Raw genomic sequence first — 57671 nt, forward strand, 5'->3', positions numbered from 1 at the left:
CTACGAGGACTTCCCGGCGCCTTGCGATCGCACGCACCAGACGCCGCCCGGCCCGCCCTCCGGGCGGACGGCGCTACTTTCGAAACACGCCCTAGATCTCGCCGAGCGTGACCTCGGCCGTCTTCTTCGCATCGCTGCGCAGATACGTCACGGTGACCTTCTCGCCCGGCTTGTCCGAGGCCAGCGCCTCCGACAGGGACGTGATCGTGGTGACGGGCGTGTCGCCGACCTTCGTGATGATGTCGCCGGCCCGCAGCCCCGCCTTCTGGGCCGCGCCGTCCTTCGCCACACTGACGATCGCGACGCCCGCCGGTTTGTAGCTGTCGTCGACGACCGTACGGCCGGTGATGTTCAGGGCCGCCCGGCCGGAGTCGGTGACCTTGCCGCTCTTGATGATCTGGTCGGCGACCGTCTTCACCATCGAGACGGGGATCGCGAAGCCGATGCCCGGTGCCGCGCTGTCACCCATCTGGGGGTCCGTCGCCGCCAGGGTCGGAATGCCGATGACCTCGCTGTTCAGGTTCACCAGCGCGCCCCCGCTGTTGCCCGGGTTGATCGCGGCCGATGTCTGCACCATGTTCGCGATGGTCGCCCCCGTGCCGCCGCCCGCGCGGCTCTCGCTCACGGTCCGGCCGAGCGCCGAGACGATGCCCTGGGTGACGCTGCTGGACAGCCCGAGCGGCGAGCCCATCGCCAGCACGATCTGGCCGACCTCGACCTTCTCCGAGTCGCCGAACTTCGCGGGCTTCAGCCCGGCCGGGACGTGGTCCAGCTTGATGACGGCCAGGTCCTGCTCGGGATAGGCGGCGACCAGCGAGGCGCTCATCACCTTCTCACCGTTGGCCACGGTGACCTTGAAGGTCTTCTCCTCACCGACGACGTGGGCGTTGGTGACGATGTGGCCCTTGGCGTCGTAGACGATGCCCGAGCCCAGGCTCTCGGAGGCGTCGATCTGCACCACCGACGGAAGCACGTTGTTGATGGCGGTCTGGTACTCGCTCTGGAGATCGCCGGCGGCCTTCGAGGCCGAGCCCTGCTGGGCCGATCCGGACTTGGTCGCAGCGGCGTTCGAGGCGTGGGAATTCGAGTCGGAGCAACCGCTCACCAGCGCGATCGCACAGACACCTGCGGACAGAGGCAGCAGCAGCCGGCGCACACGGCGGCGGGGGTGAAAGGCATCCATGTCCGGATTATTACTTTTAACCCGGTCGGCGGCCTGCTGGGTGCGCCCGCCCGAGGCCCACCCGCCAGGGGGCTACCAGCTACCCCCGCACCCCGCACAGGTGCAGCAGTGCGGCCACCCCGCGGTACGGATCCGTCCGGCCCGCCCGGTCCTCCGCCGCGAGCACCCGCTCCAGCTCCGCCGCGGACGGCGGTTCCACGTCGTTGCTCACGTTGTCCGTGAAGACCCGCACCCCGTACCAGGCGTGCAGCGGCGCCGCGATCCCGGCGAGCGTGGCGGTGAGGGCGTCGAGCCGGTCCGCGCGGACCGAGAGCCCGAGGCGGTTGGTGTACCGGTCCGTGTCGAACGCGGCCAGTGCCGCGTCCCAGTTTCCGGCGGTCCCGGGCCGCATCGCCAGCGCGTCGGCGTTCCGTACGAGGAGCGAGAGCAGCCCGCCCGGCGCCAGCATCCTGGCCAGACCGGCCACCATGGCGTCCGGTTCCTGGACATACATCAGCACGCCGTGGCAAAGCACCACGTCGAAGCTGCCGGGCAGGAAGTGCACCCCGGTGTCCTGGCCGTTGCCCTCGATGAACCGGACCCGCTCGCGGATGCCCGCCGGTTCGCCGCCGAGCGTCTCGCGGGCGACCCGCAGCATCTCGGGGTCGGATTCGAGGCCGGTGACGGTGTGGCCGGCCCGGGCGAGGCGCAGGGCCTGCGTGCCCTGGCCCATGCCGACATCAAGGATCCGCAGCCGCTGCCCGACCGGGAAGCGTGCCGCGATCTGTTCGTCCAGCTGTCGGGCGACCAGCTCCTGGCGCACGGTGTTGCGCAGTCCGCCGAGCCCCTTCAACCACACCGACGAGGACCCCGAGAACCCGGAGACCGCATCACCCGGCCGGCCCGCGGACGCGCCGCCGGCCGAACCGGAGAGATCCGTACTCAGGGTCGCTCTCCACGCTTGACCTGCGGCTTCGGGAGCCTGAGCCGACGCATCTGGAGCGTACGCATCAGCCCGTAGGCCACCGCGCCGCGCTTGGGCGTATCGGGGAAGCGCTCGTTCAGCTGCTTGCGCAGGCGGAGCGTGAGCCCGATCGAGTCGACGACGATCAGCACGATCACGCCGAGCCAGAGCAGCAGCGAGATGTTCTGGATGCCCTGCACCTGGATCACGCTGAGAATCAGGATGACCACGGCGAGCGGCAGGAAGTACTCCGCGATGCAGAAGCGCGAGTCCACGAAGTCGCGGACGAAGCGGCGCACCGGGCCCTTGTCACGGGCCGGCAGGTAGCGCTCGTCGCCACTGGCGAGCGCCTCACGCTGCTTGGCCATGTCGACGCGGCGCGCTTCGCGCTGGCGCTTCATGGCCTCCTTGCGGTCGGTCGGCGCACCACTGGAGGCACGACGGCGCTGCGACTGGGCGTCGCTGCGCTTGGGGGTGGGGCGACCCTTGGGAGCCTGCGGGTCGCGGGACGTCTTGGAGAGGTCCGCCGTCACCTTGTCGGTGGGGGCCTTCTCTTCCTTGGAGCGGCTACGGAACACAAGGCCCAAGGGTACGGGGTCGATCGCCACGACACCGGGCCGGCCGGGAACGATCCGGCAACGGCCTGCGTCCTTGCTGGTGTACGAGCGGGACGATACGGGCGTCATCACCGGTTTCCCTGACCCTCACCTACTCCCTGGGCCGGAGCGGTAACGGCGGCAGTCGTCCTTGGGGAGGACCCCATCGCCGCTCGAACAGTGCGGTAATAGAGGCAGGGCCCGTACTGTGGGTTCTGTCGGAGTGCTGGTGACCGGTTGAGTCAGAAGGGGGCGCGCGAAGCCCATGAGCGGTGTCATGAAGCGTATGGGGATGATCTTCCGCGCGAAGGCAAACAAGGCCCTTGACCGGGCCGAGGATCCGCGCGAGACCCTCGATTACTCGTACCAGAAGCAGCTGGAGCTGCTTCAGAAGGTGCGTCGCGGTGTCGCCGATGTGGCGACGTCGCGCAAGCGCCTGGAGCTGCAGCTGAACCAGCTGCAGGGCCAGACGTCCAAGCTGGAGGACCAGGGCCGCAAGGCACTCGCGCTCGGCCGCGAGGACCTGGCCCGCGAGGCGCTGTCCCGCCGCGCGGCCCTCCAGCAGCAGGTCACCGACCTGGAGACGCAGCACACCACGCTGCAGGGCGAGGAGGAGAAACTCACCCTGGCGGCCCAGCGGCTGCAGGCCAAGGTCGATGCCTTCCGTACGAAGAAGGAGACCATCAAGGCCACCTACACGGCCGCCCAGGCGCAGACCCGGATCGGCGAGGCCTTCTCGGGCATCTCCGAGGAGATGGGCGACGTCGGCCTGGCCATCCAGCGGGCCGAGGACAAGACCCAGCAGATGCAGGCGCGCGCCGGTGCGATCGACGAACTGCTCGCCTCCGGAGCCCTGGACGACCCGACCGGCACGGCGAAGGACGACCTCACCGCCGAGCTGGACCGGATCTCCGGTGGTACGGATGTGGAGCTGGAGCTGCAGCGCATGAAGGCCGAACTGGCCGGCGGCCCCTCGTCGAAGCAGGCCATCGAGGGCGGCCCGCAGGATGCCGCGCAGCAGCAGGACCAGTCCCGGTCCCCGCACAAGTTCGACAAGAATTAAGGCAGCGTCATGATCGTACGGATCATGGGGGAGGGCCAGGCAGTCCTGGCCGACAGTCATCTCACCGAGCTCGACAAGCTCGACGACGAACTGCTCGCCGAAATGGAGCGCGGCGACGGCCCCGGCTTTCGCACCACGCTCCACGCGCTCCTCGCAAGGGTGCGCGAACTCGGCACGCCCTTGCCGGACGACTCCCTGGAGCCGTCCGAGCTGATCCTGCCGTCGCCCGACGCGACCCTCGAAGAGGTCCGCGCCATGCTCAGCGACGACGGGCTGATTCCCGGCTGACCGGCTGACGGCCGGCAGTCCCGGCACCCGCACCCTCGTGCCCCGTGACCGGCCCCGCCGGCCCGCGGGGCACGGTCGCGTGCGTACGGGGCTCCGACCGCCGGGGCGGGTCCGGCACGGGTTCTGCCCTCGCGCGCACCGATTCCCTCGCGACACGCCGTAACGTAGCTTGACGTGACCACCCTCGGAACCGGGGTTCTGCGCATCCGGAACTGGCTGCGCGACCATCCCCTCGCGCTGGACGGCGCGCTCGCCCTGGCCGTGTACGTGGCCATGGTCGTCGGATCGTTCGCCGATCCGGGCGCGCACCACGGGCCCACCTTCGGCACCCGGGCGCCCGCGGCCGGCAGCGTGTTCCTGATGGCGCTGGGCGCCCTCGCCCTGGTCTGGCGGCGCCGTCGGCCGATGGCCGTGCTGGCCGCGACCGGGGTGCTCGCCGTCGTCGAACTGGTGACGGCCGATCCGTCGGCACCCGTGGTGATGAGCACCGTCATCGCGCTCTACACCGTGGCCGCCCGCACCGACCGGCCGACGACCTGGCGGGTCGGGCTGCTCACCATGGCCGTGCTCACCGCGGCCGCGATGCTCTTCGGGGCGGCCCCCTGGTACAGCCAGGAGAACCTCGGGATCTTCGCCTGGACCGGGATGGCGGGCGCGGCGGGGGACGCCGTCCGCTCCCGGCGCGCGTTCGTCGGTGCCATCAGGGAGCGCGCCGAACGGGCCGAGCGGACCCGTGAGGAGGAGGCCCGGCGCCGGGTGGCCGAGGAGCGGCTGCGCATCGCCCGTGACCTGCACGACGTCGTCGCCCATCACATCGCCCTGGTCAACGTGCAGGCCGGGGTCGCCGCCCACGTCATGGACCGGCGCCCCGACCAGGCCAAGGAAGCGCTCGCCCACGTCCGGGAGGCGAGCCGCTCCGCGCTCAACGAACTGCGGGCCACCGTGGGGCTGCTGCGTCAGTCCGGCGACCCGACCGCGCCGACCGAACCCGCCCCCGGCCTCGCCGTCCTCGACGAGCTCGTGAAGAACGTGCGGCAGGCGGGGCTGCCCGTCGAGCTGGCCTGCGCGGCGAAGGAGGGCCCGCCGCTGCCCGCCGCCGTGGACCTGGCCGCGTACCGGGTGATCCAGGAGGCATTGACCAATGTGCGCAAGCACGCGGGCCCCGGGGCGAAGGCCGAGATCAGCGTCGTACGGGTCGGGGCCACGGCCGAGGTCATGGTGCTGGACAACGGGCGGGGAACGGCGGGCGGCTCGGGCGATGTCGTCGGCGGCGGCCACGGCCTCCTCGGGATGAGGGAACGGGTCACCGCCCTGGGCGGCACCCTCACCGCCGGCCCCCGATACGGCGGCGGATTCAGGGTTCATGCGATCCTGCCCCTCAAGGCCCGTGCGCAGGAGCCGGATCATCCGGGCGCGGTGGGCCGGACGGGGGAGAACGCATGACACCGGCCGCCATCAAGGTGCTGCTCGTCGACGACCAGGCGCTGCTGCGCAGCGCGTTCCGGGTGCTGGTCGACTCGGAGCCCGACATGCAGGTGGTCGGCGAGGCCGCCGACGGGGCGCAGGCCGTGGAACTGGCCCGCTCGACCCGCGCCGACGTGGTGCTGATGGACATCCGGATGCCCGGTACGGACGGGCTCACCGCGACCCGGATGATCAGCGCCGATCCGGAACTCGCGGGCGTTCGCGTGGTCATGCTCACCACCTTCGAGGTGGACGAGTACGTGGTGCAGTCGCTGCGGGCCGGCGCCTCGGGCTTCCTCGGAAAAGGGGCGGAACCGGAGGAACTCCTCAACGCCATCCGGATCGCGGCAGGTGGCGAGGCGCTGCTGTCGCCCGCCGCGACCAAGGGGCTGATCGCCACGTTCCTCGCACAGGGCGGCAGTTCGGCCGACGGCGGACCGGGAGCCGCCGAGTACTCCGCGCGTCTGGAGGCCCTGACCACCCGGGAGCGCGAGGTGCTGGTGCTTGTCGCGGGCGGGCTGTCCAACGACGAGATCGCCGAGCGCCTGGTGGTCAGCCCGCTCACGGTCAAGACCCATGTGAACAGGGCGATGGCGAAGCTGGGGGCCCGGGACCGGGCCCAACTGGTCGTCATTGCGTACGAATCGGGCCTGGTCCGCCCCAGGGTGGAGTGAGGGTGCAGCCGCGGCGTACTCCAGCTGCGGTATGCGCGGCGTAAGAAAGCGACCTTGGGGCCGACGCTTTCGACTCGGTCGGTGAGCGATCGTGGAGAGGTGGGCCGGGTCTGTCCCCGAGTTGCCCGCCCACCTGCCGCGTAAGCCACAGAAGAGAGACCCACCCATGTCCTGGCTGTCCAGATTCAGCCTCGCGCAAAGGGCCCTGATCGGGCTGATCTCGATCGTCGCGCTCGTGTTCGGAGCGATCGCGATCCCGCAGCTCAAGCAGCAGCTGCTGCCCACCATCGAACTGCCGATGGTGTCGGTGCTCGCCCCCTACCAGGGTGCGTCCCCCGATGTGGTCGAGAAGCAGGTCGTCGAACCGCTCGAGAATTCGATCAAGGCCGTCGACGGCGTCACCGGAATGACCTCGACCGCCAGCGAGGGCAACGCCGTCATCATGGCGACGTTCGACTTCGGCGACGAGGGCACCAAGCAGCTCGTCGCGGACATCCAGCAGGCGGTGAACCGCGCCCGCATCCAGCTGCCCGACGACGTGGACCCGCAGGTCGTCGCCGGCTCGACGGACGACATCCCGACCGTCGTCCTCGCCGTCACCTCCGACAAGGACCAGCAGGCGCTCGCCGACCAGCTGGACCGCACCGTCGTCCCCGCGCTGGAGGACATCGACGGCGTCGGCCAGGTCGCCGTCGACGGTGTGCAGGACCTCCAGGTCTCCATCACGCCCGACGACAGGAAGCTCGCGGCGGCCGGACTGAACGCCGGCTCGCTCGCCCAGGCGCTCCAGGCCGGCGGCGCGACCGTCCCGGCGGGTGCGTTCTCCGAGGCGGGCAAGAGCCGCACCGTCCAGGTCGGCGGCGCCTTCACCTCGCTGCGGCAGATCGAGGACCTGCGGGTCGTCGGGCAGAACCCGGCGACGGGCAAGCCGGGCAAGCCGGTCCGGGTCGGTGACATCGCGACGGTGAAGCAGGAGCCCTCCACCGCGGTCTCCATCACCCGCACGAACGGCAAGCCGAGCCTCGCCGTCATGGCGACGATGGACAAGGACGGCAGCGCCGTCGCCATCTCGGACGCGGTCAAGGACAAGCTGCCCGACCTGCGCAAGGACCTCGGCGCCGGCGCCGAGCTGACCGTCGTCTCCGACCAGGGCCCCGCCGTCTCCAAGGCGATCTCGGGTTTGACCACCGAGGGCGCGCTCGGCCTGCTCTTCGCGGTCATCGTGATCCTGGTCTTCCTGGCCTCGCTCCGCTCGACCCTGGTCACCGCCGTCTCCATCCCGCTCTCGGTGGTCCTCACCCTGATCGTGCTCTGGACCCGTGACCTGTCGCTCAACATGCTCACCCTGGGCGCGCTGACCATCGCGATCGGCCGAGTCGTCGACGATGCGATCGTCGTCCTGGAGAACATCAAGCGCCACCTCGGCTACGGCGAGGAGCGCCATTCCGCGATCATCACCGCGGTAAAGGAAGTGGCCGGCGCGGTCACGGCCTCGACGCTGACCACCGTCGCCGTCTTCCTGCCCATCGGCCTCGTCGGCGGCATGGTCGGCCAGCTCCTCGGCCCGTTCTCACTGACCGTCTCTGTGGCCCTGCTGGCCTCCCTGATCGTCTCGCTGACCGTGGTCCCCGTCCTGTCCTACTGGTTCCTGCGCGCACCCAAGGGCACCTCGGAGGACCCGGACACCGCCCGCCGCGAGGCCGAGGAGAAGGAATCCCGCAGCAGACTCCAGCAGCTGTACGTCAAGGTGCTGCGCTTCGCCACCCGGCGCCGCATCACGAGCATCGTCCTCGCCGTCGTTGTGCTCATCGGCACCTTCGGTATGGCCCCGCTGCTCAAGACCACCTTCTTCGACCAGGGCGAGCAGGAAGTCCTGACCATCAAGCAGGAGCTCACCCCGGGCACCAGCCTGGCGGCCGCCGACGAGGCGGCCAAGAAGGTGGAGAAGGTCCTCACCGACGACAAGGGCGTCAAGACCTACCAGGTCACCGTCGGCTCGTCCGGCTTCATGGCGGCCTTCGGCGGCGGCACGGGGGCCAACCAGGCCTCCTACCAGGTCACCCTGAAGGACTCCGGGGACTTCGAGGCCGCCCAGGACCGCATCGACACCGCCCTGGGCAAGCTCGACGGCATCGGCGACACCACCATCGCCGCAGGCGACGGCTTCGGCAGCCAGGACCTGAGCGTCGTGGTCAAGGCCGCCGACGCGGACTCCCTGAAGAAGGCCTCCGAAGAGGTGCGAGCCGAGGTCGCGAAGCTCAAGGACGTCACTGACGTCCAGAGCGACCTCGCGCAGAGCATCCCGCGGATCTCGGTCACGGCCAATGCCAAGGCCGCCGACGCCGGCTTCAACCAGGCCGCCCTCGGCGCGGCCGTCGCCGGAGCGGTGCGCGGCACCCCGTCCGGCAAGGCGATCATGGACGACACCGAGCGCGACGTCGTCATCAAGTCCACCCACCCGGCCACCACGATGGAGGAGCTGAAGAACCTCCCCCTCGGGCCGGTCAAGCTCGGCGCGATCGCGGACGTGAAGCTGGTCCCCGGGCCGGTCTCCATGACCCGGATCGACGGCCAGCGCGCCGCGACGATCACGGCCAAGCCCCTCGGTGACGACACCGGCTCGGTCAGCAGCGACCTCAGCAAGAGGATCGACGCACTCGACCTCCCGGACGGTGCCACCGCCACCATCGGCGGCGTCAGCGAGGACCAGGCCGACGCGTTCGTGAAGATGGGTCTGGCCATGCTGGCGGCGATCGCGATCGTCTTCATGCTGCTGGTCGCCACCTTCCGCTCGCTCGTCCAGCCGCTGATCCTGCTGGTCTCCATCCCGTTCGCGGCCACCGGCGCTATTGGTCTGCTGCTCATCACCGGCACGGCGATGGGCGTCGCGGCGATGATCGGCATGCTGATGCTGATCGGCGTCGTGGTGACGAACGCGATCGTGCTGATCGACCTGATCAACCAGTACCGAGCCCAGGGCCTCGGCGTCGTCGAGGCGGTCATCGAGGGCGGCCGCCACCGTCTGCGCCCGATCCTGATGACGGCACTCGCGACGATCTTCGCCCTCCTCCCGATGGCGCTCGGCGTCACCGGCGAGGGCGGGCTCATTTCGAAGCCGCTGGCCGTCGTGGTCATCGGCGGCCTGGTCACCTCGACGCTGCTGACGCTGCTCCTGGTGCCCACGCTGTACACGATGGTGGAGCTCTTCAAGGAGCGCCGCGCGAAGAAGAAGGCCGCGAAGCGGGCCAGGAAGGCCGGCGTACCGGCCCCGGACGCCTCGGAGGAGACCACCTCCGAGGAGCCGGAGCCCGCGAAGGCCTGACCCGATCACCCGGAAGGCCCCGGCACCTCAGATCGAGGTGCCGGGGCCTTCCGGGTGTGCGCTACGCCTACGGCAGTGCCAGCATCCGCTCCAGCGCGAGCTTGGCGTACTTCTCGGTCTCCGGATCGACCTCGATCCGGTTGACCAGGTTCCCCTCGGCCAGCGACTCCAGTGTCCACACCAGGTGCGGCAGGTCGATGCGGTTCATCGTCGAGCAGAAGCAGACCGTCTTGTCGAGGAAGACGATCTCCTTGTCCTCGGCCGCGAACCGGTTCGCCAGGCGGCGCACCAGGTTGAGCTCGGTGCCGATCGCCCACTTCGAGCCGGCCGGGGCCGCCTCCAGGGCCTTGATGATGTACTCCGTCGAGCCGACGTAGTCCGCGGCTGCGACGACCTCGTGCTTGCACTCCGGGTGCACCAGGACGTTGACGCCGGGTATGCGGGCCCGCACGTCGTTGACGGACTCCACCGAGAAGCGCCCGTGCACCGAGCAGTGCCCGCGCCAAAGGATCATCTTCGCGTTGCGCAGCTCTTCGGCGGTGAGGCCGCCGTTGGGCTTGTGCGGGTTGTAGAGGACACAGTCCTCCAGCGTCATCCCCATGTCCCCTACAGCCGTGTTCCGGCCCAGGTGCTGGTCGGGGAGGAACAGGACCTTCTCACCCTGCTCGAAGGCCCACTCCAGGGCCCGCTTCGCATTCGACGAGGTGCAGATCGTGCCGTCGTGGCGGCCGGTGAAGGCCTTGATGTCCGCGGAGGAGTTCATGTACGAGACGGGCACGACCTGCTCGGCGACGCCGGCCTCCGTCAGCACGTCCCAGCACTCGGCGACCTGCTCTGCGGTGGCCATGTCGGCCATCGAGCAGCCCGCCGCCAGGTCCGGCAGCACGACCTTCTGATCGTCGGTGGTCAGGATGTCCGCGGACTCCGCCATGAAGTGCACACCGCAGAAGACGATGTACTCGGCCTCCGGCCGGGCCGCCGCGTCGCGGGCCAGCTTGAAGGAGTCGCCGGTCACGTCCGCGAACTGGATGACCTCGTCGCGCTGGTAGTGGTGCCCGAGGACGAAGACCTTCTCCCCCAGCTTCTCCTTGGCCGCGCGGGCGCGTTCCACCAGGTCCGGGTCGGACGGGGAGGGCAGGTCGCCGGGGCATTCGACGCCACGCTCGCTCCTGGGGTCGGCGTCGCGGCCGAGCAGGAGCAGGGCGAGGGGAGTCGGCTGGACGTCGAGGTCCTGGACGGGGTGGGCCGTGGTCACGTCACGCACCCTTTCTTCTCTGCGGAGGACGCCTTTTCGTCTAATTGACGCTATCTATCATAACTGCTTCACGTCACTTTGACGATGCCGATAGCGTCGATGTGACGCATCCGCCCGAGGGGGTGGTGTGCGAGCATGAATGGGAACAGGCAAGCGCGCGGCCCGGAATGAATCCGCGGTCCCGACGGTTGCAACGTCGGCAAGCAGACTCCGTACAACCCGGGAGAGAAGCAGATGTCCGTATCGGACGAGACCACCACCGTGAGCGACGGCATCCTCCTGTCCGACGCCGCCGCAGCCAAGGTCAAGGGCCTGCTGGAGCAGGAAGGCCGCGATGACCTGGCGCTGCGCGTCGCCGTTCAGCCCGGCGGCTGCTCGGGCCTGCGCTACCAGCTCTTCTTCGACGAGCGTTCGCTGGACGGCGACGTCGTGAAGGACTTCGACGGCGTCAAGGTCGTCACGGACCGGATGAGCGCCCCGTACCTGGGCGGCGCCTCCGTCGACTTCGTGGACACCATCGAGAAGCAGGGCTTCACGATCGACAACCCGAACGCCACGGGTTCCTGCGCCTGCGGCGACTCCTTCAGCTAGAGGGCGCAGCGGCGACGGTACGGCGGCGGCCCCGGATTCCGATCCGGGGCCGCCGCCGTTGTCGTGTGCGTGTGGGGTGTCAGCCGCGCGGCACCACGGTGCCCGACGCCGCGTCGACCACATTCCGCTCGCCCAGCGGCTGGTCCAGCGTGACCGTACGGGTCAGCTCCTTGGCGATCATGATGCAGACCTTGCCCGATTCCGGCTTCGACTCCGTCACGGACACGCGCACCGCGCCGCCGTCCTCGCTCGCGCTCGCCGCGTACGTACTGCAGACGCCGCCCCAGAACGTCACCGAGAGCGTCCGCCCGTCGGCGCTGTACGACGTGATGGCGCCTTGGGACTTCGTCGTTCCACCGCTGTCCGGGGTCTTCTCCGAGGGGGCGTCCTTCGTCAGGTACGCCGGATCCACCGCGACCTGGGTGACGGTGTCGCCCGTCCCGCCGGCGCCCGGCCGGACCGTGAAGATCCAGGACGGTACGAGCAGCTGCTTCCCGTCCACGTACCGGGCGGCCAGGCCGAAGGTCGCCTTGTCGACCGTCACCGTCGTGGTGGGCGACTCGGCCCCGGTCCGCGTGCCGCAGCTCATGCGGGAGGGCTTCTCGCCGTTCTCCAGTGGTGCGGGAGTGGCGCAGTCGCCGGTCTTGGCGCCACTCGGCGGCTGCGCGGCGTTCAGTTGCTTCAGCGCCTCTGCCGCACCGATCACCGGGTAGTCGGCGCCCTTCTCCATGCCCTTCAACTGCCCACTGCCACCGACCACTTCACCCTCGGGGCCGACCTGGATCCCGGTCGCCCAGCCGTACGTCGGCAGTCCGCCCACCACCGGGTCGGCGTTCACCACCCGGACCGAGCCCGTCAACTGGCGGGCGTCGAGTGCCGCGTCGTCCTGGCCGACCGCCTTCAGTACCGGCACCGCGGCGGCCTTCGCGGCCTTCTCGCTCACCGGCGTGCCCGATCCGCCCGGCGCCACCTGCTTGCTCGAACAGACCGTCACGCTCTCGCAGTTGTCCGTGCCGCCGGAGCCATGACGGGCGAACGTCCAGGTCCCCGGCGCCTGCCTGGTCACCCGCAGTACCGGTCCCGACCCGTCCCCGTCGGAGCCCACCTTCCAGGACGTGCCCGCCGCCTGCGGGGTGCCCTGCAGGCCCAGTGCCTTGGCCAGCCGGGCCACCTCGGCCGCCGAGACGGCCCCTTCGGCACGCTGGACGGCCGCCCTGTCCGGGCCGTCCGGCAGGGTGCCGGGCGCGCGGTAGACCAGCCGTCCGCCGTGCGGATCCGGCTCGCCCGGCGCGATGCCCTGCGTGGGGGCCGAGGGGCGTGGGGAGGGCGTGGCCGGTCCGCCGGCCCGCTCGTCCAGAGCGAGCAGTGGGGGAGTGGAGCTGGAACGGTCCCCGGCGCTGTACTCACCGCCGCCATGACCCTCCGCGGTCGCCGCCCAGTACGCGCCGCCGCCACCGGCCAGGAGCACGGCCGCCGCCACCGAGGCCACGGCGAGGGGAGGCCGCCGCCGGGGGCGGGTCACTTCGTTGTCGGGTCGCTCGGTGCTCACCGGTTCGCTCCTTCGCCGTCGTACGCCAAGGCCCTGTGCGGGCTCGTCCCGTTGGTGCGGAACACCGGTGGGACGGGGCGCGGGCGCGCGCGGTTCCCTTCCGGGGCGGCGGGTGCGACGGGGAGCCCGGTCGCTCAGTCGCCGTACTCCGCCATCGCTTCGATCAGCCGGGCCGAGGCGGGGGGCACGGTCACGCCGTGAATGAGGGACGCCGTCACAGGGGTGGGGGCGATCTTCGCGGGTACCACCCAGTGCGGGGCCATTCGCGCGCAGTCTCCGCGCAGCTCGGCCAGACCGGTCTCGGACTCGCGCGAAACGATGTTGTTCGACATATCGGCACCGTAGGCACTCCGGAGCTCGGGAGGAAAGCCCTACTATCGGGTAGTTTTACCCTTTCCCCGGCTGCGGGAACCGGTAGCGTTAACTGTCACGCCGCCCCGGGAACGGCAGTCACCGTTCCCCTCGACCTCCGCAGGAGCAGTCTCCCCGTGCGTATCGCAGTCACCGGCTCCATCGCCACCGACCACCTCATGACCTTCCCCGGCCGATTCGCCGACCAGCTGGTCGCCGACCAGCTGCACACGGTCTCGCTCTCCTTCCTGGTCGACAACCTGGACGTGCGCCGGGGAGGTGTCGCCGCCAACATCTGCTTCGGCATGGGCCTGCTGGGCACCCGTCCGATCCTGGTCGGCGCCGCGGGCTCCGACTTCGACGAGTACCGGGCCTGGCTCGACCGCCACGGCGTCGACACCGGCTCGGTCCGGATCTCCGAGGTCCTGCACACCGCCCGCTTCGTCTGCACGACGGACGCCGACCACAACCAGATCGGCTCCTTCTACACGGGCGCCATGAGCGAGGCCCGCCTGATCGAGCTGAAGGCCGTCGCCAACCGTGTGGGCGGCCTCGACCTCGTCTCCATCGGCGCCGACGACCCCGAGGGGATGCTCCGCCACACCGAGGAGTGCCGCTCCCGCGGGATCCCGTTCGCCGCGGACTTCTCGCAGCAGATCGCGCGGATGGACGGCGACGAGATCCGCATCCTGCTCGACGGCGCCACGTACCTCTTCTCCAACGAGTACGAGAAGGGGCTCATCGAGTCCAAGACCGGCTGGACCGACGCCGAGATCCTGGCCAAGGTCGGCCACCGGGTCACCACCCTCGGCGCCCAGGGCGTGCGGATCGAGCGCGTCGGCGAGGAGCCGATCGAGGTCGGCTGCCCGGAGGAGAACGTCAAGGCCGACCCGACCGGTGTCGGCGACGCCTTCCGTGCCGGATTCCTCTCCGGTCTCGCCTGGGGCGTCGGGCACGAGCGGGCCGCCCAGGTCGGCTGCATGCTCGCCACCCTGGTCATCGAGACGGTCGGCACGCAGGAGTACACCCTGCACCGCAACCACTTCATGGACCGCTTCACCAAGGCGTACGGACACGAGGCCGCCGCCGAGGTGCGCACGCACCTCGCCTGAAGCCCGCGTCAGGACAGCCGGCGGACCACATAGGCCGAGCCCCGGTCCGCCGGCTCCTCACCCACGTACTCCTGCTCACGCATCGCACACCAGGCCGGAATGTCGAGGCGCGCCGCCTCGTCGTCGGACAGCACCGTCACCGTCCCGCCCACCGGTACCTCCCCGATCACCTTTGCGAGTTCGATCACCGGAATCGGGCAGCGCCTGCCGAGTGCGTCAACGACCAGCGAGGGCGCCGGGGCGGGGGAGGGGACGGTCGCGGCCGGGGCGCCCAGCTTCTCCCGTACGCCCGCCACGGCCGGGGGCAGTGCTTCCAGGAAGCGGTCGACGTCCTCGCCGGACGTGCCCGCCGGCAACGACACGCGGACGTTGCCCTCCGAGAGCACTCCCATCGCCTTGAGCACATGGCTCGGCGTCAGCGTGCTGCTCGTGCAGGACGAACCGGACGATACGGAGAAGCCGGACCGGTCCAGTTCATGGAGCAGGGTCTCTCCGTCGACATAGAGACAGGAGAAGGTCACCAGATGCGGCAGCCGCCGCACCGGATCGCCCACCACCTCCACATCGGGCACCAGTGCCGGCACCCGGCTCCGGATCCGGTCGACCAGGGCCCGCAGCCGCACCGACTCCGCGGCCGCCTCCGCCCGCACCGCCCGCAGGGACGCCGCCGCGGCCACGATCGCCGGAACGTCCTCGAAGCCGACGGCCCGTCCCGACTCCCGTTCGTCCGTGGGGCCTTGGGCGGCGAACCGTACGCCCTTGCGCACCGCGAGGAGCCCGACCCCGGCCGGTCCGCCCCACTTGTGGGCACTCGCCGTCAGCAGTGACCAGCCGGCCGGTACCGGCCCCCACCCCAGTGACTGGGCGGCGTCCACCAGCAGTGGCACGCCCGCGGCCCGGCAGAGTCCGGCCACCTCGGCCACCGGCTGTTCGGTGCCCACCTCGTGGTTGGCGGACTGCAGACAGGCCAGCGCGGTGTCCTCGCGCAGCGCGCTCGCGTACGCCTGCGCGCTCACCGCGCCCGTGCCGTCCACCGCGACCTCGGTGAACGATCCGCCCCCGCTCTCGTGGGCGGCGGCCGAATGGAGCACCGACGAGTGTTCGACCGCCGACACCACCAGATGGCGGCCGACACGCCGACGCCCCGCGAGAGCTCCGGAAATTGCGGAATGGACCGCCCGCGTGCCCGACGAGGTGAAGGTCAGCTCGTCGGGGCGGCAGCCGACGGCCTCCGCGGCCGTCTCCCGGGCGGCGTCCAGCAGCAGCCTGGCCCGCCGTCCCTCGCGGTGGAGGCGGGCCGGGTCGGCCCAGCCCTCGTCCAGTGCGGCAAGCAGCGCTTGGCGGGCGACGGGGTGGAGGGGGGCGGCGGACGCGGCGTCGAAGTAGGGCACCCGGCCACGCTAGCCCGGCACCGGACGCGTCCCGGGACCCGGCTGCCCGGACGGCCGGGAGAGGGGGCGTCAGATGGTGTCCGGAGCCCCGGATTCCACCCCTTCGGGGAGTCGGGCGGCGCGTTGGGCACCCTCCCCGCGCGACCCCAAATAGCGTCCAGTAGGGTTTGGTCCGCATAAACATCCAAACCCCTGCCCGCGTCAGGGCCGGCGACCGACCAGCGAGACGGGCGCGCCGACCGTGCGGGCGAGACTCTCGGGAAGGCGCTACGTGAGTCCCAACGGCTCCGACCGCTTGTCGCGGCGCCCGATGCGGCGGAAGCTGCCGCAGGTGCTGACTGCGGGCCTGGTCCTGGCGACGGCCTCCGGTTGTTCATACAACTGGCAGGATTTCCCCCGCCTCGGTATGCCCACCCCGGTAACGGAAGAGGCACCCCGGATCCTTTCCCTCTGGCAGGGCTCGTGGGCGGCAGCGCTCGCCACGGGTGCCCTTGTCTGGGGACTGATCATCTGGAGTGCGATCTTCCACCGGCGCAGCCGCACCAAGGTGGAGGTACCTCCGCAGACCCGGTACAACATGCCCATCGAGGCGCTGTACACCGTGGTCCCTCTGATCATCGTCTCGGTGTTGTTCTACTTCACCGCGCGAGACGAGACGAAGCTCCTCACGCTCTCCCCGAAGCCGGCCCACACCATCAACGTGGTCGGCTACCAGTGGAGCTGGGGCTTCAACTACATCGAGAACGTGGACGGCGAGTCCGCCACGGGCAACGAGGTCCCCAAGGAGCTCGACGCCATCCCGGACCGGTTCCGCGAGGACTTCCCCAAGGGTGCGGACGGCGTCTACGACGTCGGCGTCCCGGGAGACCGGAACCCGCAGAACGGCAACCCCGGCCCGACCCTGTGGCTGCCCAAGGGTGAGAAGGTTCGCTTCGTCCTGACTTCGCGTGACGTCATCCACTCCTTCTGGGTGGTGCCGTTCCTCATGAAGCAGGACGTCATTCCGGGCCACACCAACGCTTTCGAGGTGACTCCCAACCAGGAGGGCACCTTCATGGGCAAGTGCGCCGAGCTCTGCGGCGTCGACCACTCCCGGATGCTCTTCAACGTCAAGGTCGTCTCCCCGGAGCGCTATCAGGCGCACCTGAAGGAGCTGGCGAAGAAGGGCCAGACGGGCTACGTGCCGGCCGGCATCGAGCAGACTGACCCGGCCAGGAATGCGGAGACGAACAAACTGTGAGCATCCTCAATGAACCTCAGGGTGCCGCGGCAGCAGACGACTCGTACGAGGACGAGCTGCCGGTCCGGCGCAAGCAGCCGGGAAACGTCGTCATCAAGTGGCTGACCACCACTGACCACAAGACGATCGGCACGATGTACCTGGTCACATCGTTCGCGTTCTTCTGCATCGGCGGACTGATGGCGCTCTTCATGCGCGCCGAGCTGGCCCGACCGGGCACGCAGATCATGTCGAACGAGCAGTTCAACCAGGCGTTCACGATGCACGGCACGATCATGCTGCTGATGTTCGCGACGCCGCTGTTCGCCGGATTCGCGAACTGGATCATGCCGCTGCAGATCGGCGCGCCCGATGTGGCGTTCCCGCGGCTGAACATGTTCGCGTACTGGCTGTACCTCTTCGGCTCGATCCTCGCGGTGGCCGGCTTCCTCACCCCGCAGGGTGCGGCCGACTTCGGCTGGTTCGCCTACTCCCCGCTGTCGGACGCGGTCCGTTCGCCGGGTGTCGGCGCCGACATGTGGATCATGGGTCTGGCCTTCTCCGGCTTCGGCACGATCCTCGGTTCGGTCAACTTCATCACCACGATCATCTGCATGCGCGCCCCCGGCATGACGATGTTCCGCATGCCGATCTTCGTCTGGAACGTCCTGCTGACCGGTGTGCTGGTCCTGCTGGCCTTCCCGGTGCTGGCGGCGGCGCTCTTCGCGCTGGAGGCGGACCGAAAATTCGGTGCGCATGTCTTCGACGCGGCCAACGGCGGGGCGTTGCTATGGCAACACCTCTTCTGGTTCTTCGGGCATCCAGAGGTGTACATCATCGCCTTGCCCTTCTTCGGGATCATTTCGGAAGTGATCCCGGTGTTCAGCCGCAAGCCGATGTTCGGATACATCGGCCTGGTGGCCGCGACGATTTCCATCGCCGGTCTCTCCGTGACCGTGTGGGCGCACCACATGTACGTCACCGGAGGCGTGCTCCTGCCGTTCTTCTCCTTCATGACGTTCCTCATCGCGGTGCCCACCGGGGTGAAGTTCTTCAACTGGATCGGCACGATGTGGAAGGGCTCGCTGTCCTTCGAGACACCGATGCTGTGGGCGGTCGGCTTCCTGATCACCTTCGCCTTCGGTGGTCTGACGGGCGTCATCCTGGCCTCGCCGCCGATGGACTTCCACGTTTCGGACTCGTACTTCGTGGTCGCGCACTTCCACTACGTCGTCTTCGGCACCGTGGTGTTCGCGATGTTCTCCGGATTCCACTTCTGGTGGCCGAAGTTCACCGGCAAGATGCTGGACGAGCGGCTCGGGAAGATCACCTTCTGGACGCTGTTCATCGGCTTCCACGGCACGTTCCTGGTGCAGCACTGGCTGGGCGCCGAGGGCATGCCGCGTCGTTACGCGGACTACCTGGCCGCGGACGGTTTCACCGCACTGAACACGATCTCGACGATCTCCTCGTTCCTGCTCGGCCTGTCGATCCTGCCGTTCTTCTACAACGTCTGGAAGACGGCCAAGTACGGCAAGAAGGTCGAGGTCGACGACCCGTGGGGCTACGGCCGTTCGCTGGAGTGGGCGACCTCCTGCCCGCCGCCGCGGCACAACTTCATCACGCTGCCCCGGATCCGTTCCGAATCCCCGGCGTTCGACCTGCACCACCCGGAGATCGCGGCGCTCGAACAGCTTGAGCACCACTCCGAGGACGACAAGGCCCTCGCCGGCGGAAAGGAGACGGGCAAGTGAAGGTCCAGGGCAAGATGTTCCTCGGTCTGGCGCTGTTCATCCTCGTCATCGCCATCACCTACGGCGTGTGGTCCAAGGAGCCGGTCGGTACCACCGCGCTCGTCCTGGCCTTCGGCCTGAGCGTCATGATCGGCTTCTACCTGGCCTTCACGGCCCGGCGGGTCGACGCACTGGCGCAGGACAACAAGGAAGCCGATGTGGCGGACGAGGCCGGCGACGTGGGGTTCTTCTCCCCGCACAGCTGGCAGCCGCTCTCCCTGGCGGTCGGCGGCCTGTTCGCCTTCATGGGGGTCGTCTTCGGCTGGTGGCTGCTCTACTTCTCGGCCCCGATGCTCCTGATCGGTCTGTTCGGCTGGGTCTTCGAGTACTACCGCGGTGAGAACCGCACCCAGTGACACCGCTCCACCCGTGACACCGCTCCACCTGACGGGGGGCCCGCACTTCCACGAGAAGTGCGGGCCCCCCGTTTGCAGTCACCCGGCGCGCTGAAACGGATGAATCTTCTTAGCGTGGGTTCATGAACCACACGCCGCGTATCCGTCCCGTCATGAGCTGCGCTCTGCTGGCCGCGACCCTGGTCGCAGGGGCGGCAGCCTGTGGGGAGTCCGACGACCATCCGCTCTCGGCGCAGCCGTACGACGCGGCCGACGAGATCTCCTCCAACACTCCCGACGGCGGCAAGAAGGTCGATCCGGACAAGCCCCTCGAGGTCAGCGTCGACGGTGACGACGGCCGCATCACCGATGTGACGGCCGTGGACACCGAGGGACGCCATCTGGCGGGCGAACTCGAAGCCGACGGCCACCGCTGGCACTCCACCGCCCCGCTCGCCGCAGGAACCCGGTACACCGTCAAGGTCAGCATGGAGGACGACGACGGCGCCCCGGGCGGCCGTACGCTCTCCTTCGAGACCGCGGCGGCCAAGAAGTTCCTGAAGGTCACCTTCGGCCCGCAGACGGGCACCTACGGCGTCGGACAGCCCGTCACAGCGGTACTCAGCGCCCCGGTCGCCGACAAAGCCGCCCGCGCCACCGTCGAACGCGCCCTGAAGGTGCGCTCCACGCCCGCCGTGACCGGCTCCTGGTACTGGGTCGACGACAAGACGCTGCACTACCGGCCGCAGGACTACTGGCCGGCCAAGGCCACCATCGAGGTCAGCAGCGGCCTGACGGGCATCAAGGTGACCAACGCGCTGTACGGCGCTCCCGCGAAAGCGTTGAAGATCACTACCGGAGACCGCATCGAGGCCGTCACCGACGCCTCGGAGCACTCCATGACGGTCAAGCGCAACGGAGAAGTGATCAACACCATTCCGGTGACCACCGGCAAGCCGGGCTTCTCCACCCGCAACGGCGTCAAGGTCGTGCTGGGCAAGGAGTACTACGTACGTATGCGCGGGGAGTCCATCGGCATCGCCGAGGGCTCGTCGGACTCCTACGACCTGCCGGTCTACTACGCGACGCGGGTCACCTGGAGCGGCGAGTACGTGCACGCGGCCCCGTGGTCCACCGGATCACAGGGGTCCGCGAACGTCAGTCACGGCTGCACCGGCATGAGTACCAGCGAGGCCGAGTGGTTCTTCAACACCGTCCGCGAGGGTGACATCGTCACGGTCGTCGGCAGTGAGGGCGAGACCATGACGCCGTTCGACAACGGCTACGGCGACTGGAACCTGTCCTGGGCCAAGTGGCAGAAGGGCAGCGCCCTGAACAACGACGCCACGCCGGACCGCGTCGACACGGTCCGGGCGGCGCGGTTGCGCCCCAGGGTCTGACGGCAGGGTGCGCCGCACCTCGGAGCCAGGGCAGGAAGGCGGGGCCTCAGGCCCCCACGGACAGCCTGCTGCGCAGCAGGGCGGCCAGGGCGTCCGCGAACTCGACCGGCTCGACCGGAAGGGTCACCGCGGCCTCCGCGCGGCTCCAGGTGGCCAGCCAGGCGTCCTGGGGGCGGCCCATGAGGAGCAGCACCGGCGGGCAGCGGAAGATCTCGTCCTTGATCTGCCGGCAGACGCCCATGCCGCCCGCGGGGGCCGTCTCGCCGTCCAACACGCAGACGTCGACGCCTCCGTGGTCCAGCGCGTCCAGGACGGCGGGCATGGTGGCGCACTCCAGGAACTCGACCTGCGGTACGTCCGCAGCAGGCCTGCGCCCGGCTGCCAGCCTCACCTGCTCACGGGTGTGTGCGTTGTCGCTGTAGACCAGGACCGTGGCCGTCGGCTGCATTGTTCCTCCGTGACGTCTGTGTCTTCGGGGCTGTCGGGGCATGGACCGATGCGCGGATCGTACTCCGACCGACAGCCTGTCAGCACCGCCCGGGACAGCGGATCCATGGGCCGTTCGGGGAGGACACACCCCTCTGACACACCGAACGGCACCCCCCGGAGTGAGGGCGGGATAAGCGACCGACATAATGTCGGTCGTGGCGACAGCAACGACAGTAGAAACCGGGCACGCGCACCCGTCGGTCAATCGGCCGAACCTCACCAGCGTCGGAACCATCATCTGGTTGAGTTCCGAGCTGATGTTCTTCGCGGCCCTCTTCGCGATGTACTTCACCCTGCGATCGGTGACCGGACCGGATCACTGGAAGGAAATGGCGTCGTCCCTGAACGTTCCGTTCTCGGCGACGAACACGACCATCCTGGTGCTCTCCTCACTCACCTGCCAGCTCGGCGTCTTCGCCGCGGAGCGGGGCGATGTGAAGAAGCTCCGCGCCTGGTTCGTGATCACTTTCGTGATGGGTGCGATCTTCATCGGAGGCCAGATCTTCGAGTACACCGAGCTGGTGAAGAAGGACGGCATCTCGCTGTCCTCGGATCCGTACGGCTCGGTGTTCTACCTGACCACCGGCTTCCACGGTCTGCATGTGACAGGCGGTCTCATCGCCTTCCTGCTCGTTCTGGGCAGGACATACGCGGCCAAGAGGTTCACCCATGAACAGGCGACCGCTGCCATCGTCGTGTCCTATTACTGGCACTTCGTCGATGTCGTGTGGATCGGCCTGTTCGCCACGATCTACTTGATCAAGTAACCGGGCTCGTACCCGACCCACATCATCGACGCAGAAGATCCTGACACCGGGGTAATCCGTGAAAAAGCTCTCCGCACGACGACGCCATCCGTTGGCGGCGGTCGTCGTACTACTCCTCGCGCTTGCGGCTACTGGGGGGCTGTACGCCGCGTTTGCGCCCGCGAGTAAGGCGCAGGCCGACGAAACCGCCCAGTCCCTCGCCATCGACGAGGGCAAGAAGCTGTACTCCGTCGGTTGCGCCAGCTGCCACGGAACCGGCGGTCAGGGCACAACCGACGGGCCCCAGCTTGTCGGCGTGGGCTCGGCCGCCGTCGACTTCCAGGTCGGTACCGGCCGTATGCCGGCGCAGCAGCCGGGCGCCCAGGTACCGAAGAAGAAGGTCATCTACACCCAGGCCGAGATCGACCAGCTCGCGGCGTACGTCGCGTCGCTCGGCGCCGGCCCGATCGTCCCCTCCAAGAGCCAGGTCAGCCCCGAGGGCGCGGACGCGGCCAAGGGCGGCGACCTGTTCCGTACCAACTGCGCCCAGTGCCACAACTTCACCGGTGAGGGTGGTGCCCTGACGAAGGGCAAGTACGCCCCCAGCCTCGAAGGCGTGGACCCGAAGCACATGTACGAGGCCATGCAGACCGGCCCGCAGAGCATGCCGTCCTTCCCTGACTCGACGATGCCCGAGCAGCAGAAGAAGGACATCATCAAGTACATCCAGACGGTGAACGGCTCCGAGTCGGCGAGCCCCGGCGGCCTCAGCCTGGGCGGACTCGGTCCGGTCAGTGAAGGTCTGTTCGGCTGGATCTTCGGTCTGGGCGCACTGATCGCAGTTGCCATCTGGGTCGCGGCCCACACCGCTAAGGCCAAGAAGTCATGAGTAGCCAAGAGATTCCAGAAGAGAACCTGCCTGCAGAGCAGGACGCCGCGCACGGCGCGGTGGAGGGTGCCGGCGATCCGTTCGCCGACCCGGGGCTGCCGGCCCACAAGCCGCGCATCCAGGACATCGACGAACGGGCCGCCAACCGGTCCGAGCGCGCGGTCGCGTTCATGTTCACGCTGTCCATGCTGGCGACGGTCGGCTTCATCGCCTCCTACGTCATCTTCCCGGTCGACAAGATCGTCTACATCTGGCCGTTCGGTCATGTGAGTGTGCTCAACTTCTCCCTGGGGCTGACCCTGGGCGTGGCGCTCTTCGCGATCGGCGCGGGCGCCGTCCACTGGGCGCGCACCCTGATGTCGGACGTGGAGGTCGCGGACGAGCGTCACGCGATCGCGGCCGAGCCCGAGGTCAAGGCGAAGGTTCTCGCCGACTTCGCGGCGGGCGCCGAGGAGTCCGCGTTCGGACGGCGCAAGCTGATCCGCAACACCATGTTCGGCGCGCTGGCCCTGGTGCCGCTCGCCGGTGTGGTGCTGCTGCGCGACCTCGGTCCGCTGCCGGAGAAGAAGCTCCGCTCGACCCTGTGGGCCAAGGGCAAGCAGCTCATCAACATGAACACGATGGAGCCGCTGCGTCCCGAGGACGTCGTCGTCGGTTCGCTGACCTTCGCCATGCCCGAGGGCCTGAAGGAGGAGGACCACGACTTCCAGGTACAGATCGCCAAGGCCGCGCTGATGATCATCCGTATCGAGCCGGACAACATCAAGGACAAGCGCGAGCGCGAGTGGGCCCACGAGGGAATCGTGGCCTTCTCCAAGATCTGCACCCACGTCGGCTGCCCGATCAGCCTGTACGAGCAGCAGACCCACCACGTGCTCTGCCCGTGCCACCAGTCCACCTTCGACCTCTCCGACGGCGCCCGCGTCATCTTCGGTCCGGCCGGTCACGCCCTTCCGCAGCTGCGGATCGACGTGAACAGCGAGGGCAACCTCGTGGCGCTCGGTGACTTCGAAGAGCCCGTCGGTCCTGCATTCTGGGAGCGCGGATGAGTACTGCGACCGATACGAAGCGCAAGGCGCCCGCCGGTGAGAAGATGGCCGACTGGGCGGACGGCCGGCTCGGGATCTACTCCCTGGCCAAGTCCAACATGCGCAAGATCTTCCCGGACCACTGGTCCTTCATGCTCGGTGAGATCTGCCTCTACAGCTTCATCATCATCATCCTCACGGGTGTGTATCTGACGCTGTTCTTCCACCCGAGCATGGCCGAGACCGTCTACCACGGCCCGTACGAGCCCATGCAGGGCATCCGGATGTCGGAGGCCTACGCCTCGACGCTGAACATCAGCTTCGACGTCCGCGGTGGGCTGCTGGTCCGGCAGATCCACCACTGGGCCGCGCTGATCTTCCTGGCCGGCATGTTCGTGCACATGATGCGCGTGTTCTTCACGGGCGCGTTCCGCAAGCCGCGTGAGATCAACTGGCTGTTCGGCTTCCTGCTGTTCGTGCTGGGTATGTTCACCGGCTTCACCGGTTACTCGCTCCCGGACGACCTGCTCTCGGGTACGGGTGTCCGGTTCACCCAGGGCGCGATCCTGTCGATGCCGGTCGTCGGCACCTACATCTCGATGTTCCTGTTCGGCGGGGAGTTCCCCGGCGGCGACTTCGTCGCCCGGTTCTACTCGATCCACATCCTGCTGCTGCCGGGCATCATGCTCGGGCTGCTGGTGGGCCACCTGATCCTGGTCTTCTACCACAAGCACACGCAGTTCGCGGGTCCCGGCCGGACGAACAAGAACGTCGTGGGCATGCCGCTGCTGCCGGTGTACATGGCCAAGGCCGGAGGCTTCTTCTTCCTGGTCTTCGGTGTCATCGCCGTCATCGCGGGCATCGCCTCGATCAACCCGATCTGGGCCATCGGCCCGTACCGCCCGGATCAGGTGTCCACCGGCGCCCAGCCCGACTGGTACATGGGCTTCGCCGAGGGTCTGGTCCGAGTGATGCCCGGCTGGGAGATCAACCTCTGGGGTCATACGCTCGTCCTGGGCGTGCTCATCCCCCTGGTGCTCTTCGGTGTGATCCTGGGTGCCATCGCGATGTACCCGTTCATCGAGTCCTGGGTCACCGGGGACAAGCGCGAGCACCACATCCTGGACCGCCCGCGCAACGCCCCGACCCGTACGGCCTTCGGTGTCGCGTGGATCACGGTGTACTTCATCGGCCTGGTGGGCGGCGGTAACGACCTCTGGGCGACGCACTTCCACCTGTCGCTGAACTCCATCTCGTGGTTCGTCCGGATCTTCTTCTTCGTCGGACCGGTTCTCGCGTTCATCGCCACCAAGCGGATCTGCCTCGGCCTTCAGCGCCGTGACAAGGAGAAGGTGCTGCACGGGCGCGAGTCCGGGCTCATCAAGCGCCTGCCGCACGGTGAGTTCGTCGAGGTCCACGAGCCGCTCGCACCCGCGCAGCTGCACACGCTCACCGCGCACGAGCAGTACAAGCCGGTCGAGATCGGCCCGACGGTCGACGAGAACGGTGTCAAGCGCAAGGTGTCCCTGGTGCACAAGCTGCGGGCCAAGCTCAGCAAGGGCTTCTACGGCGAGAACAACCAGATCGCCAAGCCCACCGCCGAGGAGTACAAGGAGATCACCAGCGGCCACGGCCACCACTGATCACCTGAACTGATCGCCACAGCAGGAGCCCCGTCCATCGCATGGACGGGGCTCTTCGCTGTCCCCGGGGCTCGATAGGGTGGTCCCGTTCCTTTTATCGGCTGTGGACCCAGGAGTGGACCATGAACGTTGTGACCCCGGTCGGCGGCGACAGCGTGGCGGCTCGTTCCTGGCCCGGCGTGCTGACCCCCCTGCTGCGCGGCCAGGACCTGACCGCGGACGACACCGCCTGGGCGATGGACCGCATCATGAGCGGCGAGGCGACCGATGTGCAGATCGCCGGCTTCGCGGTGGCGCTGCGCGCCAAGGGCGAGACCGTCACGGAGGTTTCCGGCCTGGTCCGCGCGATGTACGAGCACGCCACGACCATCCATGTGCCCGGCCGTACGGTCGACATCGTGGGCACCGGCGGCGACATGGCCAAGACGGTCAACATCTCCACCATGTCGGCGATCGTCGTGGCGGGGACGGGCGCCAAGGTCGTCAAGCACGGCAACCGCGCCTCGTCGTCGGCCAGCGGCTCCTCCGACGTCCTGGGCAAGCTCGGCGTCAATCTGGAGCTGCCTCCGCAGCGCGTCGTCGAGGTCGCCGAGGAAGCGGGCATCACCTTCTGCTTCGCCGTGAAGTTCCACCCCGCCCTGAGGTACGCGGCGAAGGCCCGGGCGGAGCTCGGCGCGCCGACCACCTTCAACATCCTCGGCCCGCTCACCAATCCGGCCAAGGTGCGGTCGCAGGCGATCGGCGTCGCGGACCTCCGGATGGCGCCCATCGTCGCGGGCGTCCTCGCCGAGCGCGGCAACTCGGCCCTGGTCTTCCGGGGTGACGACGGCCTGGACGAGCTGACCACCACCGCGACCTCCCGCGTCTGGATCGCCAGGGACGGCGCGGTGCGCGAGGAGGCCTTCGACCCGCGCGACGTCGGCCTGGACCTGGTCCCGGTGGACGCCCTGCGCGGCGCCGACGCCTCGTACAACGCCGATGTGGCCCGCCGGCTGCTCGCGGGGGAGACGGGGCCCGTACGGGACGCCGTCCTGCTCAACTCGGCGGCGGCTCTCGTCGCGCTGGACCCGGGGCAGGGCACGCTCGCCGAGCAGCTCACCGCGGGGATCACCAAGGCCGCCGAGTCCATCGACTCGGGCGCGGCGGGCCGGGCGCTGGAGAGATGGGTCGTGGCCAGCAACACCTGAGAGGGCGTCGGGTACGAGACGGGGCGCAGTCCAGATCATGGACTGCGCCTTGCGCGTTTTCGTACGTATGGCAAGATGCTGCGCAGGTCATGAGTGACAGCGACTACGGCCCCGGCCCGCTGTCCGGCAACCCTCCGTCCGTGGCGGGGTGCCCCGGGTGAAGACCAGGCCGCAGGCAGCGAGGTCTGCGGCAAGCGCGGACCCCTCGACATCGTGAGATGTCCACCCGTGGGGTCCTGGTCCTCAGGGAGCCTCTTGTGAGCACGCGAATGCGATAGGGCTTTCGGCCCTACTCCGCACACCTCTCTTTCTTCCTTCCGTGCTGCCGCGTATCCGCAGGCACGCGGAATTCGCCTGCCTGTTACGGGAGTTCGTCATGTCTGTCCTCACTGCTGCCGCCGACCAGTCGATTTGTGCCCCCCTGCCGGTTCTGGGCAAGGATGTGACGGTTCCGCTGGTCACCGGCGGTGAGGTCACCTACGCCGCGCTGGACTACGCCGCCAGCGCCCCGGCCCTGCAGCGGGTGTGGGACGACGTGGCCGCGTACGCGCCTTACTACGGCAGCGTCCACCGCGGTGCCGGCTACCTCTCGCAGCTCTCCACGGACCTCTTCGAGTCCAGCCGTGAGAGCGTCGCGGAGTTCCTCGGCTGCCGCGCCGAGGACCAGGTGGTCTTCACCCGGTCCACCACCGACTCGCTCAACCTGCTCGCCGCCGTCCTGCCCGCCGACTGTCAGGTGTTCGTCTTCGAGACCGAGCACCACGCCTCGCTGCTGCCCTGGCGCGACGCCCGGGTGACGTACCTGAACGCCCCGCGCACCCCGGCCCAGGCCGTCGAGACCCTGGAGCGGGCGCTGGCCGACCGCGACCCCTACGGCCCCGCGCTGGTCTGCGTCACCGGCGCCTCCAACGTCACCGGCGAACTGTGGCCGGTCAGGGAGCTCGCCGCCGCCGCGCACGCCCGCGGCGCCCGGATCGTGCTGGACGCCGCCCAGCTCGCCCCGCACCACCCCGTCGACATCGCCGAGCTGGACGTGGACTGGGTCGCCTTCTCCGGGCACAAGCTGTACGCGCCCTTCGGCTCCGGCGTCCTCGCCGGCCGCTCCGACTGGCTGACCGATGCCGAGCCGTACCTGGCCGGCGGCGGCGCGTCCCGCCAGGTCGCCCGGCGCGCCGACGGCGGGGTGGACGTCGAGTGGCACACCACCGCCGCCCGCCACGAGGCCGGCTCGCCCAACGTCATCGGCGTCTACTCCATCGCCTCCGCCTGCAAGGCGCTCACCGAGGCCGGCTTCGACAACCTCGTCACCCGGGAGCAGCGGCTCGTCACCGAGGTCCGCGCCGGACTCGCCGAGGTGCCCGCGGTCAAGGTGCTCTCGCTGTTCGGCGACGACGCCCCGCGGGTCGGCGTCATCTCGTTCGTGGTGGAGGGCTGGAACAGCTCGCACTTCGCCGCGGCGCTCTCGGCCGAGTACGGCATCGGGGTCCGCGACGGACTGTTCTGCGCCCACCCGCTCGTGCGCACCCTGCTCGGCACCGACCCGCAGGACGTCGGCGAGTGCGGCGCGCCGGAGGCCGAGCCGGGTCAGAAGTCCCTCAACGCGATCCGGGTCAGCTTCGGCGCCGGTACGCCGGACGAGCACGTCGAGCGCTTCCTGCGGGCGGTCAAGGAGCTCGTGAACGAGGGCGCCCAGTGGAAGTACCGCACCGAGGGCGGCCGTTGCGTCCCGGACCGTGGCGAGGCCACCCAGGTCTGAGGCCCCTCAGCACGTTCGGCCGGGTACGGACAGCCGTCCGTACCCGGCCGAACGTGCTGAAGCCCTAGGGCGTGTTTCGAAAGTCCCGCCTGCCGGGCGGCGTCTGGCACTTCCCCGAGCTCTCGGCTTCGCTCGAGGAGGGGAGACCCATTGCTCGCGGCGTTGCCGAAAAGTCCTAGCAGCTCCGCTACGAGGAGTTCCCGGCGCCTTGCGATCGCACGCACCAGACGCCGCCCGGCCCGTCCTCCGGGTGGACGGCGCTACTTTCGAAACACGCCCTAGGCGTCCAGGCCGATGGCGAAGGCCGCTTCCAGGTCGTGCTGGGAGTACGTACGGAACGCGACGTGTGTGTCGGTCCCCTCGACACCGGGGATCTTGCTGATCCGGCCGGGGATGACATCGGCGAGATCGTCGTGCTTGGACACCCGGACCATGGCGATCAGGTCGTAGGTACCGGTGACCGAGAAGACCTCGCTGACGCTGTCCAGCGCGGCGATGGCCTCGGCGATCTCGGGAATCCGGTCCACGCTGGTTTTGATGAGCACGATCGCGGTGATCACGGCTGGCTTTCTCCCTCGGTGGCCGTGGCTGGAGACTTCACTCTAGAGCCTTGCGTCGGGGTCTTGCCGGGCTCGGGCCCGAGGCAGGGCTCCGGGGTCACGCCGGTACCGCCCCCAGGCATAGAGGAACCCGGTGGCGAAGCCGACCACATGGGCGAGGTAGGCGACCCCGGGGCCGCTGCCCGCGCCCTCGGCCGCCAGCCACTGCAGGACGAACCAGAAGACCAGCACGATCCAGGCGGGGAAGCGCAGCGGCAGGAACAGCAGGAACGGGAACAGGCTGGTGACCCGGGCGCGGGGGAAGAGGTAGAGGAACGCTCCCAGGACCGCCGAGATCGCCCCCGACGCGCCGACCAGCGTCTGGTCGGACGTGGAGTGCGCGGCCGCGTAGGCGAGCAGGGCCAGATAACCGCAGCCGAGGTAGAAGAACGCGAACTCGGTGTGGCCCATGCGCTCCTCGGCCATCGCCCCGAACACGTACAGGAACAGCATGTTGCCGAGCAGATGCAGCCAGCTGCCGTGCACGAACAGTGCGGTGAGCGGGGTGAGCACGGCGTGCGCCGAGCCGTCCCACAGTTCGCTCGGGATCACCCCCCAGCGCTCGAAGTACCCGGCCTGGGCGGCGAGCAGGGCGTCCGCGGTGCCGAAGACCGGGTTGAACCCCGACAGCGGGCTGATCACGAAGACCACGCAGCACAGGGCGATGAGGGCGTACGTCACCGGCGGCCCGCCCGAGGTGGCCGCCCGCAGGAGTCTGCCGGCCGCAGCCCGCCGATCGATCATGAACAGAGCATGACGCAAGCGGAGGGAACGGGACAGACCGCCTCGCCGTGCCGGTGGGAAGCACCGAGGCCGTAGGGTTACCGGAGGACATCCGCAGTTCGACGGCGCACCGCGAGATCCTTGTCCGGCAGCTCACGGCTCGACGAAAGAGGACGCAACGATGACGACGGTTCCCCAGCCGACCGACGGGACCCGCTGGCGCTGCACGCTCTGCGGAAACCTGACGAGGTTCGACGTGACGCGGTCGTCCAAGGTCGTCGAGTACGTCCACCTCGACCTGGCCGGTGAGTCCAGCGTCGAAGAACGCGAGGTGGTCAGTGAGACCATCGAGTCGGTGCGCTGTCGTTGGTGCAACGCGGTGGACCAGATCGAACTAGTCGACAGGCCGGGTGCCGACTCCTGACGGGGCCGTGCGGACACAAAAATGAGGTGACGGATGGTGGAGCAGCCCGCTGGCGGCGCCACGCCGGCCGACGCGGCCGGCGACGCCGTGGAGGTGCTCGACCGCCCGCTGCCCGAAGATGTGCGGCGTCGGGTCGTCGCGCTGGTCTCGGACGCGTTCGGCGGTCTCACGGTCACCGAACTCCCGGCCCAGCTCCGACAGTACGCCCGCTTCACGCCGACCCGGCGTGCCAAGTTCGCGGGGAACGCGATGGCGGCCGCGCTGGAGGGCGACGCGCCTTTCCGCCTCCGCATCGGTGAACGGCTGAAGGAGTCCCAGCCGGAGCTGGCCGCCGCGCTGGTGGCGGGGTCCCCGCCCGCCGCCGCGGATCCCGTCGACGTGGCCGCCGCGGCCTACGTGCTGCGCCCGGCCGGCTGGGTCAAGCTGGTCGCCGCCGCCGGCGAGGAGGCCGAGCGGGCCGGTGCCGAGCGGGCCGACGAGGAGATCCGGCTCGAACTGGAACGGCTGCGCGAGGAACTCGCCCGGGCCCGTGCCCAGACGAAGAGCGAGACCGAACGGCTCCGCACCGAGCTGGACGCCGCCCGCAAGGAGGCCGACTCGCTCCAGCGCAAGCTGCGCAGCGCGGCCAACGAGGTGAAGCGCGGCGAGGCGGCGCTGCGCCGCGGCAGGGTCGAGAGCGACGCCCTGCGGGCCGAGGCGGCCGCCCAGGTGTCCGCGGCCGAGAGCGAGACCCGGCGGCTGCGGACGAGGCTCAGCGAGGCGGAGGCGTCCGTCGAGGCGGGCCGCAGGGCTGCCAGGGAAGGGCGCTCGGTCGAGGACATGCGGCTGCGGCTGCTGCTCGACACCGTGCTCGAAGCGGCCGGCGGGCTGCGCCGCGAACTGGCGCTGCCGCCCTCCTCTATGCGTCCCGCGGACAGTGTGGACGCGGTGGAGCCCGGACGGATGTCACCCAAGGACATTGCCGCCAGAGCCCTTTCGGAGACCGATCCGGCGCTGCTCGACCAACTGCTCGCGCTGCCGCAGGCCCATCTGATCGTGGACGGGTACAACGTCACCAAGACCGGCTATCCGCAGATGCCGCTGGAGAAGCAGCGGCTGCGGCTGTTGGGCGGTCTGTCGCTGCTCGCGGCCCAGACGGGCGCCGAGATGACCTGCGTCTTCGACGGGGCCGAACTGGCCGCGCCGGTACTGCTGGCGCCGCCGCGCGGGGTGCGGGTGCTGTTCAGCAAGCCGGGTGTCACGGCGGACGAGGTCATCCGTCAACTGGCCCGTGCCGAACCGCCGGGGCGGCCCGTCGTGGTGGTCTCCACCGACCGCGAAGTGGCCGACGGGGTGGCGAAGGCGGGGGCCAGGCCCGTTGCGTCCGTCTTGCTCCTGAAGCGGCTTTCGCGCGTCTAGTGCGTGTTGGTGTGACTTGCCGGAAATCAGGGAACGGTCCGTCAAGTCACCGCTACACCCTGTGCGGTGTGGGTAAAGAAGTACCTGCTGTGACGAGATTTTTCCTGTGAGGATTTGAACTGATCACAAGATGGTCACTAAGGTCGGGCCTCGAACCTTCGCACGGTTGATCACCCATCCGGGGTGGCAGTGAAGGAACCGCCGAGGCCGTGACGTGCACGGAGCTGGGGGATCTCACCTCCCCCGGAGCCCGGTAGGCGGCTCGAGGAATAAGGAGCTCGCCTTCGTGGGGTCCCATCGTCGTCCCAAGCAACCGAGCCGCACCCGCGTGACTGTGCTCGGCGTGACTGCCGCCGCGGCTGTTGCCCTGACCTCCCAGGCGGCCCACGCCGACCCCAAGCCGACCAAGAGCGAGGTCAAGGAAAAGGTCGACAAGCTCTACGAGGAGGCGGAGCTCGCCACCGAGCAGCACAGCCTGGCCAAGGAGAAGCAGGACAAGCTCCAGAAGCAGATCGACGCGATCCAGGACAAGGTGGCCCGCGGTCAGCAGGAGCTCAACAACCTCCGCTCCGGCCTTGGTTCCCTCGCCGCCGCGCAGTACCGCTCCGGAGGTATCGACCCCTCCGTCCAGCTCTTCCTTGCCTCGGACCCGGACAGTTTCCTGGACCAGGCCTCCGCACTCGACCAGTTGACGGCCAAGCAGGCCGAGTCGCTGTCGAAGATCCAGGAGAAGCAGCGGTCCCTCGCGCAGGAGCGCAAGGAGGCCCAGGACAAGCTGGGCGACCTCGCGGAGGTCCGCAAGACGCTCGGTGAGAAGAAGAAGCAGCAGCAGGTCAAGCTCACTGAGGCGCGTCAGCTGCTCAACACGCTCACCCAGGCCGAACGCGACAAGATGCGCGCCGACGACCAGCGCGCCAGCCGCGCCGCCACCGAACGGGTCAACCTCGGCAACGAGGCCCCCGCCTCGGGGCTCGGTGCCGCCGCGCTCCAGGCCGCCGCCAGCCAGATCGGCAAGCCGTATTCCCGCGGCATGGCCGGCCCCGGCTCCTACGACTGCTCGGGCCTGACCATGTGGGCCTACGCTCAGGCCGGTGCCAACATCACCCGCACCACGTTCACCCAGATCAACCAGGGCACGCGGATCGGGCAGAGCCAGCTGAAGCCGGGCGACCTGGTCTTCTTCAACGGCAACCAGCACGTGGGCCTCTACGCGGGCAACAACACCGTGCTGCACGCCCCTCGCACGGGCACGGTCGTCCGCTACGAGTCGATGAGCACCATCGGCAGCTTCTACGGCGCGGTGCGCATCTGACCACGCCCGAACGGGCGAATTCCCGCGCCCCGTACTGACAGCCGCCCCGCCGGAGACCACAGGTCACCGGCGGGGCGTCACTGTGTGTGCCTCCCGTCCGACCGGCGCGGTCTTTGTCCGCTCCGTGATCGTCCGACTACTGTCTGCCTGCTGTGCAGCTCCCGTGCGTCGGTCCGCCCGCCCGGGTGGCAGGGGCTGCGCATGTCTGCGTACAGCGGAAGGGAGTGCGGCGTCCTGTGGTGTCCCATCGCCGTTCCACACAGCCCGGCACGAGCCGGAGCGCCCGGGTGACCGTTCTGTCGGCCGCGGCGGCGACCGCCGCGGCCGCCCTCGGCGGAGCCACCGCGAACGCCGAGCCGCAGGACACGCCCCGGACCGTCGGAGCCCGGGTCGACCGCCTCTTCACCGAGGCCGAGCAGGCGACCGAGCACTACAACAAGGCCGGCGAGAACGTCGTACGGCTGCGCGGCGAGGTGAGCCGGGCCCAGGACCGGGCGGCCCGGGGCCAGGAGCGCGTCAACCGGATGCGTACGGAGATCGGCTCGGCCGCCCGTGAGCAGTACCGGGCAGGCGGCATCGACCCCTCGCTCGCGCTGCTGCTCTCCTCCGACCCGGACAGCTACCTCGACCGGGCCGCCACCCTGGACCGGGTCGACCGCCGCCGCGCCACTGCCCTGGCCGGCCTCCGCAAGGCCCAGCAGGCGCTCGACCAGACCCGCGCGGAGGCCGCCCGCTCGCTCGCCGGCCTGGAGCGCAGCCGCGCGGCCGTCAGCCGCCACAAACGCACCGTCGAGCGCAAGCTGCGCCGCGCCAGGGACCTGCTCGAGGAGTTGCCCGGCGCCGAGCGGGCCGCCTTCGAGCGGGCCTCGCGCACCGGCCGCGAGGACGGGGCCGCCGGGCCGGTGGCCGGGCTGCCCGCGGGGTCGGCCCGGGCGGCGGCGGCCGTCATGGCCGTCCATCGGGCGCTGGGCCGCCCGTACGTCTGGGGCGCGAACGGGCCCTCCGGATTCGACTGTTCCGGGCTGATGCAGTGGGCGTACGCCCAGGCCGGGGTCAGCCTGCCCCGCACCTCGCAGGCCCAGCAGTACGCCGGCCGCATGGTGCCGCTCGCGGACGCCCGCCCCGGCGACCTCGTCACCTACCGCGCGGACGCCAGCCACATCGGGATGTACGTGGGGAACGGCCAGGTCATCCACGCCCCGTACCCCGGCGCCCCGGTCCGCTACGACCCCGTCGGCATGATGCCCGTCTCCTCGGTCACCCGCGTCTGACCTCCCCGACAGCCCTTACCCTCGATCATGTGGCTGATCAGGGGCGCACCGCGGGACGGGCGCGCGGCGGACGACGGCGCGCGGCGGGCGCCGTGCTTGCCGCGCTGCTGTGCGCGGCCGCCTGCGCGGCCCCGGCCGACGAGGCCCCCGACACCACCGCCCGCGACATCCGCGCCACGCTGGACCGCCGGGCCGCCGCGGTGCTGCACCACGACGCGGAGGCGTACGTCGCCGTTGTGGACCCGGACGCCACCGCGCTGCGGGGCGCACAGCGCAAGGAGTTCGCCCATCTCGCGGACGTACCGCTCGGCACCTGGACGTACCGGGTGACGGACCTCGCCGCGCACGGGTCCGACCGGGCCACCGCCGACGTGCGGCTCGGGTACCGGATCGAGGGCTACGACAGCGCGCCCGTCACGGTCGACCGGGTGCTCGACCTGGAGCGTGACCCCGCCGACGGCCGCTGGTACCTCACCGCCGACCGGGCCGCGGACGGCGGGGGCAGGCAGCTCTGGGAGCAGGGCGACGTCGAGGTGGTGCGCGGCACGTACAGCCTGGTGCTGGGGGTCGGCCGGACCCGGGACGAGCTGAAGGACATCGCCGCCACGGAGGACCGGGCCGTGCCCGACGTCTCCGCAGCCTGGCCCGAGCACTGGGCCGGGCGCGTGGTGGTCCTGGTGCCCGGCACCGTGACGGACATGGCGGAGCTGCTCGGATCACCCGCAGCGAACTACCGGGGCATAGCGGCCGTTACGACCGGCGAGACCGGCGGCTCGGGCAAGGCCCCCGCCGACCGGGTGATCGTCAACCCGGAGGCGTACGCCATGCTCGGCGCCTTCGGGCAGCGCGTCGTCCTCACCCACGAGACCACCCATGTGGCCACCCGCACCGACACCTCCGCCGCCACCCCGGCCTGGCTCTCCGAGGGCTTCGCGGACTGGGCCGCCTACCGCGACGCGGGTCGCACCGCCGCCGAGGTCGCCCCCGAACTGGGTGACGCCGTCCGCAGCGGTGACGTGCCCGCCGCACTGCCCACGGACGAGGACTTCGGCTTCGCCGGGGACGCGGACCGGCTGGCGAGGGCCTACGAGGGCGGCTGGCTGGCCTGCGAGCTCATCGCCGAGCAATGGGGCGAGGAGAAGCTGCTCGCCTTCTACCGGGCCGTCGGGGGGCACTCGGGGCGGGACGGGGCGGTGGAGCAGGCCCTGCACGAGGTGCTCGGCACCACTCCACAGGACTTCACGGCGCGCTGGCGGGAGTATCTGCGGAGCCGGCTCGGCTGAGCGCGTGCCCGGCGGGTTGCGTACCCGCCGTGGGAACACCGTCGGCAGGGGCGCGCACCGTGTCCCGCCACAGCCGCGCGCACGCGAGCAGGGACGCCGCGACCAGCAGCCCGTTGCGCAGGAACATCAGGGTCACGCCCGTCGCGTCGCTGCTCACCACATGGCCGAAGCCGAGCGGGAACTCCAACTGGGTGACGCCGGTCGCCACCAGCACCAGGGCCGCCGGCCAGGCCATCCGGCTCTCCCGGAAGACCAGGCACACCGCGGCCAGGCCGACCAGCCACAGCATGTACTGGGGGCTGATCACCCGGCTCGTGGTGGTGAACAGCAGTACCGCGGTGAACGCCGCGTCCGCCGTCGTACTCACCCCGAACGTGCGCGCGCGCAGCCGCCAGACCAGCAGCCAGCCGAACGCGACCACGCTCAGCCCCAGCGCGAGGGTGCTCACCAGCGGCACGTGCGGCCCCAGGAACTCCAGGGAGCCGTAGTGGAGCTCCACCCGGCCCTGCCAGCCGAACTGCCGCGCCACATGGAAGACCAGCGCCCCCAGCGACTCGACCTCGGTGCCCCGGTCCCGCTGGAACCCCAGGAACGCCAGCGCACCGGGCGCCGCCGCGGTGCACAGCACCAGCAGCCCGAGCGCCACCCCCGCCGCCGTCGCCCACACCAGACGGGTCCGGCGGCCGCGTGCGGTACCGGCGAGCACCAGCACCGGCCACACCTTCAGCAGCGCACCGAACGCCGCCAGCGCGCCCAGCACCCGCGGATGCCGGACGCCGGCCAGCAGCGCCGCCACCGCGACGGCCGTCACCATCACGTCGTACCGGGCGTACGCGGTCGTCCCCAGCAGCGGCACCCCCGCCACCCACACCCACGCCCCGGCGGTCCGCCGCGCGGCGGACCGGCCCGCGTACAGCAACAGGCCCAGCACCAGCGCGTCGCACAGGAAGGCCAGGACGAAGAAGGCCGACGCGTAGTCCAGGAAGGGCAGCAGGGCGGGGGAGAGGATCGCGAGCGCCGCGAGGGGCGGGTACTGCCAGGTGACGTCGGACTGCGGATAGCTGCCCGACCTCAGCACGTCGTACCAGCCGTGGTAGATCACCGACACATCGCTCGTCACGTCCGGGCCCGGCACCGTGATCACCTTGATGACGCAGAGCAGGAGCAGGGCCCTGGTGAGCGCCCACACCGCGAAAGCTGCCGGCCGTGTGCCGCTCGAACCCGTCATGACCCGCCCTTGCCCGTTCCGCCAGTGGTACGACAGGCCATGATGCCTGCCCCCGCTGTGCGGGATCCATGAGACACGGCCGCCCGGTACTGTCGGCGGCGATGGACAAGACCTTGATCGTGACCAATGACTTCCCGCCCCGCCCCGGTGGCATCCAGGCGTTCCTGCACAACATGGCGCTCCGGCTGGACCCCGCACAGGTCGTCGTCTACGCCTCCACCTGGAAGCGCGGCGCCGAGGGCGCGGCGGCCACCGCCGCCTTCGACGCCGAGCAGCCCTTCACCGTCGTCCGCGACCGTACGACGATGCTGCTGCCGACCCCGCGGGTCACCCGGCGTGCCGTGGAACTGCTGCGCACCCACGGCTGTTCCTCCGTCTGGTTCGGCGCCGCCGCCCCGCTCGGCCTGATGGCACCGGCGCTGCGCCGGGCCGGCGCCCGCCGGCTGGTCGCCACCACCCATGGGCACGAGGCCGGCTGGGCCCAGCTGCCCGCCTCCCGTCAGCTGCTGCGGCGGATCGGCGAGTCCACGGACACGATCACCTACCTCGGCGAGTACACCCGCTCCCGCGTCGCCGCCGCGCTCACCCCGGCCGCCGCGGACCGCATGGTCCAGTTGCCGCCGGGCGTCGACGAGAAGACCTTCCACCCGGACTCCGGCGGCGACCGCGTCAGGGCCCGGCTCGGGCTCACCGACCGGCCGGTCGTCGTCTGCGTGTCCCGGCTCGTGCCCCGCAAGGGCCAGGACACCCTGATCCTCGCGATGCCGGCGATCCTGGCCGAGGTGCCCGACGCCGTCCTGCTGATCGTCGGCGGCGGACCGTACGCCGACGAGCTGGGGAAGCTGGCCGCCGAGACCGGGGTACAGGACTCGGTGCGGTTCACCGGTCCGGTGCCGTGGGAGGAGCTTGCCGCGCACTACGGCGCGGGTGACGTCTTCGCGATGCCGTGCCGCACCCGGCGCGGCGGCCTCGACGTGGAGGGCCTCGGCATCGTCTACCTGGAGGCCTCCGCGACCGGGCTGCCGGTCGTGGCGGGCGACTCGGGCGGAGCTCCGGACGCCGTGCTCGACGGCGAGACCGGCTGGGTGGTGCGCGGCGGCTCGGCCGAGGAGTCGGCGGAACGGATCATCGCGCTGCTCGGCGACGCGGAGCTGCGGCAGCGCATGGGGGAGCGGGGCCGGGCCTGGGTCGAGGAGAAGTGGCGCTGGGACCTGCTGGCGGAGAGGCTGCGGGCGCTGCTCTGAGGGACCGGGTACGCGGAAGGGGCCCGTCCTGCGAGCCCCTTCCGCGTACCCGGCGTCAGCCGCGGTAGATCGACTCCACCTCGTCCGCGAAGTCCTTCGCCACCACGTTCCGCTTCAGCTTCAGCGACGGTGTGATGTGGCCGGCCTCCTCGGTGAACTGGGCTGCCAGGATGCGGAACTTGCGTACGGACTCGGCCTTGGACACCGCGGCGTTGCCGTCGTCGATCGCACGCTGCACCTCGGCCAGCAGCTCCGGGTCCTCGCGCAGCGACAGGGCGGTCGAGCCGACCGGCTTGCCGTGTTCCTCGGCCCAGTGGCCCAGGAACTCCTCGTCCAGCGTCACCAGCGCGCCCACGAACGGGCGGCCGTCGCCGACGACCATGCACTCCGCCACGAGGGCGTGCCCGCGGATGCGGTCCTCGATGACGGCGGGAGCGACGTTCTTGCCGCCCGCCGTGACGATGATCTCCTTCTTGCGGCCGGTGATCGCGAGGTAGCCGTCCTCGTCGAGGGTGCCGATGTCGCCGGTGTGGAACCAGCCGTCGGCCAGCGCCTCGGCCGTGGCCGTCTCGTTGTTCCAGTAGCCCGCGAACAGGTGCTCGCCGTGCAGCAGCACCTCACCGTCGTCGGCGATGCGCACGACGGAGCCGGGCAGCGGCTGGCCGACCGTACCGATCTTCTGCCGGTCCCACGGGTTGAAGGCGGTGGCCGCACACGTCTCCGTCAGGCCGTAGCCCTCCAGGACGGTGAAGCCGATGCCGCGGTAGAAGTGGCCGAGCCGCTCGCCCAGCGGGGCGCCGCCGGAGATCGCGTACTCACCACGTCCGCCGAGCACGGCCCGCAGCTTGCTGTAGACCAGCCGGTCGAACACCTTGTGCTTGAACTTCAGGCCCACGGACGGGCCCTGCGGGGTGCTCAGGGCGCGGCTGTAGGCGATCGCCGTGTTCGCGGCCCTGTCGAAGATCTTGCCCTTGCCGTCCGCCTGGGCCTTGGCGCGGGCCGAGTTGTAGACCTTCTCGAAGACCCGCGGCACCCCGAGGATCAGCGTCGGCCGGAACGCGGCCAGTTCGTCGGTGAGGTTCTTGATGTCCGGTACGCAGCCGAGCTTGATCGGCGCCATCACGGAGGCGACCTCGACCAGCCGGCCGAAGACGTGCGCGGCGGGCAGGAACAGCAGGACCGAGCACTCGCCGGTACGGAACAGCGGCTTCAGCCGCTCCACCACGTTGCCGCACTCCGCGAAGAAGCTGCGGTGCGTCAGCACACAGCCCTTGGGGCGGCCGGTGGTGCCCGAGGTGTAGACGATGGTGGCCGGGTCGTCGGCCTTGGCGCTCACACTGCGCAGATCCACGGTCTCCTCGGAGACCTCCGCCCCCGACGCCGTCAGCGCGTCGACCGCGCCCTTGTCGATCTGCCACACCTGGCGCAGCTCCGGCAGCCGGTCGCGCACCGAGGCCACGGCCTCCGCGTGCGCGTCGCTCTCCACCAGGACCGCGACCGCGCCCGAGTCACCGAGGATCCACTGGACCTGCTCGGGGGAGCTCGTCTCGTACACCGGCACGGTGACGGCGCCCGCGCTCCAGATCGCGAAGTCGAGCAGCACCCACTCGTAACGGGTGCGGGACATCAGGGCGACCCGGTCGCCGGGCTCGACACCGGCGGCGATCAACCCTTTCGCGGCGGCTCTGACCTCGGCCAGGAACTGGGCGGCGGTGACATCCGTCCAGACGCCGGCCACTTTGCGGCTCATTACCGCGACGTCGGCATGCTGAGCGGCATTGCGGCGGATGAGATCCGTCAGGTTGCCGTCCGAGGGGACCTCGTACAGGGCCGGAAGGCTGAACTCGCGCAAGACTGCTGCTCCTCATCGGGCTCCGGTGCCACGGCTCTGTGTGACGCACCGGCTGCGGTCCAAGATCGGGGGTGCTCAGTGGGGTGAGCACGACTGGACTGCCCGGACGTTACCCACCGGTACTCGGTTCCGGATAGGGGGTTCAGGCCAGATGTCTTATGCGTCACACATGTCGGTGGTCCTTATCCGCACAGTAGTGCACCTCGTCAGGCACTCGGAGGTAACCGCAGGTCCGGGTGGATCTACCCACGCGGGCGCGGGGGTTCTAGGGTGATCGTCATGCGAGCAGGACCGAACAGCCGGGGCGCGTCCGACGGGCGGCGCACCCGTGTCCACGTGGTCAGTGACGTGCACGGGAACACCGAGGCGCTGGCCCGCGCCGGGGACGGCGCCGACGCCCTCGTCTGCCTGGGTGACCTGGTGCTCTTCCTCGACTACGCGGACCACTCGCGCGGCATCTTCCCCGACCTCTTCGGGGTCGAGAACGCCGACCGGATCGTCACCCTGCGCACCGAACGCCGCTTCGACGAGGCCCGGGACTTCGGCCGGGAACTGTGGGCGGGGGTGGATCGCAACGCCGCGATCGTCACGGCGGTACGCAAGCAGTACGCCGAGATGTTCGCCGCGCTGCCCACTCCGACGTACGCCACCTACGGCAACGTCGACATCCCCGGCCTGTGGCCCGAGTACGCCGGCCCCGGCACCACCGTCCTGGACGGCGACCGGGTCGAGATCGGCGGCCGCGTCTTCGGCTTCGTCGGCGGCGGGCTCAGAACCCCGATGCGCACTCCGTACGAGATCAGCGACGAGGAGTACGCCGCCAAGATCGAGGCGGTCGGCGAGGTCGACGTGCTCTGCACGCACATCCCGCCCGAGGTCCCGGAGCTGACGTACGACACCGTGGCGCGCCGCTTCGAGCGCGGCAGCCGGGCGCTGCTCGACGCCATCCGCCGCACCCGCCCCCGCTACTCCGTGTTCGGCCACGTCCACCAGCCGCTGGCCCGCCGGATGCGGATCGGCGACACCGAGTGCGTGAACGTCGGCCACTTCGCCTCGACCGGCAGGCCCTGGGCGCTGGAGTGGTGACCACGGCCCCGCTCGCCCGGGCCCTGGGCCGAGGCGCGACGCTCACGCGATAGCCTTCTGGCGGCAGGCCTCTGCCGATCGACCGGTACACCGCACTGGAGGGCCACAGCGATGGCTGAACACACCAGCTCGAGCATCACGATCGAGGCGGCACCGGCCGACGTCATGGGCGTGATCGCCGACTTCGACCGCTATCCGGAATGGACCGGCGAGGTCAAGGAGGCCGAGGTGCTCGGCACCGACGACCGCGGCCGCGCCGAGAAGGTCCGCCTCGTCCTGGACGCCGGAGCGATCAAGGACGACCACACCCTCGCCTACACCTGGATCGGCGACTACGAGGTCAGCTGGACCCTGGTCAAGTCCCAGATGCTGCGCGCCATCGACGGCTCGTACGCGCTCGCGCCGCTCGGCGACGGCGGCCGCACCGAGGTCACCTACCGGCTGACCGTCGACGTCAAGATCCCGATGCTCGGCATGATCAAGCGCAAGGCCGAGAAGGTCATCATCGACCGCGCCCTGGCCGGTCTCAAGAAGCGTGTCGAGTCCGTCCCGAAGGCCTGACCCGGTGCGTACGGTCCTGGTCACCGGCCTCGGCGGCGCCGGCCGCAGCACCGTCGCGGCGGCCACCGCACTGGCCGGCGCCCGCGGCGGCGCCCGCACCCTGCTGATCTCCGCCGACGCCATACCCGGCTTCCCGTCAGCCACCGACCCCACCGCGGTCACCGACGGGCTGTGGTCCGTCCGGATCGACTCCGGCGCCCATTTCCGCAGCGAACTCCTCGCCCTCCAGGACCAGTTGTCCGGCGTGCTCGACCTGCTCGGCGGCAACCGCATGGACGGCGAGGAACTCACCGAACTCCCCGGCAGCGCCGAACTGGCCCTGCTGCACTCCCTGCGCCGCGCCGCGCAGGGCGACTGGTCCCGCGCCGGCTACGACCTCCTCGTCGTCGACCTGCCGCCACTGCGCGAAGCCCTCGCCGCGCTGGCCCTGCCCGGACAACTGCGCCGCTACCTGCGCAGGCTGCTGCCCCAGGAACGCCAGGCCGCCCGCGCCCTGCGCCCGATGCTCGCCCAGCTCGCCGGCGTGCCCATGCCCGCCCAGTGGCTGTACGAGGCCGCCGCCCGCCGCGACGCCGAACTCGCCGGGACGCAGGCGCTGATCGAGGACCGCGCGACGACACTCCGGCTGGTCGCCGAACCGGGCCCGGCCGCCGAGGACGCCCTGCGCGCCGCCCGCACCGGACTCGCCCTGCACGGGCTGCGGGTCGACGCCCTGGTCGCCAACCGGGTGCTGCCCCGGCACTCGTCCGACCCCTGGTTCGCCGCGCTCTCCGCGCAGCAGGACAAGTGCCTGGACCACTGGCACGAGGAACGGTCCCCCGAGGCCCCGCTGCTGCGGGTGCCCCACCTGGGCCGCGATCCACAGGGCCCCGACGACCTCGCCGGCCTCGCGGACGACGTGCCGGGCCTGTCCCCGGAAAGCCGGGACGGCGGCCGCGCCGAGGACGCCTGGTGGATCGAGGAGGCCGGAGCACCCGAAGAGCGGGACGGCGCCGACGGCATACTCGTCTGGTGCCTGCGCCTGCCCGGCGCCGTCAAGAAGGACCTCCAGCTGGTCCGGCGCGGCAACGAACTGCTTCTCACCGTCGGACCGTTCCATCGCATCGTGCCCCTGGAGTCCGCCCTGCGCCGCTGTACCGTCTCCGGCGCCGCCCTCACCGACGGGGTGCTGCGGGTCCGCTTCACGCCGGACCCCGCACTGTGGCCGAGGACGGGCTGAACGGCGTACCACCGTTCGGGTACCGTCGTTGGTAGGGGTCCCGGATGCCGGGGCGCCGGCCCACCACGTCGCAGGAGTCCGCCATGAGCGAAGCCACCGATCGTCCCGTCGACGACGACGCGTGGGCGCAGGCCTGCGCCGAGGACCTCGCCGCCGAGAAGGCCCGCCGCCGTGCCGAGTACGGCCCGCCGCCCGGCTCCGCAGCCGAGGAGCTGCGCAAGCTGGTCGACGCCGTGGCCGACAAGCTCGGGTCCCTCCAGACGCCGCTGTTCGGCGTGGCGGCCCAGGGAGCCGTACAGCAGGTCATCAAGCAGGCGAAGTCCGCCGTCGAGCCCGTCATCGAACGTAATCCGGACGTTTTCGATCACATCGCCGCGGCCGGCAGTGAACTGCTCGCCGCCTACCGCTCCGCAGTCGAGGGCCAGGAACGCCGCTGGACCCAGGGTGCGGGTGACCCCGCAGGCACGGAAAAGAAGGCGGAGGGCCCCACCGACCCCCGCGATGAGGGGCCCGGAGCCGGCGAACACATCGACCTGGACTGACCGGCGCCGACAGGGCGGGCCCCGGCCTCGGGTACGGTTGCCCCAGCGGGGCTCGACCGAAACTGAGGGATTCATGGGACTCACCATCGGCGTCGATATCGGCGGCACGAAGATCGCAGCAGGAGTGGTGGACGAAGAGGGCCACATCCTCTCGACCTTCAAGGTGTCGACCCCGCCGACGGCCGAAGGCATCGTGGACGCCATCGCGGCGGCGGTGTCCGGCGCGAGCGAGGGGCACCCGGTCGAGGCGGTCGGTATCGGCGCGGCCGGATACGTCGACGACAAGCGGGCCACGGTGCTGTTCGCGCCGAACATCAACTGGCGGCACGAGCCGCTGAAGGACAAGGTCGAGCAGCGCGTCGGCCTCCCTGTCGTCGTGGAGAACGACGCCAACGCGGCCGCCTGGGGCGAATACCGCTTCGGTGCCGGGCAGGGCCACGAGGACGTCATCTGCATCACGCTGGGCACCGGCCTCGGCGGCGGCATCATCATCGGCAACAAGCTGCGCCGCGGACGCTTCGGCGTGGCCGCCGAGTTCGGCCACATCCGGGTCGTCCCGGACGGGCTCCTCTGCGGCTGCGGCAGCCAGGGCTGCTGGGAGCAGTACGCCTCCGGCCGCGCCCTGGTGCGGTACGCGAAGCAGCGCGCCAACGCCACGCCGGAGAACGCCACGATCCTCCTCGCGCTCGGCGACGGCACGGTCGAGGGCATCGAGGGCAAGCACATCAGTGAGGCCGCCCGGCAGGGCTGCCCGGTGGCCGTCGACTCGTTCCGCGAGCTGGCCCGCTGGGCCGGCGCCGGACTGGCCGACCTCGCCTCGCTCTTCGACCCGTCCGCCTTCATCGTCGGCGGCGGCGTCTCGGACGAGGGTGAACTGGTCCTCGACCCGATCCGCAAGTCGTTCCGGCGCTGGCTGATCGGCGGCGAGTGGCGGCCGCACGCCCAGGTGCTCGCGGCCCAACTGGGCGGCAAGGCCGGACTGGTGGGCGCGGCGGACCTGGCCCGGCAGGGCTGATCCGACCGGATACGGACACATCACAGGCCCGTCGCGACCCTCTCGGGGAGCGGCGGGCTTCCGTCGTATCGTGACCCGCATGGCCATGATGTCGCTGCCAGAATCCCGTACCGAGCAGGACGGCTCGGCCGTCGTCAGAGTGCTCAGCTACAACATCCGTTCCCTGCGCGACGACCGCGACGCGCTGGCCCGTGTCATCCAGGCCTGCGCACCCGACCTGGTCCTCATCCAGGAAGCGCCGCGCTTCTTCCGCTGGCGCAAGGCCGCCGCCCGGCTCGCCGCCCGCAGCGGCCTGGTGGTCCTCGGCGGCGGTGCCACCGCGGCCGGGCCCCTGCTGCTCTGCTCGCTGCGCGCCACGGTGGAGCGCACCGAGGACATCCTGCTGCCGCTCACCCCGGGCCTGCACCGCAGGGGCTTCGCGACGGCGGTGGTCCGGATCGCGGGCGCCAGGATCGGAGTACTGAGCTGTCATCTGAGCCTTGAGCGGACCGAACGCCTCGCCCAGGCCGGGCGGCTGCTGGAGACGGTGGACGCGATGGGCGTGGACCACGTGGTCGTGGCCGGTGACCTCAACGACGTCCCCAGCGGCCGGGCCTTCCGGCTGCTCGCCGGGCGGTTCCAGGACTGCTGGGCCCGGCGGCCCCGGGGCGGCGAGGACACCTTCCCGCCGCACGACCCGCACAAGCGGCTCGACGCCGTCTTCGCTGGCGACGGCATCGAGGTGCTCGGCTGCGGGGTGCCCACGGGGCTGCCCGGGGTCAGCGAGGCCGACCTGCTGGCCGCGACCGACCACCTACCGGTGCTGGCCGCGCTGCGGGTGCCGGGATCCTTGCGGGGTGCGGCTTCCCCGCGGGGTGGCGGGGTTCCGTCCTCAATCGCCGGACGGGCTTGATTGGTGCGGGTGCTCCGCGTCGCGGGGTGCGGTGCGCCTGCGCCGGTGGGTGGGGGTGGGGGCCCTCCGGGGAGACTCCTCAAAAATGGCGTGTTCACCCGACGACGAACCTGTACCCGGGTCGTACGCCATTTTCTGCGGGGACTCCCCTGCACGCCCCCACCCGGCATCAGTCGCGTCTGCACACCGGCCATACGACTGTCGCAGACGCGCGGCGGCCGGGTTCGGGGGCGTGCAGGGGAGTCCCCGCAGGACGACGAACAGATACCCGGGTCCGCTGCGTACCCGCCGAACGTTCGTCGTTTGAGGAGACGCCCCGGAGGGACCCCGGGCCCCCACCCACCGGGGTAAGGCGCATCAGCAACGCGGAGCACCCGCACCACCCAAGCCCGTCGAGGGGGTCCCCCATGCCTTTAGGGCCCTTTAGGGCTATGGGGGAGATTGAGGACGGAACCCCGCACCACAGCACCCCGCACCCCGCAGGGACCCGGTCAGACCACCGCCCCGCGGCCGGGGTCGTCACCGTCCTCGTCGTCGTGTTCCATCCGCGCCACCAGAGTGACGGCACCGCCCAGGAAGCCGCCGACGCAGACCGTGGTCAGCCACCAGGTCATCTCCCACTGCAGCAGCACCGCGAGCAGCAGCAGGACCGGGCCGCCGAGCACCGCGAGCCAGGCGAACTTCGCCGTGACGTCGGCCTCCGGCAGCGGCGGCGGCTCCGGGGGCACGAAGTGCCCCTCACCGCTGTCGTCGTCGATGTCGCCCTCGGCGGACTCCGCCGGCTCGTAGTCACGCGGACCGCCGACACCCGGGGCGAAGACCACCGAGCTGCCGAGCGGCTTCTCCGGCGGCTTGGGCCGACTCTTCCCGAGACCCTTGTCCGGGTCCGGAGCGACGGAGTCCTCCTCCGGGAGCGCCAGATCCTCCACGGACCGGAAGGGCCTGGCACCCGGCGGGTCCGGCGGCTCCTCCCCGTATCCCTCGACGATCGCCTTCCAGACCGCGTCCTCGTCGACCGGGCGTTCGCCCTCCGCCCCGGCGGGTGCGGGCGGGGTCTCCGGTGCCGGCGTACCGCCCTCCTCGTCGGGGACGGCCGCTCCCCCGGCGGGGAGCGGCTCCCGCTCCTCCTCGCTGCCTGCGCGCTCCGCGTCGTGCTCAGCCACCGGACCTGCTCCCCTTCTTTCCGACGCTCGGAGCGAGACGACCGATGAACGAGTAGCTCTCGTCGAAGATCCGCTCCGCATCGTGGTCCAACGTCGCGACGTGGTAGCTCTGTTCCAGCAGGATCTCCTCGACGTCCGTCGAGGACACCCGGCTCAGGATCCGGGCGGTGTCGGCGGGCGGCACGACATGGTCCTGCGGGCTGTGCAGCAGCAGGATCGGCTGGGTCACCTGGGGCAGTTCGGCATCGACCAGCCGGAAGAACTTCCGCACCGAGTACGCCGCGTGCAGCGGCACCCGGTCGTAACCCACCTCGTGGGAACCCTCCAGCGCGATGTCGCTCGCCAGCCCCTTCGTCGTCGGCACCAGATGGCGGACGACCGGCAGGGCGTGCGCGGCGAGACCGTGCACCTTGTTGGCCGGGTTGACCAGCACCAGACCCCGGACCGCGTCGCCGTGCTTCGCCGCGAGCCGCAGCGACAGCGCGCCGCCCATGGAGAGGCCGAACACGAAGACCTGCTCGCACCGCTCCAGCAGCTCCCGCAGCGCCCGGTCCACCTCCGCGTACCAGTCCTGCCAGCCGGTCACCTGCATGTCCTCCCAGCGGGTGCCGTGACCGGGCAGCAGCGGCAGCGAGACCGTGAGCCCGCGCTCCGCCAGATAGTCGGCCCAGGGGCGCAGCGACTGCGGGGAGCCGGTGAATCCGTGACAGAGGAGGACGCCGACCTCTCCGCCCTCGTGGCGGAACGGCTCGGCTCCAGGAAGGACCGGCACCGGGGTCTCCTGTTCGTGAGGCTCGAAAGGGGAGCGAAAGGGGGGAGTGCAGAAGGATTACTTCACCGTACGCGACCGGGCCGACACCGACCAGGGCCGTCACCGGCCGGGGCCGGACGCTCCCGGCCCGTGCCGGGCGGAAGCGTCGGCGGCCGCACGGGTTAAGGTCTCTCGACAGCACACAGGAGGCACCCGAGTTGATCTACGGCGCTATGAAGTTCTCCATCGGCGGGTCTCTGAAGCTCGCCTTCAGGCCGTGGGTGGAGGGCCTGGAGAACATCCCCGCGCACGGACCCGCGATCCTCGCCAGCAACCATCTGTCGTTCTCCGACTCCTTCTTCCTGCCCGCCGTCCTTGACCGCAAGGTCACCTTCATCGCCAAGTCCGAGTACTTCACCGCGCCCGGCGTCAAGGGCAAGCTCACCGCCGCCTTCTTCAAGGGCGTCGGCCAGCTCCCGGTGGACCGTTCGGGCGCCCGCGGGGCCGGCGAGGCGGCGATCAAGGCGGGCATCGAGGTCATCGAGAGCGGCGGCCTGTTCGGCATCTACCCGGAGGGGACCCGGTCGCCCGACGGCCGCCTCTACCGCGGGAAGCCCGGCGGCCTCGCCCGGGTGGCGCTCGCCACCGGCGCGCCGGTCATCCCCGTCGCGATGATCGACACGGAGAAGATCCAGCCGCCCGGCCAGGTGATGCCCAAGCTGATGCGCCCGGGGATCAGGATCGGCAAGCCGCTCGACTTCAGCCGCTACCACGGCATGGAGGGCGACCGCTTCATCCTGCGCTCGGTCACCGACGAGGTGATGTACGAGATCATGAAGCTCTCCGGCCAGGAGTACGTCGACATCTACGCGACCGCCGCCAAGCGGCAGCTCGCCGACGAGGCGAAGCACCGGGCCGAGGCCGCGAAGAAGGCGTCATCGGGCACGGAAGCGGACCGCGACGACGCCTGAGGGCGCGGTGGTCCGCCGGGGGTGGGGGAGAACAGTATGGCCAAGCGTGTACGCGTAGTGCGGATGTCGGTCGAGCAGCCGCTGTGGCGTGCCCTGACCGCGTACCGCATCCTCACGATGCTCTACGCGATCCTGCTCGCCGTCTTCGGACGCGAGAAGTACGAGCGGCCGTGGGTGGCCATCGCCTTCCTGGCGGTCATGACCGTCTGGACGCTCGCCACCCTGCCGAAGGTCTCGGGCGCCGCGGCCTGCACCAAGCGCTTCCTGGGGGCCGACCTCACGCTCGCTCTCATCGGCATCCTCGTCACTCCGCTCGCCGACTTCCAGGCCCAGCACATGGACGGCCCGACCCTGCCGTCCATCTGGACCGCCGGTTCCGTCCTGGCCTTCGCGATCAAGGGCGGCTGGCGCTGGGCGGCCTTCGCCTCCACCTTCGTCGCCGTCGCCAACCTGATCGAGCGCGCCGAACCCAGCCGCGACACCCTGCACAACGTCCTGCTGGTCTGGGTCGCCTCCATCGCCATCGGGTACGTCGTCGAGGTCGCCCGCGCCAGTGAGCGCACCCTCGCCCGCGCCCTGGAGATCGAGGCCGCGACCCGGGAGCGGGAGCGTCTGGCCCGCGACATCCACGACAGCGTGCTCCAGGTCCTCGCCATGGTGCAGCGGCGGGGTACGGCGTTCGGCGGCGAGGCCGCCGAACTGGGCCGGATGGCCGGGGAGCAGGAGGTCGCCCTGCGCACCCTCGTCTCCAGCGGTCTGGTGCCCCCCACCCGGGTCTCCGAGGACGCGGCCGAGGGAGCCGTCGTGCGGAGCGTCGAGGCGGACGACGACGAGACCGACGCCCCGGCCGAGACCGATCTGCGCGCCCTGCTCGCCCCGCACGCCGGATCCCGGGTGACCTTCGCGGAGCCCGGCGCACCGGTGCTGCTCACGCCCGCCGCGGCCGGGGAGCTGGCGGCCGCCGTCGGCGCGGCCCTGGACAATGTCCGGGTGCACGCGGGGGAGAGCGCCCGCGCGTGGATCCTGGTCGAGGACTGGCCGGACGAGGTGATCGTCACGGTCCGGGACGACGGACCGGGCATCGCGGAGGGGCGGCTCGCCCAGGCCGAGGGCGAGGGCCGTCTCGGCGTCGCCCTCTCCATCCGCGGGCGGCTGCGCGACCTGGGCGGCACGGCAGAGCTGATCTCGGTGCCCGGCCAGGGCACCGAGGTCGAATTGAAGGTTCCGAAGGTTTCACGGGGGAAGGCGGGTTCAGTCCGATGAGCGCAGCAACCGAAGAGGGCGCCGGGCAGCAGCGGCCCATCAGGGTGATGGTGGTCGACGACCACCCGATGTGGCGCGACGCCGTCGCGCGCGACCTGGCCGAGGCCGGCTTCGACGTCGTGGCGACCGCGGGCGACGGCCCGCAGGCCGTCCGCCGCGCCGCGGCCGTCACCCCCGACGTCCTGGTCCTCGACCTCAACCTGCCCGGGATGCCGGGCGTCCAGGTCTGCAAGGAGCTCGTCGGATCGCAGCCCGGACTGCGGGTCCTGGTGCTCTCGGCGAGCGGCGAGCACGCCGACGTACTGGAGGCGGTCAAGTCGGGCGCCACCGGCTATCTGCTGAAGTCGGCGAGCACCCAGGAACTGACCGACGCGGTCCGCTCCACCGCCGTCGGCGACCCGGTCTTCACCCCGGGCCTCGCCGGACTCGTGCTCGGCGAGTACCGCAGGCTGGCCTCCGAACCCGCACCCGTCGCCTCCGACGAGCCGAAGGCCCCGCAACTCACCGACCGGGAGACCGAGGTGCTGCGGCTGGTTGCCAAGGGGCTCTCGTACAAGCAGATCGCCGAGCGGCTGGTCATCTCGCACCGCACCGTCCAGAACCACGTCCAGAACACCCTGGGCAAGCTCCAACTGCACAACAGGGTGGAGCTCGTGCGGTACGCCATCGAGCGCGGCCTCGACGACGTCTGATCAACACCCGCACATTGCACGGGAATTAACCGTACAGCCCATCCCAGAGTGACCTGAATCACCCTTAGCGTGGTGAGGAGCGAGCTCACTTCGGCGAAGGGATGCTTCCATGCGGGTCGGAGTACTGACCGGGGGCGGCGACTGCCCCGGCCTCAACGCGGTCATGCGCGCCCTCGTCCGCAAGGGCGTGCAGGAGTACGGCTACGACTTCATCGGCTTCCGGGACGGCTGGCGCGGGGTGCTGGAGGGCGAGACGGTCCCGCTCTCCATCCCGGCGGTGCGCGGCATCCTGCCGCGCGGCGGCACCATCATCGGTTCCTCTCGCACCAACCCCCTCAAGGCCGATCACGGTGTCCGCCGGGTGCGGGAGACCCTCGCCGCGTACGAGGTCGACGCGCTCGTCACGATCGGCGGCGAGGACACACTCGGCGTGGCGGCCACCCTGTCCGACACGTACGGCGTCCCCTGCGTCGGCGTACCGAAGACCATCGACAACGACCTCTCCGCCACCGACTACACCTTCGGCTTCGACACCGCAGTCGGCATCGCGACCGAGGCCATCGACCGGCTGCACACCACGGCCGAATCCCATATGCGGGTCCTCGTCGTCGAGGTGATGGGCCGCCACGCGGGCTGGATCGCGCTCCACTCGGGGCTGGCCGGCGGTGCCAACGTCATCCTCATCCCGGAACAGCGCTTCGACATCGACCAGGTCTGCGCCTGGGTGACCTCCCGGTTCCGGGCAAGCTACGCACCGATCGTGGTCGTCGCCGAAGGGGCCGCGCCCGCGCAGGGGGACATGGTCCTCAAGGACGGGTCGCACGACTCCTTCGGCCATGTCCGGCTCTCCGGCGTCGGCGAGTGGCTGGCCAAGGAGATCGAGAGCCGCACCGGCAAGGAGGCCCGGACCACCGTCCTCGGCCACGTCCAGCGCGGCGGCACCCCCAGCGCCTTCGACCGCTGGCTGGCCACCCGCTTCGGGCTGCACGCCATCGACGCCGTGCGCGACGGTGACTTCGGGAAGATGGTCGCCCTGCGCGGCACGGACATCGTGCGGGTGCCGATCGCGGAGGCCACCGCCCGGCTCAAGACGGTCGACCCGGCGCTCTACGCGGAGGTGGGGGTGTTCTTCGGCTGAGCGGCGCGCCCGGTCCGGCCACCGTATATTCGCGATGACCGGCCCCGCGGGTCCCGCTCCCGGAGCGGGACCCGCACCCAGGGCCTTTCGTTCGGATCAGTCACGGGAGACGTCGTGGAAATCCTGGCATTCGGTGTGCAGTCCGACGAGAAGCCGCTGATCGAGAAGGCCTTCGCCGGGAAGCACGAGGTGCGCTGCCTGGACGTCTTCCTGAACCGGGACACCGCACCCATCGCGGCGGGTTACGAGGCCATCTCCACCAGCGTCAACGCCGACCTGGGCGGCAAGGTCCTGCAGACCCTCGCGACCGGCGGCACGCAGCTGATCGCCCAGCGTTCCACGGGCTTCAACAACATCGACCTGGACGTCGCCGAGCGCCTCGCCCTGCGGGTCTCCCGGGTCTCGTGGTACTCGCCCTACTCGGTCGCCGAATTCGCCTGGACCCTCGCGATGGCGGTCAACCGCCGCATCGTCCGCGCCACGACCCGTACCCGGGACTTCGACTTCCGCCTCGACGGCCTCCTCGGCCGGGACATGCGCGGCCGCACGGCCGGCATCATCGGCACCGGCAAGATCGGCGAGGCCTTCACCCGGATCGCCCATGGCTTCGGGATGAACATGCTCGGCTGGGACGTCGCCGAGAACCCGGCCTGCGTCGAGCTCGGCATGCGGTACGTGGACAAGGAACAGCTCCTCGCCGAGTCCGACCTGATCAGCCTGCACGTCCCGCTGCTGCCCTCGACCCACCACATCATCGGCAAGGACGCCCTGTCCCACATGAAGGACGACGCGATCCTGATCAACTCCAGCCGCGGCGGACTCGTCGACACCAAGGCCCTGGTCGAGGAGTTGCGGGCGGGCCGGTTCCTGGGCGTCGGACTCGACGTGTACGAGGCGGAGGCCGGGCTCTTCTTCCTCGACAAGTCCCTGGAGGGCGTCGACGACGACACCCTGGCCCGGCTCGTCACCTTCCCGAACGTCCTCGTCACCTCGCACCAGGCGTACTACACCGAGGACGCCCTGGGCCAGATCATCGAGGCCACCGTCCGTAACGTCGACGACTACCTGGCCGGCCGCCGCAGCGAGAACGTACTGGTCCCGGCGCTGCCCGGCCCCTGACGGCATCACCGGGGCCGGGCGGCACGGCGTCAGCCGCGTACCGGAAGCCCTGCCAGGAGCTCGCCCACGATCGCCGACCCGCGCAGCGTCAGCACGGACTCGGGGTGGAACTGCACGGAGGCGAAGCCGTCCCCGCGCAGCGCGTGGAGCTCCCCGGTCGCCGGGTCCAGACTCGCCTCGATGCCGTGTGCCGCCAGCTCGGTGGCCGCGGCGTCGTCGCAGCGCGCGGTGAAACTGTTGTAGAAGCCGACGGTCTCCGGACGGCCGAACAGCTCGATCCGGGTCTGCGCGCCCTGGTAGGGAACGGTCTTGCGGACGATGTCGAGCCCCAGCTCCGCCGCGATCAGTTCATGGCCCAGGCACACCCCGAGCAGCCCGTGCCGGTGATCCCGTACGAGCTCCGCGGCCAGGGAGCGCAGCAACCGCATCTTCGGGTCGGCCGCGTCACCCGGATCACCCGGGCCGGGACCCAGCACGACGGGGCCCTCGTGTGCCCGTACGACCTCACGCAGCCCCGGCTCGTCGTAGCGGCGCACCGACACGTCGAGGCCCGAGGCGCGCAGCAGATGCCCCAGCATCGAGGTGAACGTGTCCTCGCCGTCGATGACCAGCGCATGGCCGGACAGCGCGTCGGTGCGCTCCTGCATCCGCAGCCAGAACGGCGCAAGACCCTCCCGCCGGGCGTCCAGAGCCGCCCGCACCCGCGGGTCGTCGGCCAGCCCGGGACGTGCCCCCTCGGCCTGCGGCCGCCCCGGCCGCACCCCCAGCGCGGTCAGCACACCGGCCGCCTTGGCATGGGTCTCGGCGACCTCGCTCTCCGGGTCGGAGTGACGCACCAGCGTCGCCCCGACGGGCACCCGCAGCTCGCCCCGGGCCGAGATGTCGGCGGTCCGGATCAGGATCGGCGAGTCCAGCGTCTGCGCCCCGTCGGGTCCCTTCCGCAACAGGGCCAGCGCGCCCGCGTAGTAGCCGCGCCCGCCCGACTCGTACCGCTCGATGACCCGGCAGGCGTTCTGCACGGGGGAGCCGGTGACGGTCGCCGCGAACATGGTCTCCTTCAGGACCTCCCGCACATCCAGCGAGGAGCGGCCGCGCAACTCGTACTCCGTGTGCGCGAGATGGGCCATCTCCTTGAGCCGCGGCCCGATCACCACCCCGCCCATGTCGCCCACGGTGCACATCATCTTGAGCTCCTCGTCGACCACCATGGAGAGCTCCTCGGTCTCCTTGCGGTCGGCGAGGAAGGCCAGCAGGTTCTCGGCGGTCGGCCCCTCGGCGGGGTAGCGGTAGGTGCCGCTGATCGGGTTCATCACGACCGTCCCGCCGGACATCCGCACATGGACCTCGGGGCTGGCACCGACCAGCGTCCTGTCCCCGGTGTGCACGACGAACGTCCAGTACGCGCCCCGCTCACCGGCCAGCAGCCGCCGGAACAGCGCCAGCGCGTCCGCCCGGCCGAACCCCGGGATCTCCCCCCGGAAGGTCCGCCGGATGACGAAGTTCGCTCCCTCGCCCCGGCCGATCTCGTCCTCGATGACCCGCCGCACCGTCCCGGCGTACTCCTCGTCGGACACGTCGAACGCACCGTCCTGGACCCGCACCGCGTGGGTGGGCAGCGCGTCCAGTGTCTCGTCGAGGCGCAGGTCGTACGTCTCGTCCGCGACCAGCACGGCCAGCGGTGTGCCGTCGTCGCGGACGTCGAAGCCACGCTCGGCGATCTGCCGGAACGGCACGAGGGCGAGGGTGGGCTGTTCGCCCACCGGGATGTCGGCGAGCCGGCCGGCCTCGTGGACCCGGCCGATCAGCACCTCGACGGTGTCGTGGTCGTGGCCGGGGGTGCGCCTGCGCAGCAGGGCGAAGGGCGGGCAGTCGTCGCCGAGGAGCCTCTGGACGATCGGGTGCGATGCGGTGTGCGGTGCCATCTGCGGTGTTCCTTCCACTGGGATCAGCTGGGAGGAACGGCCCCTGGACATGGGAAAGGCCGCCCCTCGGGCGGCCTCTGCGTCGGTGTGTACGCGCAATCAGTGGGCCGCCGGATGAGCGGTCCACCACCAGTTACGGGTCAGTTGCGCGAACATGCCCGAACCATAACCCATGACGCACGCACGAAGGGGCCCGTTCCGCCCGACGGGCGCAACGGACCCCTTCACGGATCCGGTCCGAAGCCGATCAGAGCAGCGTGTTGTAGATGCTCCAGCCGCCGCCGACCTTGGCCATCGGCGCGAACGGCTTCGCCATGTCGCCCGTGGAGCGGTAGTACCAGAGCACACCCGCGCTGTCCCGGGCGATCAGGTCCGGGATGCCGTCACGGTTCAGGTCGCTCGGGCCGAGGAGGTCCTTGAAGACCCCCCATCCCTTGCCGACCTGGGTGCGCGCGGCGTACGGCGCGGTCGGGCTGCCGGTGCCCTTGTAGAGCCACAGCACGCCGGACTTGTCCCGGGCGACCAGGTCCGCCTTGCCGTCGGCGGTCAGGTCACCGGTGGAGACCAGGGTGTTGTAGACACCCCAGCCGCCGCCGACGCGGGCCTTCGTCGCGAACGGCTTGGCCGGGTCGCCGGTGCCCTGGTAGAACCAGAGGACGTTGGAGGCGTCGCGGGCGATCAGATCGGCCTTGCCGTCGCCGTTCAGATCGCGGGCGCCCCACATGCCGTTGTAGACACCCCAGCCGCCGCCGACCTTCAGGCGGGCCATGAACGGCTTGTCCGGGTTGTTGCCGCCCCGGTAGTACCAGAGGTAGCCGCTCGTGTCGCGGGCCACCATGTCGCCCGTGCCGTCGGCCCGCAGCGCCGTCATCGCGGTGATCGCGTTGTAGCCCTGCCACCCCGGACCCACCCGGTAACGGGCGTAGAACGGCGTCGTGGCGCTGCCGGTGCCCTGGTACTGCCAGAGCACACCGGCCGAGTCACGGCCCAGGATGTTGTAGCGGTTCGTCCCGGCGTCCGGCGCGACGCTGGTGCCGGTCTCGACGTCGCTCGCCTTCACCCACGCGATGCGGTGGTTGTAGCGGATCGGGTAGAAGAGGTTCGTGCTCCCCTTCACCAGCGTGCGGTCGTTGGCGGCCGTGCCCGCGAACGTACCCGCGAACCAGTAGTCGCCCGCCTGCGCCGGTCCGACCTGAGGATAGGCCTGACCTGCGGCGATGCTGTACTTCGTCAGCGAGTCGTTGTTCTTCGTCTGCACCGGCACACCGGTGCCCGTGTACGCCGCGTCCTCCGGGTAGGCGCGCCCGTACACCTTGATGGACGTCGCACCCGCCTTGGGCTTCAGCACCGGCTGGGCGGTCTTGGTGACCGGGGCGGTGAACTGGCCGCTCGGGTTATGGAACCAGGCCTTCTTGCCGCCGTACCAGATGGCGGTCCAGTCGGTCCGGGCCTCGGCGACGACGTACTTGCCGCCCGCGACGACCTTGTTGCCCCAGTTGGGTCCGTCCGTGGACTTCACGTTGGGGATGTACGGGTCGGTGATCATCGCCGACGTGGTGGAGGGCGAGGTGTAGAGGTAGCCGAAGTTCGCCGGCTGCTTGGCGACCGTGCTGCCGCCGTACGTCAGCGTCGGCTGGTTGGCCGTGGTGAACGGGGGCACCACCTTGACGACCTGGCCGGCCTTGATCGGACCGCCGGCGCCGCTGTCGCCGGTCGGGGCGCCGATCAGGGACATGTAGTGGTTCCAGTCCCAGAAGGGGCCCGGGTCCCAGTGCTGGCCCGCGACGTTGGCGTCCAGTACGCCGGGCACCTCATCGTGGCCGATGATGTGCTCACGGTCGAGCGGGATACCGAAACGCCCGGCCAGGTACTTCACGAGCGTCGAGGACGACTCGTACTGGGGCTCGGTGTACCAGCTGCCCGACTTGATCGCGTAGCCCTCGTGCTCGATACCGACCGAGTGCATGTTCGCGGTCTTGTTGGCCGCGTGCCACGCCTCGTTCTTGGTCTCGACCATCTGGGTGACCAGACCGTCCTTGGCCCGGATCAGGTAGTGCGCACTGGCGTACGACGTCGGGTTCTGGAACGTCGCCAGCGAACCGTCGTAGCCACCCTCGGTGTCGTGGATGACGATGTAGCGGATGTCCTCGCCACTGGCCGGACGGTCCGCGACGTTGTAGTTGCCGAAGTCGTCCGGGGTGCTGCTGTTCTGCTTGAACCCGGCGGGCTTGAAGTCACAGTTCAGCTCGGAGGGGCACTCCGGCGCCGGAGTCGCCGTGACGGCGGCGTTCGTCGCCGCCAGCGGCATCTTCGCGGGCTTGACCGGGGTCACCGACGGGTCGGCGGGCAACGACAGCTGCTGGCCGTCCGCGGTGAGACGGCTCTCGCCGCTCTTCACCGACTCGAAGACACGGTTGGCGAAGAGGGTGGCGCCCTTGGTGTCAGAGGCCTGGCTGTAGCGCGCGACGGCCGGGTACCACTTGCCGGCCTCGTCGGGCAGCGAATCGGTGGCCTCGCGCTGGTACTTCGCGAGCAGCGCCGCGCCTGCGCGGATGCTCTGCTCCGTGTCGTCCTGCACCGCGCCGGCCGACTCGTCGATCAGCTTCGCGGCCTCGTCGAGCGTGTGCAGCTCGGCGGCGTCGGTGTCGACCGGCTCCGGCAGGTTGCGCAGTGCGCGCTTCGCGTCGAAGTGCTTCATCACGGCCGGGTCGCCGCTCATGTTGAGGTGCGCGAGCCGCTCGGCATCCGTCGGCTGCTCGATGTCGTCCTCGGTGACCCGGGTCAGGCCCATCACGTTGTACGCGCCGCTGGTGCTCGGCTCGCCGTCGTGGCTCTCCCACAGCGTCTGACGGTAGGAGACCGCCATCAGCACGCTCTGCGGTACGTCGAACTCGGACGCCGCGTCCGCGAACTGCTTCTGCAGTGCGGCGGAGGCCGCCACCGGCTTCGCGTCGGTGGTCGCGGTGTCCTGCGAGGCCATGGCGAGAGTGCCGATCGTGGCGGTCGCGACGACCGCCGCGCCGACGCCGTACAGGACGCGTCTCGTCTTGAGGTCCCTGCGGTGATTCCGCTTCAAAGCCCCACCCCTGTGGTCCACTTGTTCAATTCGGAAAGGTGTGACGCTAGCAGGCCCGACTGTGCTGCCCGTCACTGGGCGTGCGTGTGTCCGTCTCATCCGTTGAGCACCCGGAAAAACAGTGGACGCGACCCCGTAATGTGGAGCCGTGACCGTGAACGCCAATACCTCCGTCGCCGGTGGCAACACCTGGCGAGACCTTCCCGCGGCGCAGCAGCCCGAGTACCCCGACTCCGAGGCCCTGCGCGATGTACTCGCGGACCTCGCGTCGTATCCGCCGCTCGTCTTCGCCGGCGAGTGCGACCAGCTGCGCGCCCGCTTGGGAGCCGTCGCCAAGGGCGAGGCGTTCCTGCTGCAGGGCGGTGACTGCGCCGAGGCCTTCGACGCCGTGTCGGCCGAACACATCCGCGCCAAGCTGAAGACGCTGCTCCAGATGAGCGCCGTCCTCACCTACGCGGCCTCCGTGCCCGTCGTCAAGGTGGGCCGGATCGCCGGTCAGTACTCCAAGCCGCGCTCCAAGCCGACCGAGACCCGCGACGGCGTGACGCTGCCGACGTACCGCGGCGACTCCGTCAACGGCTTCGCCTTCACCGAGGCCGAGCGCATCCCGGACCCGGACCGGCTGAAGCGGATGTACCACGCGTCCGCGTCCACGCTGAA

General features: G+C 70.3%; 51 protein-coding genes, 1 pseudogene and 1 riboswitch (1 of these 53 running past the window's edge). Of the genes and pseudogenes, 35 read left to right on the top strand and 17 right to left on the bottom strand.

Going from position 1 to position 57671, the window contains the following annotated elements:
• Positions 1-91: 91 nt before the first annotated feature.
• The 3 genes from ACIBJG_RS08115 to ACIBJG_RS08125 all read right to left on the bottom strand — a co-directional run bounded on the left by ACIBJG_RS08115 (position 92) and on the right by ACIBJG_RS08125 (position 2704).
• Positions 92-1183, bottom strand: coding sequence for a S1C family serine protease (locus ACIBJG_RS08115; protein ID WP_399305419.1), 1092 nt, complete (start codon positions 1181-1183; stop codon positions 92-94).
• Positions 1184-1262: 79 nt separating this feature from the next.
• Positions 1263-2021, bottom strand: coding sequence for a class I SAM-dependent methyltransferase (locus tag ACIBJG_RS08120; RefSeq protein WP_399305421.1), 759 nt, complete (start codon positions 2019-2021; stop codon positions 1263-1265).
• Between the two features lie 83 nt (positions 2022-2104).
• Positions 2105-2704, bottom strand: coding sequence for a DUF3043 domain-containing protein (locus ACIBJG_RS08125; RefSeq protein WP_399306253.1), 600 nt, complete (start codon positions 2702-2704; stop codon positions 2105-2107).
• Positions 2705-2999: 295 nt separating this feature from the next.
• Between ACIBJG_RS08125 and ACIBJG_RS08130 the strand changes: the two genes are divergently transcribed.
• The 5 genes from ACIBJG_RS08130 to ACIBJG_RS08150 all read left to right on the top strand — a co-directional run bounded on the left by ACIBJG_RS08130 (position 3000) and on the right by ACIBJG_RS08150 (position 9533).
• Positions 3000-3785, top strand: coding sequence for a PspA/IM30 family protein (locus tag ACIBJG_RS08130; RefSeq protein WP_399305423.1), 786 nt, complete (start codon positions 3000-3002; stop codon positions 3783-3785).
• Positions 3786-3794: 9 nt separating this feature from the next.
• Entirely contained in the window at positions 3795-4073 is a 279-nt protein-coding gene (locus ACIBJG_RS08135) for a hypothetical protein (protein WP_399305425.1), read from the top strand.
• Between the two features lie 174 nt (positions 4074-4247).
• Positions 4248-5516 (top strand): sensor histidine kinase, encoded by a 1269-nt coding sequence (locus ACIBJG_RS08140; protein WP_399305427.1) that lies wholly within the window; start codon positions 4248-4250, stop codon positions 5514-5516.
• Positions 5513-6211 carry a response regulator gene (locus tag ACIBJG_RS08145; RefSeq protein ID WP_399305430.1) on the top strand — a complete coding sequence of 233 codons (699 nt, stop codon included), beginning with the start codon at positions 5513-5515 and terminating at the stop codon, positions 6209-6211. The genes ACIBJG_RS08140 and ACIBJG_RS08145 overlap by 4 nt, the downstream gene beginning before the upstream one ends.
• A gap of 166 nt (positions 6212-6377) precedes the next feature.
• Positions 6378-9533 carry an efflux RND transporter permease subunit gene (locus ACIBJG_RS08150; RefSeq protein WP_399305432.1) on the top strand — a complete coding sequence of 1052 codons (3156 nt, stop codon included), beginning with the start codon at positions 6378-6380 and terminating at the stop codon, positions 9531-9533.
• Between the two features lie 67 nt (positions 9534-9600).
• Here ACIBJG_RS08150 and nadA read toward each other — a convergent pair whose 3' ends face one another.
• Entirely contained in the window at positions 9601-10797 is a 1197-nt protein-coding gene (nadA, locus tag ACIBJG_RS08155; RefSeq protein WP_399305434.1) for a quinolinate synthase NadA, read from the bottom strand.
• Positions 10798-11022: 225 nt separating this feature from the next.
• Here nadA and ACIBJG_RS08160 point away from each other — a divergent pair, with 225 nt between their 5' ends.
• Positions 11023-11379, top strand: coding sequence for an iron-sulfur cluster assembly accessory protein (locus tag ACIBJG_RS08160; RefSeq protein WP_030970782.1), 357 nt, complete (start codon positions 11023-11025; stop codon positions 11377-11379).
• A 79-nt stretch (positions 11380-11458) separates the two neighbouring features.
• Here the strand turns inward: ACIBJG_RS08160 and ACIBJG_RS08165 are convergent, their stop codons facing one another.
• Both ACIBJG_RS08165 and ACIBJG_RS08170 read right to left on the bottom strand, forming a co-directional pair.
• Positions 11459-12928, bottom strand: a complete 1470-nt coding sequence (locus ACIBJG_RS08165; protein WP_399305436.1) for a hypothetical protein — start codon at positions 12926-12928, stop codon at positions 11459-11461.
• A 134-nt stretch (positions 12929-13062) separates the two neighbouring features.
• On the bottom strand, positions 13063-13260 hold the full coding sequence (locus ACIBJG_RS08170; protein WP_399305439.1) for a hypothetical protein: 198 nt from the start codon (positions 13258-13260) through the stop codon (positions 13063-13065).
• Positions 13261-13416: 156 nt separating this feature from the next.
• On the opposite strand from ACIBJG_RS08170, the gene ACIBJG_RS08175 reads away from it, so the two are divergent.
• Positions 13417-14391 (top strand): carbohydrate kinase family protein, encoded by a 975-nt coding sequence (locus ACIBJG_RS08175; RefSeq protein WP_399305441.1) that lies wholly within the window; start codon positions 13417-13419, stop codon positions 14389-14391.
• An 8-nt stretch (positions 14392-14399) separates the two neighbouring features.
• Here ACIBJG_RS08175 and ACIBJG_RS08180 read toward each other — a convergent pair whose 3' ends face one another.
• A complete protein-coding gene (locus ACIBJG_RS08180; protein WP_399305444.1) occupies positions 14400-15782 on the bottom strand; it encodes a cysteine desulfurase/sulfurtransferase TusA family protein in 1383 nt (460 codons plus the stop codon).
• A 271-nt stretch (positions 15783-16053) separates the two neighbouring features.
• Between ACIBJG_RS08180 and coxB the strand changes: the two genes are divergently transcribed.
• The 4 genes from coxB (at position 16054) to ACIBJG_RS08200 (ending at position 20529) form a co-directional block, all read left to right on the top strand.
• Positions 16054-17022 carry a cytochrome c oxidase subunit II gene (coxB, locus tag ACIBJG_RS08185; protein WP_399305446.1) on the top strand — a complete coding sequence of 323 codons (969 nt, stop codon included), beginning with the start codon at positions 16054-16056 and terminating at the stop codon, positions 17020-17022.
• Positions 17019-18755 (top strand): cytochrome c oxidase subunit I, encoded by a 1737-nt coding sequence (gene ctaD / locus ACIBJG_RS08190; RefSeq protein ID WP_399305448.1) that lies wholly within the window; start codon positions 17019-17021, stop codon positions 18753-18755. The genes coxB and ctaD overlap by 4 nt, the downstream gene beginning before the upstream one ends.
• Positions 18752-19150, top strand: coding sequence for a cytochrome c oxidase subunit 4 (locus tag ACIBJG_RS08195; RefSeq protein WP_399305450.1), 399 nt, complete (start codon positions 18752-18754; stop codon positions 19148-19150). Before ctaD ends, ACIBJG_RS08195 begins: the two co-directional genes overlap by 4 nt.
• A gap of 122 nt (positions 19151-19272) precedes the next feature.
• On the top strand, positions 19273-20529 hold the full coding sequence (locus ACIBJG_RS08200) for an Ig-like domain-containing protein (RefSeq protein ID WP_399305453.1): 1257 nt from the start codon (positions 19273-19275) through the stop codon (positions 20527-20529).
• Positions 20530-20575: 46 nt separating this feature from the next.
• Here ACIBJG_RS08200 and ACIBJG_RS08205 read toward each other — a convergent pair whose 3' ends face one another.
• The gene (locus ACIBJG_RS08205) at positions 20576-20977 is read right to left on the bottom strand and encodes a hypothetical protein (protein ID WP_399305455.1); all 402 of its coding nucleotides are present in this window, start codon (positions 20975-20977) and stop codon (positions 20576-20578) included.
• A gap of 187 nt (positions 20978-21164) precedes the next feature.
• On the opposite strand from ACIBJG_RS08205, the gene ACIBJG_RS08210 reads away from it, so the two are divergent.
• The 6 genes from ACIBJG_RS08210 (at position 21165) to ACIBJG_RS08235 (ending at position 28267) form a co-directional block, all read left to right on the top strand.
• Positions 21165-21785 (top strand): heme-copper oxidase subunit III, encoded by a 621-nt coding sequence (locus tag ACIBJG_RS08210; protein ID WP_399305458.1) that lies wholly within the window; start codon positions 21165-21167, stop codon positions 21783-21785.
• A gap of 58 nt (positions 21786-21843) precedes the next feature.
• Positions 21844-22653 (top strand): c-type cytochrome, encoded by an 810-nt coding sequence (locus ACIBJG_RS08215; RefSeq protein WP_399305461.1) that lies wholly within the window; start codon positions 21844-21846, stop codon positions 22651-22653.
• Entirely contained in the window at positions 22650-23702 is a 1053-nt protein-coding gene (locus ACIBJG_RS08220; RefSeq protein ID WP_399305463.1) for a Rieske 2Fe-2S domain-containing protein, read from the top strand. The genes ACIBJG_RS08215 and ACIBJG_RS08220 overlap by 4 nt, the downstream gene beginning before the upstream one ends.
• Complete coding sequence (locus ACIBJG_RS08225) at positions 23699-25324, top strand: cytochrome bc complex cytochrome b subunit (protein ID WP_399305465.1); 1626 nt, start codon at positions 23699-23701, stop codon at positions 25322-25324. Before ACIBJG_RS08220 ends, ACIBJG_RS08225 begins: the two co-directional genes overlap by 4 nt.
• A gap of 122 nt (positions 25325-25446) precedes the next feature.
• Complete coding sequence (gene trpD, locus ACIBJG_RS08230) at positions 25447-26511, top strand: anthranilate phosphoribosyltransferase (RefSeq protein WP_399305468.1); 1065 nt, start codon at positions 25447-25449, stop codon at positions 26509-26511.
• 85 nt (positions 26512-26596) lie between these two features.
• Positions 26597-26714, top strand: a riboswitch (SAM riboswitch).
• A gap of 173 nt (positions 26715-26887) precedes the next feature.
• A complete protein-coding gene (locus ACIBJG_RS08235; protein WP_399305471.1) occupies positions 26888-28267 on the top strand; it encodes an aminotransferase class V-fold PLP-dependent enzyme in 1380 nt (459 codons plus the stop codon).
• Between the two features lie 278 nt (positions 28268-28545).
• On the opposite strand, the gene ACIBJG_RS08240 is transcribed toward ACIBJG_RS08235, so the two are convergent.
• Positions 28546-28827: an Lrp/AsnC family transcriptional regulator gene (locus ACIBJG_RS08240; protein ID WP_136328375.1), complete on the bottom strand. Its 282-nt coding sequence runs from the start codon at positions 28825-28827 to the stop codon at positions 28546-28548.
• A pseudogene (locus ACIBJG_RS08245) lies at positions 28824-29610 on the bottom strand (rhomboid family intramembrane serine protease). Before ACIBJG_RS08245 ends, ACIBJG_RS08240 begins: the two are co-directional and overlap by 4 nt.
• Positions 29611-29770: 160 nt before the next feature.
• Here ACIBJG_RS08245 and ACIBJG_RS08250 point away from each other — a divergent pair.
• The 5 genes from ACIBJG_RS08250 (at position 29771) to ACIBJG_RS08270 (ending at position 35277) form a co-directional block, all read left to right on the top strand.
• Positions 29771-30013, top strand: coding sequence for a hypothetical protein (locus tag ACIBJG_RS08250; RefSeq protein ID WP_014156692.1), 243 nt, complete (start codon positions 29771-29773; stop codon positions 30011-30013).
• Positions 30014-30049: 36 nt separating this feature from the next.
• On the top strand, positions 30050-31411 hold the full coding sequence (locus ACIBJG_RS08255) for an NYN domain-containing protein (protein WP_399305473.1): 1362 nt from the start codon (positions 30050-30052) through the stop codon (positions 31409-31411).
• A gap of 286 nt (positions 31412-31697) precedes the next feature.
• Positions 31698-32723, top strand: coding sequence for an NlpC/P60 family protein (locus tag ACIBJG_RS08260; RefSeq protein ID WP_399305476.1), 1026 nt, complete (start codon positions 31698-31700; stop codon positions 32721-32723).
• A gap of 236 nt (positions 32724-32959) precedes the next feature.
• Positions 32960-33994 (top strand): NlpC/P60 family protein, encoded by a 1035-nt coding sequence (locus tag ACIBJG_RS08265; protein WP_399305478.1) that lies wholly within the window; start codon positions 32960-32962, stop codon positions 33992-33994.
• A 29-nt stretch (positions 33995-34023) separates the two neighbouring features.
• A complete protein-coding gene (locus tag ACIBJG_RS08270; protein ID WP_399305480.1) occupies positions 34024-35277 on the top strand; it encodes a hypothetical protein in 1254 nt (417 codons plus the stop codon).
• Here ACIBJG_RS08270 and ACIBJG_RS08275 read toward each other — a convergent pair.
• Entirely contained in the window at positions 35234-36505 is a 1272-nt protein-coding gene (locus ACIBJG_RS08275; protein WP_399305483.1) for a glycosyltransferase 87 family protein, read from the bottom strand. The two genes, ACIBJG_RS08270 and ACIBJG_RS08275, sit on opposite strands and share 44 nt — an antisense overlap.
• Positions 36506-36606: 101 nt before the next feature.
• Here ACIBJG_RS08275 and ACIBJG_RS08280 point away from each other — a divergent pair, with 101 nt between their 5' ends.
• Positions 36607-37749 (top strand): glycosyltransferase family 4 protein, encoded by a 1143-nt coding sequence (locus ACIBJG_RS08280; RefSeq protein WP_399305486.1) that lies wholly within the window; start codon positions 36607-36609, stop codon positions 37747-37749.
• Positions 37750-37804: 55 nt separating this feature from the next.
• On the opposite strand, the gene ACIBJG_RS08285 is transcribed toward ACIBJG_RS08280, so the two are convergent.
• Complete coding sequence (locus ACIBJG_RS08285) at positions 37805-39601, bottom strand: AMP-dependent synthetase/ligase (protein ID WP_399305488.1); 1797 nt, start codon at positions 39599-39601, stop codon at positions 37805-37807.
• Between the two features lie 279 nt (positions 39602-39880).
• Between ACIBJG_RS08285 and ACIBJG_RS08290 the strand changes: the two genes are divergently transcribed.
• The 6 genes from ACIBJG_RS08290 to ACIBJG_RS08315 all read left to right on the top strand — a co-directional run bounded on the left by ACIBJG_RS08290 (position 39881) and on the right by ACIBJG_RS08315 (position 44916).
• Positions 39881-40687 (top strand): metallophosphoesterase, encoded by an 807-nt coding sequence (locus tag ACIBJG_RS08290; RefSeq protein WP_399305491.1) that lies wholly within the window; start codon positions 39881-39883, stop codon positions 40685-40687.
• A gap of 111 nt (positions 40688-40798) precedes the next feature.
• Positions 40799-41248: an SRPBCC family protein gene (locus ACIBJG_RS08295; RefSeq protein WP_362555107.1), complete on the top strand. Its 450-nt coding sequence runs from the start codon at positions 40799-40801 to the stop codon at positions 41246-41248.
• A 4-nt stretch (positions 41249-41252) separates the two neighbouring features.
• Positions 41253-42467, top strand: coding sequence for an ArsA family ATPase (locus tag ACIBJG_RS08300; RefSeq protein ID WP_399305494.1), 1215 nt, complete (start codon positions 41253-41255; stop codon positions 42465-42467).
• 83 nt (positions 42468-42550) lie between these two features.
• Complete coding sequence (locus ACIBJG_RS08305; RefSeq protein WP_399305497.1) at positions 42551-43009, top strand: DUF5304 domain-containing protein; 459 nt, start codon at positions 42551-42553, stop codon at positions 43007-43009.
• 73 nt (positions 43010-43082) lie between these two features.
• Positions 43083-44024 (top strand): ROK family glucokinase, encoded by a 942-nt coding sequence (locus ACIBJG_RS08310; protein WP_350998474.1) that lies wholly within the window; start codon positions 43083-43085, stop codon positions 44022-44024.
• Between the two features lie 79 nt (positions 44025-44103).
• Positions 44104-44916 (top strand): endonuclease/exonuclease/phosphatase family protein, encoded by an 813-nt coding sequence (locus ACIBJG_RS08315; RefSeq protein WP_399305500.1) that lies wholly within the window; start codon positions 44104-44106, stop codon positions 44914-44916.
• A 491-nt stretch (positions 44917-45407) separates the two neighbouring features.
• Here ACIBJG_RS08315 and ACIBJG_RS08320 read toward each other — a convergent pair whose 3' ends face one another.
• Both ACIBJG_RS08320 and ACIBJG_RS08325 read right to left on the bottom strand, forming a co-directional pair.
• On the bottom strand, positions 45408-46079 hold the full coding sequence (locus ACIBJG_RS08320) for a hypothetical protein (protein WP_399305503.1): 672 nt from the start codon (positions 46077-46079) through the stop codon (positions 45408-45410).
• Positions 46072-46851 carry an alpha/beta hydrolase gene (locus ACIBJG_RS08325; protein WP_399305506.1) on the bottom strand — a complete coding sequence of 260 codons (780 nt, stop codon included), beginning with the start codon at positions 46849-46851 and terminating at the stop codon, positions 46072-46074. Before ACIBJG_RS08325 ends, ACIBJG_RS08320 begins: the two co-directional genes overlap by 8 nt.
• Positions 46852-47048: 197 nt before the next feature.
• Here ACIBJG_RS08325 and ACIBJG_RS08330 point away from each other — a divergent pair, with 197 nt between their 5' ends.
• The 5 genes from ACIBJG_RS08330 to ACIBJG_RS08350 all read left to right on the top strand — a co-directional run bounded on the left by ACIBJG_RS08330 (position 47049) and on the right by ACIBJG_RS08350 (position 52013).
• Positions 47049-47801 carry a lysophospholipid acyltransferase family protein gene (locus ACIBJG_RS08330; protein ID WP_399305508.1) on the top strand — a complete coding sequence of 251 codons (753 nt, stop codon included), beginning with the start codon at positions 47049-47051 and terminating at the stop codon, positions 47799-47801.
• A 36-nt stretch (positions 47802-47837) separates the two neighbouring features.
• Positions 47838-49064, top strand: a complete 1227-nt coding sequence (gene macS / locus ACIBJG_RS08335) for a MacS family sensor histidine kinase (protein WP_399305511.1) — start codon at positions 47838-47840, stop codon at positions 49062-49064.
• Positions 49061-49756 carry a response regulator gene (locus ACIBJG_RS08340; protein ID WP_399305514.1) on the top strand — a complete coding sequence of 232 codons (696 nt, stop codon included), beginning with the start codon at positions 49061-49063 and terminating at the stop codon, positions 49754-49756. The genes macS and ACIBJG_RS08340 overlap by 4 nt, the downstream gene beginning before the upstream one ends.
• Positions 49757-49865: 109 nt before the next feature.
• Entirely contained in the window at positions 49866-50894 is a 1029-nt protein-coding gene (locus ACIBJG_RS08345) for a 6-phosphofructokinase (RefSeq protein ID WP_399305517.1), read from the top strand.
• A 114-nt stretch (positions 50895-51008) separates the two neighbouring features.
• The gene (locus ACIBJG_RS08350) at positions 51009-52013 is read left to right on the top strand and encodes a 2-hydroxyacid dehydrogenase (protein WP_399305520.1); all 1005 of its coding nucleotides are present in this window, start codon (positions 51009-51011) and stop codon (positions 52011-52013) included.
• Positions 52014-52042: 29 nt separating this feature from the next.
• Here ACIBJG_RS08350 and ACIBJG_RS08355 read toward each other — a convergent pair whose 3' ends face one another.
• The 3 genes from ACIBJG_RS08355 to ACIBJG_RS08365 all read right to left on the bottom strand — a co-directional run bounded on the left by ACIBJG_RS08355 (position 52043) and on the right by ACIBJG_RS08365 (position 57011).
• Positions 52043-53935, bottom strand: a complete 1893-nt coding sequence (locus ACIBJG_RS08355; protein WP_399305523.1) for an anthranilate synthase family protein — start codon at positions 53933-53935, stop codon at positions 52043-52045.
• A gap of 99 nt (positions 53936-54034) precedes the next feature.
• Positions 54035-54109 carry a trp operon leader peptide gene (locus ACIBJG_RS08360; RefSeq protein ID WP_399306256.1) on the bottom strand — a complete coding sequence of 25 codons (75 nt, stop codon included), beginning with the start codon at positions 54107-54109 and terminating at the stop codon, positions 54035-54037.
• Positions 54110-54182: 73 nt separating this feature from the next.
• Positions 54183-57011, bottom strand: coding sequence for an N-acetylmuramoyl-L-alanine amidase (locus ACIBJG_RS08365; protein ID WP_399305525.1), 2829 nt, complete (start codon positions 57009-57011; stop codon positions 54183-54185).
• 154 nt (positions 57012-57165) lie between these two features.
• On the opposite strand from ACIBJG_RS08365, the gene ACIBJG_RS08370 reads away from it, so the two are divergent.
• Positions 57166-57671, top strand: the 5' portion of a protein-coding gene (locus ACIBJG_RS08370) for a class II 3-deoxy-7-phosphoheptulonate synthase (protein ID WP_399305528.1). Its footprint extends 841 nt past the window's final position; the window shows 506 of its 1347 coding nt (coding positions 1-506); the start codon lies at positions 57166-57168; its stop codon lies off the right edge, out of view.

Source organism: Streptomyces sp. NPDC050422 (genome assembly GCF_044458665.1).
Lineage (GTDB): Bacteria > Actinomycetota > Actinomycetes > Streptomycetales > Streptomycetaceae > Streptomyces.

What these genes read in the sequence shown, in the direction of transcription:
- ACIBJG_RS08115 (WP_399305419.1), bottom strand. Translation starts at nt 1,183, where the DNA reads ATGGATGCCTTTCACCCCCGCCGCCGTGTGCGCCGGCTGCTGCTGCCT.
- ACIBJG_RS08130 (WP_399305423.1), top strand. Translation starts at nt 3,000, where the DNA reads ATGAAGCGTATGGGGATGATCTTCCGCGCGAAGGCAAACAAGGCCCTT.
- ACIBJG_RS08135 (WP_399305425.1), top strand. Translation starts at nt 3,795, where the DNA reads ATGATCGTACGGATCATGGGGGAGGGCCAGGCAGTCCTGGCCGACAGT.
- ACIBJG_RS08145 (WP_399305430.1), top strand. Translation starts at nt 5,513, where the DNA reads ATGACACCGGCCGCCATCAAGGTGCTGCTCGTCGACGACCAGGCGCTG.
- ACIBJG_RS08150 (WP_399305432.1), top strand. Translation starts at nt 6,378, where the DNA reads ATGTCCTGGCTGTCCAGATTCAGCCTCGCGCAAAGGGCCCTGATCGGG.
- ACIBJG_RS08160 (WP_030970782.1), top strand. Translation starts at nt 11,023, where the DNA reads ATGTCCGTATCGGACGAGACCACCACCGTGAGCGACGGCATCCTCCTG.
- ACIBJG_RS08170 (WP_399305439.1), bottom strand. Translation starts at nt 13,260, where the DNA reads ATGTCGAACAACATCGTTTCGCGCGAGTCCGAGACCGGTCTGGCCGAG.
- ACIBJG_RS08200 (WP_399305453.1), top strand. Translation starts at nt 19,273, where the DNA reads ATGAACCACACGCCGCGTATCCGTCCCGTCATGAGCTGCGCTCTGCTG.
- ACIBJG_RS08205 (WP_399305455.1), bottom strand. Translation starts at nt 20,977, where the DNA reads ATGCAGCCGACGGCCACGGTCCTGGTCTACAGCGACAACGCACACACC.
- ACIBJG_RS08210 (WP_399305458.1), top strand. Translation starts at nt 21,165, where the DNA reads ATGTCGGTCGTGGCGACAGCAACGACAGTAGAAACCGGGCACGCGCAC.
- ACIBJG_RS08220 (WP_399305463.1), top strand. Translation starts at nt 22,650, where the DNA reads ATGAGTAGCCAAGAGATTCCAGAAGAGAACCTGCCTGCAGAGCAGGAC.
- ACIBJG_RS08225 (WP_399305465.1), top strand. Translation starts at nt 23,699, where the DNA reads ATGAGTACTGCGACCGATACGAAGCGCAAGGCGCCCGCCGGTGAGAAG.
- trpD (WP_399305468.1), top strand. Translation starts at nt 25,447, where the DNA reads ATGAACGTTGTGACCCCGGTCGGCGGCGACAGCGTGGCGGCTCGTTCC.
- ACIBJG_RS08235 (WP_399305471.1), top strand. Translation starts at nt 26,888, where the DNA reads ATGTCTGTCCTCACTGCTGCCGCCGACCAGTCGATTTGTGCCCCCCTG.
- ACIBJG_RS08250 (WP_014156692.1), top strand. Translation starts at nt 29,771, where the DNA reads ATGACGACGGTTCCCCAGCCGACCGACGGGACCCGCTGGCGCTGCACG.
- ACIBJG_RS08275 (WP_399305483.1), bottom strand. Translation starts at nt 36,505, where the DNA reads ATGACGGGTTCGAGCGGCACACGGCCGGCAGCTTTCGCGGTGTGGGCG.
- ACIBJG_RS08280 (WP_399305486.1), top strand. Translation starts at nt 36,607, where the DNA reads ATGGACAAGACCTTGATCGTGACCAATGACTTCCCGCCCCGCCCCGGT.
- ACIBJG_RS08290 (WP_399305491.1), top strand. Translation starts at nt 39,881, where the DNA reads ATGCGAGCAGGACCGAACAGCCGGGGCGCGTCCGACGGGCGGCGCACC.
- ACIBJG_RS08295 (WP_362555107.1), top strand. Translation starts at nt 40,799, where the DNA reads ATGGCTGAACACACCAGCTCGAGCATCACGATCGAGGCGGCACCGGCC.
- ACIBJG_RS08305 (WP_399305497.1), top strand. Translation starts at nt 42,551, where the DNA reads ATGAGCGAAGCCACCGATCGTCCCGTCGACGACGACGCGTGGGCGCAG.
- ACIBJG_RS08310 (WP_350998474.1), top strand. Translation starts at nt 43,083, where the DNA reads ATGGGACTCACCATCGGCGTCGATATCGGCGGCACGAAGATCGCAGCA.
- ACIBJG_RS08315 (WP_399305500.1), top strand. Translation starts at nt 44,104, where the DNA reads ATGGCCATGATGTCGCTGCCAGAATCCCGTACCGAGCAGGACGGCTCG.
- macS (WP_399305511.1), top strand. Translation starts at nt 47,838, where the DNA reads ATGGCCAAGCGTGTACGCGTAGTGCGGATGTCGGTCGAGCAGCCGCTG.
- ACIBJG_RS08340 (WP_399305514.1), top strand. Translation starts at nt 49,061, where the DNA reads ATGAGCGCAGCAACCGAAGAGGGCGCCGGGCAGCAGCGGCCCATCAGG.
- ACIBJG_RS08345 (WP_399305517.1), top strand. Translation starts at nt 49,866, where the DNA reads ATGCGGGTCGGAGTACTGACCGGGGGCGGCGACTGCCCCGGCCTCAAC.
- ACIBJG_RS08355 (WP_399305523.1), bottom strand. Translation starts at nt 53,935, where the DNA reads ATGGCACCGCACACCGCATCGCACCCGATCGTCCAGAGGCTCCTCGGC.